Genomic DNA, 57,470 nt, shown 5'->3' with positions numbered 1-57,470 from the left:
GGTGCGGGAAGATCGCCACGAACGCCGCGAAGTCGATGAGGTTGCGGGTCGCCGGCGTATCGCCACGGTAGACGTCGATGATGTAGCTGATGGACTCGAAGATGTAGAACGAGATACCGATCGGCAACAGCACGTGGGTCAGGATGAACGGCTCAAGACCGAACGAGGTCATGATCGCGTTGAGGCTGTCCACGCCGAAGTTGGCGTACTTGAAGTAGCCCAGGATGCACAGGTCGACCGCCACACCCAGCAGCAGCCAACGCTGTGCGGGTTTGGTCCGGACCCCGGCGGCGCCTACGCGCAGGCCGATCCAGTAGTTCCACAGTGTCACGGCTGCGAACAGTGCCAGGAAGTCCACTCGCCACCACGCGTAGAACACGTAGCTGGCCACCAGCAGCAACAGGTTGCGGTAGCGGTTTCCGCTCACGTAGTACAAGCCGAGGAACACCGGCAAGAACAGGAACAGGAACACGTTGGATGAGAAAACCATCCTTATCTCTCCAGTTGTCCAACATCAAGGGCCAAAGCCCCCCCAAACCCCCCATGAAAAATCGGAGGGGTGAAACAAACATCTCATTGCCAACGCCGTCCCTGTAGGAGCGCGCTTGCCCGCGATGAGGCCGGTACATCCGACGTCAATGTGTCGCGTGGCAGGTCGCAATCGCGGGCAAGCGCGCTCCTACAGGTGTGAGTCGTGTTTCTACGAACCGCCTTTCTCGCCTTTCTCGTGAGAAGGGTCATAGGTGCGGGTCATGTCGCCGCCCAGGCGGAAGTTCTTGAACGGCTGCATCTTGTGCTTGCGCTCGAGCACGTCAGGGCCGCAGTCGTAGAGCGAGCAGTAGGGTTCGAGCCAGGCGAATTTCATGTCGGTTTTCAGATCCGTCATGTCTTGCTGCTGGCCGTCACGCGCCTGGAATTCGCTGCCCGAGTTCTGCACGCCTGCCAGCACCCGGTCACCCAGTCGCTTGAGTGCGCCGTTGTTTTCAGGACGCAGATCGACACCGTTGGCCTGGGCGAAACTGGCGATCATCGCCAGCGGCGGCAGGGCGTAGTTGTGGTACGCCAGCGCGCGTTGCTTGCGCTTGAGCTCGTTAGGCAAGAAGCCCTGCGGGTCGACCTGGTTGGCCGCGACCTTGAACTCCTTCACCGACCAGTCGAACAGGTCGCGGCGGTTGGTCGCCACGGCGGTGGACATCACCGACCAGGCAGCCCAGTAGGAGTGGTTGTTGATCTTGTCCAGCGGCAGGTTGCTCCAGTCGCTGACCACCTGATCGGCCAGTTTGCTGAACCAGGCCTCGATCACCTGCGCGTCCTGGCCACGGGTGGCCAGCGGGTGCGAATCGGAGAACTTCAGGCGCAGATAGGACGACGACATGCTGCCCAGCGCCCATTTGCGCATCGACTTGCCGGTGTGGTTGAAGTCCTTGGATTCCAATGCATCGGCTTTTGCCCAGGTGGTGAGCATGCCCAGCGCGCAATCCAGTTGCTCGGGACGACCGTCGCGCATGTACTGCATCACCACCTTGCTGGTGTTGCGCTCCATGGTGGTGATGTCCTTGGTGGTGTCACGGAAGGCTTTTTCCGAGGCCACGTTCAGCGTTGCGCGGGCCTTGTCCGAACCCTCGTACTTGCTGCGAAACTGCAGCGAGCCGGTGTAGGGCTGGGGCGTGGCGTCACAGGAGAACTTGTTCTCGCCGGTCTTGAATTTCTCGACACCCTCGTAATAGCCCTGGGGCGGTACGAGGGTCGAGGCGGCACTGGCGCTGGTGGCGAACGTCGATGCAGACAGCACCGCCAGCGACAGAAGGGTTGGGAGCATCAGTTTTGGAGTGTGCATATGAGCCTCATAACCCGGCTTGCGCGGTTTGATGCGCGACATTCGGGAACACGTTGCGTTTGCATACTTTCGCTTCGACTTCCTGCGGCGCAGTGCCTGCTTCAGGGCCCTGCACTTCCAGTGCGAGCAATTGCTGGTCAGCCCAGTCCTTGTCGTCGCGCAGTTCGAAGGAGAAGCGCCCGTCGGTTTCGGATGTTTCAGGTTTTTCGATCTTCAGGTCTTCGTGGCGGCCGTTCATGTACCAGAGGCGCGCCTGAAGGGTTTTCACCGAGGTGTCGGCGAACTTGATGTCGATCTGGTTGCTGCCGTTGCGCACATCCTTGATGCCGTTTTTGCCGTTGACCAACAGTTCGTTGGTGCCTGGCTTGAGGGTGGTCTTGGTGCTCATCAGCGCCGGTTTGCCTTCGCAGCCGTTGTCCAGCAGCGACATCATCTGGCGGTAGATGGTCTCCTGGTCCAGGCGGTAGAGCGGCGAGAATTCCCAGATGAGAATCTTCGGCGGATGCTGCTGGAAGTCGTCGCTGCCCAGGTACTGCAGCATCGAACCTTCAAGGCCGCCGCCGGGGAAGGCGACGTTCAGCACGTCGGCGCCGATGTACTCCTGCAGGAAGCCTGCGAAGTTGTAGTTCTTGCCACTGTGACTGGTACCGACCAGGGTGATTTCCGGGTTGCCGGAATCGCCGAACAGGTCGCCGTCGCCCGCTTCGCCTTTAGGTTCGGTCTCGAACTGATCCATGTACTGGATGGCGTAGCTGGTGCCGCACAATTGACCGGCCATGTTGTGCAGAGTGCCCTTCTTGCCCATGCGACCTGACAGGTGGGTCTCGAATTCGCGCTTGGGAATGTCCTTGAAGGCCGCCATCTTGTGCACCGAGTCGGCCACGATCTTCGCGGTGCGCTGGGCGCCGTACGGGGTCCAGTGCTGGTCGCCGCGGAAGTAGAAATCGTGGGCCTGCTGCTCGTTGGTCAGAGGCGAAAGGTCAGGCACGGTGTAGCCCATCTTCGCGAAGCGGCCGAGCATGGCCTGGTAGTTGCGCAGGGCCGTGTTGTAGTCGAACTTGTCGCGCTCGGCCGGGAACAGCTTGTTGCGATCGACCAGGCCGCGGGTCGGTTGATAGACCACCACCAGTTCTACACCCTTGCTCTTGAACGCATCGTGCAGCTCTTGCATGCGACGGTAGCCTTCGGGGGTGGTGTCGAACTCGGTGCGCAAGTCCTCGCGAGTACGGAACAGCCAGTCGCCCTGGGCCTGTACCAGCGTGGTGAAGTTCTGCTGGTAGCGGCTGACGTAGTTCTTCTCGTCATGGGCTTCCGGGCAGAGGCTGCAGCAAGGCTCGGCGGTGAAGTTCGGCGTCGCGGCATCGGCGGCGTAGGCTGCATTGCTTGCAGCCAGCATCACCAATGTAGCCGCTGCGGTGAGGCCGGAAAGGCTGAGCAGTTTGATCAAATGTGCGTGCATAGAAATATCTTCCTCAGTCCCGGAGTTGTTTCTGGCTTTCAACCGGGTCGATCAACACGGCTTTCTGTTGGCGCACCAGCAGGTCGAGGATCTCGTCCTGGCGCTCGCCCAGTACACCGTTGAAGCTGATCCCGCTGCTCTTGGTCGGTGCCAGCATCGACACCTTGTACAGCTCGACACTCAGTGGCGAGTCGATGGACAGCGGGCCCGAACCGTTGGAGGTCAGCTCGCCGCCGACCATGATCAGCGACACTTCGGCGTCGAACGGGTCGAGCTTGATGTCGCGGTCGGTGTCGGAGAGGTCCTTGATGTGGCCGTAGACGCCCATCAGGCCATTGCCCACCGCCAGGTTCTCGTACAGCTTGATGTTGGTGCTGTTGCGAACGCGGATGCCGTGGCGCTTGTTGGCGAACACACGGTTGCCCCACAGCAGGTTGTCGGCACTTTCATACAAGGTGATGCCGTCGGTGTGGTTGCGGTAGATCTCGTTGTAGGCCACCAGGTTGTTGACGCTGTTACGGTCCAGGACGACGCCGGAGAGGTGGTTCTCGAAGCTCTTGTTGTTGATGATGAAGCTGTCGTTCACCTCACGGGAGATGATGATCCCGTGCTTCTTCCTGGTCCCGTAGACGGTGTTCTCGGCGATGATCAGGCCGTGGGAACGGTCGTGCGGGTCGATGCCGTAGACGATGTTGTCGCGGTAGGTGTTGCCCTTGACCACGAAGCCCCGGGTTTCATAGCAGTAGTAGCCGTACCACATGTCCGAGAACTCGGAGTTGACGATCCAGCCGGTCGGGTCCGGACGGTTCATCTGCGCCTTCATGTTCGGCGTGTACTGGGAAATACTCAGCCCGTACGACTTGCTGTTGTTGTACCCCAGGCTCGCCACCTTGGTGTTGAACATGTAGGTCTGGCTGCCGCCCCAGGACAGCAGGAACGGACGAAATTCCTTCGGCGTCTTGTACAGCGACGGGCCGTTGGTTTTCTCGCTCCAGCCGGTGAGCCGGGTGTCGGCCATGAACAGCTGGTTGTCATTGACCAGAAACGCACCGGCTTCCTGGGACAGGCGCAGTTCGCGGGTGGTCTTGTCGACTTCCAGGATGCCTTTCTTGCCGACCACGATCGGCAGACGCGCCAGATACACGCCCGGCGAGGTTTCGCTCAGGTACTGTTTGGGCACCTTTTTGGCGAGTTCCTGCAGGTTCATGTAGCCGTCATCGACGAAGATCGCCTGCGGGATGCCGTGCTGACGCGCAACCCATTCGGCCATCTTGTTGTCGCCGCCGATGAATTCCTTCAGCGCGTCTTCCTGCATCATGCGGCGGATCGAAACCTTGCCCGCCTTGCTGCGCACGATCTTCTTCTGCATCGCCTGCTGGGTGTAGCCCGACAGGTCCGGCAGCTTGGGCTTGTCCATCATCAGCGGCTCAACGGGTGGGCTGGTGATGGTGTAGGTCTTGGCCTGATGCAGGCCCTTGACGACGTCCTCGCCAGCCGCCGGTTGCGCGGCCGCAGCGGGCGCCGCCGGAGCGGTGTTGGCCATGGCCCAGGGGCTGGCCAGCAGCAGGGCGCTGCTGAGCAACGCGCTTTCCAGCAGCGCGTGGGGCCAGGCCCTGTGGCGCACATTGTTTATATGGCTGTTCATGTCATTGCACTCTCATCAACCTGAATACCGACCTCTAAGCGCACGCACCCGTAGCAGCACGGCTTGCCGGCGGTAGCGATCTTGCGGACGTCCCCGCCGGCAAGCCGCGCTGCTACGGGGGTGGTGTGAGCCTTGGTCGTCATCAGAAGCGCCAGATGACGTCGACGATGGCGCGGTGCATGTAGGTGTCCACACCGCTGCCGTACGCATCGCCGGGTTTGAACACGCCTGCGCGCAGGCGAATCAGCGCCGAAGGCTCGTCGAAGGACTGGCTCACCGAAGCGGGCAGCAGGCCCTGCTTGAAGTACTTGGTGACCACCAGGTCCATCTCCTGACCCAGGTCCTTGTTGCCGTCTTCCATCGGCAGCGAGGTGAAGGTGGAGACGCCATCGGCATCCACGCTTTCGCTGGCCGGGTTGACGCCTGCGCCACCGATGCCGGCGTGGCCGTCCACGCGGCGGAACTTGTGGTAGATCAGCGAGGCGTCGTAGTCCTCCTGCATCTGCCAGGAGGCGAACAGCGAGCCGGATTCCACGTTGGCCATTTCGCCCTGGAAGGCTTCACCGAAGCGATGCACGCGCGAGCGGGTACCGGTCCAGTTCGAGCGGTTGCTCTCAAGGCCGTTCTGCTCGTAGTTCTTGCTGGCACGCGAATAGGCGCCGCCGACTTGCCATTGCGGATCGAGACGGAACCGCAGGCCCAGGTCGGTGGCCCAGCCGCTGACGTGGCTGCTGTCTTTCTGGCCGGCCAGGAACTGGTCGGTGGTCGCGTCATAGGCCGAGCCGATCTGGTCGCGGTTACCGGTCAGCCAGGTCAGGCTGCCCCAGTAGTTCACGGTATTCAGGTTGCGGTAGTTGTAGGCATCGCTGTTGGCCTGAAGACCGAGCCAGGTCAGGTCGCCACGAGTGGTCTTGTCCAGATCGTCGATAGCCTCGCCCTGATGTTTCAGGCTGCCGCCGTCGTGGCTGTGGTGCGCGCGGATGCCGGCCCACTGGCCTGGCGTCCACTGGTATTCCACATCGCCAAAGACGTGCTGGCGATCCTTGTCCTGGGCCGACAGTTCGGTGAGGTCAGTGCGGTATTCGCTGAAGCGCTGGGCGGCGCCGACTTCGGCCTTGAGCAAGGTGGTGTCGAAGGTCCAGTTCAGCGCTTCGATGTTGGTGTCGTGCCACTGGCCGTCATCGTTGCGCAGGCGCTGGCGACCGAGTTTCAGAATCTCGCCGGGGTAGGGCGTGAAGCCGCTGTAGCCGATCCAGAATTCACGCAGGGCCGCGTAGCTGTCATCCACTTCACGGCTGCTGGAGGTCTTGCGTACGCGCTGGGTGGTCTGGCCGTTGGCGTCGGTGGCCTGCTGGTCCAGCGGGTCGGTCTGGATGGTGTCAGTGGCGGTCACCACTTGGCCCATCGCGTAACCGCTCCAGTTGCCCCACTCGCCGTACATCCAAGGGCGCAGGTCCAGGCCTACACCGTTGACGTCGCCACCACCACGGGTGCCCAGGTCACGGTCGTCTTCCATCTGGCCGGTGGCTTTGACTTCGATGCCGAAGTTCTGGCTGTCAGTCAGGGCAGCGAGGGTTGGCGTGGCCCAGATCAGGGTGAAACCCAGACCCAGTCCGGCCGCCATCAGAGGGTTCAACTTAAGCTTCATAGGGGTGCGTCCTCGCCGTCTTTTTCTTCTTGCAGGGCCTGCATAGCCAGGGCGTTTTGCGCCGTGGTGCCACGCACCTGCTGTTCGCGTTGCAGCAGGCTCTGGGCCTGGGCGCGTTTCTCGGGCGGCAGTTGATCATTGAGTTGCTGGGCAAGATCCGCTGCCTGCGGAGTGCCCTGGGCCTGTGCGAGCTGGCCGAAGACCCAGGCGTTGACCGGATCAGGCTTGATGCCCTTGCCCTGGGAGAACAACTGCGCCAGGGCGTAGTCGGCGCTGTTCTGGCCACCGCGTGCGGAGGTCAGCAGTTCGTTCACCGCTTTCTGCGGATCGGGGTTGCCCAGGTAGCCACGGCGGTACAACTGGCCCAGGTAGTAGTGCGCGGAAATCTGCGTCGGGGCGGCCTTGAGCAGGTGCTCCTCGGCTTTCTTCGCGTCCGGCAGCACCAGCTTGCCTTCGTAGTAGACCTTGCCGAGCAACAGTTCGGCGCGGGGCTGGTCAGCGGCACGGCCGTTGTCCAGGTACTCCATCATCTTGTTGACGTCACCCAGTTCGGGATAGTCGTAGAGCAACTGCGCAAGGCTCACCCAGGACGCCGGGTAGCCAGGCGCGACTTTCTCCAGCAACTGCTGGGCGGTCTTCTCGTCGGGCTTGCCGAGGGTCGAATCGGCCAGCACACGGGCGACGGTGTCGACACGCATGGCCGGCACGCTGCCGGTGGCATAGCCGCTTTCCATCTGCTTGAGCAGCTCGGCCTGCTTGTCGGCTTCGCCGCGCTTCTGATAGACGGTGGCCAGCTCCATGTAGCAGACGTCGTTGGTGCGCAGCGCCTGTTTGCAGATGCTTTCGACTTCACCCAGATGCTGGTCGTAGGTGCCCTGGGTGCGATACAGCAGCACCTGGGCCAGGCCCGCTTCCGGGTAACCCTGGGCGCGCCAGTCGTTGATCTTCTGCTGTGCATTCACGTTGGGGAACGTGTGCGGGTATTGCAGGTAAAGCATCGCCAGTGGAATCAGCGTGCCGGCTTCGCCATTGGCGAACGCCTTCTGCAACAGGCCCTCGGCTTCGCGCTGCTCGGCCTCGGTGGAGTTGGGCTTGACCGCCAGCAGCTTGCCCAGGCGCGATTGCGCCCGTGGCGAGGTCTGGGCGGCGGCGCGGTAAGTCGCCTCGGCCTGCTTGATGAGTTCCGGGTCGCGGGTGCCGACCTGGATATCGGCCAGGCCAACCTGTGCGTCGCTGTAACCCATATCAGCCAGCTGGCGATAGTTCTGTTCGGCCAGCGTGGTGTCGCCGCGCTTGAGGGCTTCGTTGGCCAGGCGCTGGTCGGGCAGATTGATACCGCACCCGCCCAGTCCCAAGGCGATGGCCAAGCCCAGCAACGCCGGGGCGGATACGCTTCGTAGAGGGCCAGTCATGTTCAGAGACCTGCAGCAGTGGCTTTGTCGATCAGCCAGTTCAGGGAAGGGCCGCGATCGCTGACCACTTCCACCGGACGACCGGCCAGGTTGCTGTTGATCGACTCGTCAGGCTTGATCTGCACGCGGATATCGGACGACAGGTCAGCCGGGCTCAGGGCGGTGGAGCTGACGATGTGGCCGCTGTGGGTGGCGTCTTCGCCGGCGATCTGGAAGTTCACGCGGGCACCGGGCTGCACTTCGGCGAACTGGCGATAGGTGAAGCGTGCATCGACGTTGGCGGCGACGTTGCGCGGCACCAGCTGGAAGATCACCTGGCCTTTGCTGGCGTACTGACCGTCAGCCACCAGTTGCTTGGCGACGATGCAATCACACGGGCTGGTCATGGTGCCGGCCAGTTGGCGGCCGAACAGCTCTTCGATCTTGGCCGGCTGCATTTCGTCCGGGTCCAGGTTGCCCTTGAGCATGTCCAGCATGCTGGTGTTGAAGGTCGCCAGTGGCGCGCCTTTGGCAACTTCACCGTTCGGGCCGATCAGGCTGGTCACGGTGCCTTCGCGAGGCATGGTCACGTCCATGCTCGGCACGCTGACAAGGCCCGAAGTGGAGTGGCTGACGAAGTACATGCCGTACACCGACTTGGCGACGAAACCGAAGGCCACCAGGCCGACCACGAAGATACCGGCGCTGAAGGTGACCGCACGCAGGCGACCGAAGGCGCTCATGCCACCGCCGTTGTCCTTGACCTTGCGCGCCTTGGTGAAGTTGTCGCGCTGCAGGGTGGCGAGCACTTCGCCCATGCTGACGATCTCACCGGACAGGTGCGAGGTGATGAGGTGGCGCAGGGTGGCGATGTCCTGGGCTTCCAGGTGCTGGAACTGGCAACCGACGCGGCCGCTGGCAGGATCGAACGCACGTACTTGCAGTTCGACGTCCATCGCCAGGCCCAGGTTGTCGATCAGGAACTGCATGCGGCCCTTGATGACTTCGCCCAAGACGGGCTTCACGCCGGCCGGGGTGATGTAGCTCAGGCCACCTGCGGACAGGTCTTCGATCCGCACCAGCGGTGCGTTCGGCTGGCCATTGAGCAGGCGCAGCTTGGCGGGAATCTTGATCCGGGCATGCTGGCGCTGGGCTTCGGATTCATGGACGACGTTTGCATTGACGGCGGTATTCATGGCTTTTGTTCCTGATTAATCGAGTTGATCCATTGGCGCGGTCTAGAGACCCGGTCAAACCATTGTCAGCAGCACGGCAACGAAGATGCTGCCAGCCGAGAAAGTCATGGTTCGAGACGACCAGGTGTTGAACCAACCCTGGAAGCTGGCCATGTCGCGGCTCAGTTTGGTGTCCTGGCGAGTCCAGGACTGACGATCGAGGCGGAAGAAGACGTAAATCTTCATCAGTGCGCCGACGATCTGGTTGTAATAGAGAATCGCTGGGTACGCGGGGCCTATGGAGTGGCCGGAGCAGGACAGCAGCAGCGTCAGAATCAGACGCGTGATGCCGATCCACAGCAGGTACACCAGCAGGAAGGCGACGCCGTATTTGAAGGCTGCGAGCATGGCCACGGTCAGGCCCAGGATCGAGGTCCACATCGACACGCGCTGGTCGAACAGCACGATGCTGGTGAACACACCCAGGCGACGCACGCCCAGGCCCAGGGCGCGGGAGTTCTGGCGCAGATTGTTGCCGTACCAGCGGTACATCAGCTTGCGGCTGGCCTTGACGAAGCTCTTCTCCGGCGGGTGCTCGACGGTATTGATCGCCGCATCCGGCACGTAGAAAGTGTCGTAGCCCAGGCGCATCAGGCTGAACCAGCTGGACTTGTCGTCGCCGGTCAGGAACTTGAAGCGGCCAAGACGCCAGTGTTCGAGCTGGTCGTTCTCGACGTCGGCGATGAAGTCCGGGTCGGTGACCACGGTGGCGCGGAACACCGACATGCGGCCGGTCATGGTCAGCACGCGCTTGGACAGGGCCATCGAGCACATGTTGATGTGGCGCTGGGCGAAGCGCAGCTTGTGCCACTCGCTCATGATGTAGCCGCCGCGCACTTCGCAGAATTCGTTGGTGGTCAGGCCGCCCACGTTGGGGAACAGCTGGAACCACGGCACGGTCTTGCGCACCACGCCTTCGGCCAGCACGGTGTCACCGTCGATCACGGCCGCCACGGCGCGGTCATCGGGCATGTGGCGGGAGATCGCACGGAAGCCAAAGGCCAGGCCGTCGCGCTTGCCGGTACCGGCGATGCGCACGAAGTCCAGGGTCACGTGCTCGGGCGGGTTGGCCTTGGCCCACAGCGCCTTGATGAGCAACTCGTCGGACATTTCCACCAGCGAGCAGACGATCGTGGTGGGGTAGCCGCAGGCAATCGCCTCGCGAATCACAGAGCTGTAGACCTGAGCGGTGGTCAGCGCGTCGATACGAAAGCTGGTGACCATCAGGAACACGTGGGATGGATCGGACGCCTTGCCCAGCTTGCGCACCTTGCGGCGCAGGTGCGGGTAGACGATGTAGAGAAAGATCATGCCGCGCACAAAGTGTGTTGCGCCCATCGAGTAACGCCAGATACCGACGATACCGACGAGGAAAATAAAGTCCTTCGACTGCGAGTCGAACAGGGAGACCGGCAACGCCATGGCAATGGCGGCCAGCAAACTTAAATAAAACAGCCATCCGGCGGCCTGGAGAAAGCCGTGTTTGAGCCTTTGCATAGTTCGTATCCCGTGAAATCAGTTGCAAGCCGCGAGCTTCAAGCTGCGGGCCCATGGGTAAACCCATGGACCTGCAACCTGGAGCTGGCTTTGAACTTGTCGCTTGAAGCTTGCCGCTTGCGGCTGGTTTACCAGCAGATACCTTCGGTGCGGCCGTTCTCGTCGGTGGTGCCTTTCATGAAGCCGACCAGATCGATGACGCGCTTGCCCGCTGGCGCGTTGTTGGCCAGTGCACGGAAGCGCTCGTCACGGTTGCCCAGGATGATCACGTCGGAGTTGTCGACCACTGCGTCAAAGTCCGAGTTGAGCAGGGACGAGACGTGAGGGATCTTGGACTCGATGTAGTCCTTGTTGGCGCCGTGAACACGGGCGTATTCGACGTTGGCGTCGTAGATGCTCAGGTCGAAGCCCTTGCCGATCAGCATCTCGGCAAGTTCGACCAGCGGGCTTTCGCGCAGGTCATCGGTGCCGGCCTTGAAGCTCAGGCCCAGCAGGGCAACCTTGCGGGTGTCGCTGGCGGCGACGATGTCGAACGCGTTCTGCACCTGGGACACGTTGCTGCGCATCAGCGAGTTGAGCAGCGGCGCTTCGATGTCCAGGGAGCTTGCGCGGTAGGTCAGGGCGCGAACGTCCTTGGGCAGGCACGAACCACCGAAAGCGAAGCCTGGGCGCATGTAGTACTGCGACAGGTTCAGGGCCTTGTCCTGGCAGACCACTTCCATCACTTCGCGACCGTCGACGCCGACCGCCTTGGCGATGTTGCCGATTTCGTTGGCGAAGGTGACCTTGGTCGCGTGCCAGACGTTGCAGGTGTACTTGATCATCTCGGCGACGGCGATGTCCTTGCGGATGATCGGTGCGTCGAGTTCTTCGTACAGCGACTGCAGCACGTCACCGGAGGCCTTGTCGAACTCGCCGATCACGGTCATCGGTGGGTGGTCGTAGTCCTTGATCGCGGTGCTTTCACGCAGGAACTCAGGGTTGACTGCAACGCCGAAGTCGACGCCGGCCTTCTTGCCCGAGCAGTCTTCCAGGATCGGGATGACGACGTTGGCGACGGTACCCGGCAGCACGGTGCTGCGCACGACGATGGTGTGACGGGAGGTTTTTTCACGCAGGACGAAGCCGATTTCACGGCAGACGGACTCGATGAAATCCAGCTCCAGGTCGCCGTTCTTCTTGCTTGGCGTGCCCACGCAGATCATCGACAGGTCGGTGGCGCGAATCGCTTCGGAAAAATCGGTAGTGCCGCGCAGTTTGCCGGTCTTGATACCGTTCTGCAGAAGCTCGCCCAGGCCCGGTTCCACGATTGGAGACTTGCCCTGGTTGATCAGGTCGATCTTGGCGCTGGAGATATCCACACCGACAACATCATGACCGCGCGCAGAGAGGCAACCAGCACATACTGCACCGACATAGCCCAAACCAAAGATGCTGATATGCATCGTAATCTCCTCGATTTTTACGCCATTAGTTGGCTGGATATAAATACTGTCTAACTAATTTCGCACACTCGTCCGCACGGCAAGTTAATGTCGTGGCACAAGCACAGGCAGAATTTAAACAGGGGCGACCTGATGTTCAGGAGGGCCCGAATTTTACCGGTTACAAGCGTCGGGTAGCCCATACATATGTATGCAGGTTCCCGATCTGGGATATGGCATAACACTCCAGCGGGTGGTGGCGATTCGCTGCCGCGCCTCTGGCTCAGGGCTTTTGGCCATGATTCAGTAACATCCTGCTCGTCAGTGACTGCTGGCACCCTTTCGGTGCTTGCTCATTAGTTCAACTAGCTTGGCGGGTCACTCCTTGCCCGTACCAATTGACCGGATGGTCTAACTACGTTGAAACCTAACTCCGTATTCCGTCCTGTCGTTATGTAAGAGATGTCTCACACGGTGGACGAGAATTGTTACGGGATGTAGGAGCGTGGGCCTTCCCCATAAGTTCCTGACCTTTCGTCCTCATTTTGAGATTTCTTGAAAACATTTTCATTTTCGGCGTAGTTGCACTCTGATGGCATTTTCCGTTTCGCCCTTAGTTATAAAGGGTTTACAGGGGGCTCATGTAAGTGTGCCATTAGTGAGAAAAACCAAAATGCCACCATCAAAAAATCGTGTTAATTTTTTGAGAAAAAAGTGGGGAACCCGAAGGGTGACTGATTGTTGGCGTCAGAGGTCTGACGAAGTGCGCCGTTCGTCTGCGCGAACGGGTGGCAAGGAACTTAGTTGAGGGCTTAGTTGGTGGTTTTTTTATTCTGAAGCAACACCGAACCGTAGCAGCACGGGTTGCCGGCGGGAGCATTTTCAGAATCGCTCCCGCCGGCAAGCCGTGCTGCTACGGTGCGGGTTGGGCAAAAAAGGTGCGCTAACCCGCTAGCGGCGAAGGACACGCCGTCAGGCGTCTACTTCATCGCGCAGGAAGACCAGTTTGTCGGCCTTGGACAGTTCACTGGCGTAGCGATAGCCTTGCACGTCGAACTGCTTGAGGTGGTCGGGGTTGGCGATGCGTTCGTCGATCACGAAGCGGCTCATCATCCCGCGGGCCTTCTTGGCGTAGAAGCTGATGATCTTGTACTGGCCGTTTTTCTGGTCGCGGAACTCGGTGTCGATCACACGGGCCTTGAGGGCCGAGCGTTTGACCGCCGAGAAGTACTCGTTGGAGGCCAGGTTGAGAAGCACGTCGTCGCCCTGGTCGGCCAGCGCTTCGTTGAGCCATTCGCTGATGCGCTCGCCCCAGAACGCATACAGGTCCTTGCCCCGGGCGTTGGCCAGTTTGGTGCCCATCTCCAGGCGATAGGGCTGCATCAGGTCCAGCGGGCGCAACAGGCCATAGAGGCCGGACAGCATGCGCAGGTGCTGCTGGGCGTAGTCCAGGCTCGACTCGCTGAGGGTTTCGGCGGCAAGGCCGGTGTAGACGTCGCCCTTGAACGCCAGCAGTGCCTGCTTCGCGTTGGCAGGGGTGAACGCCGGGGTCCAGCTGCCGAAACGTGCGGCATTGAGCCCTGCCAGTTTGTCCGAGAGGTGCATCAGCTCGCTGATCTGGGCGGGCGTCAGCTCGCGCAGTTGGGTGATCAGTTCCTGGGAATGGTCCAGGTATTGCGGCTGGGTAAAGCGCTCGGTGGTCGGCGGGGTCTCGAAATCGAGGGTTTTTGCTGGGGAAATCACCATCAGCATGCGGTCGTCTCCTTTAATCGTGGGGGCGATTCTAGGGGTTGCACGCCGATGACTCCAGCTATGGTGATGATAGGCAACCCCATAGCCACCTCTACTGTAGGAGCGCGCTTGCCCGCGACGGCGGCGTGTCAGTCACCATCAATGTTTCAGGCACGCCGCCGTCGCGGGCAAGCGCGCTCCTACAGGCCGGGGGGAACTTGCTATAGTGCCTCGCCGATTTGGGCCTCTTCATTCAAGGATTGGGAGCACGTCGTTTTGCGCATGCTGTTATTGATCGGTGCCTGTGTGCTGGCGCTCAACGCTCAGGCTGCGACCGGAGAAATCGCGACGCTGGATCGCAGTGTCTGGCCGGAGGCTCTGGAAACGCCGCAACTGTTCGATGTGGCGTCCCGCGCCCAGATCCTCAGTTTTGCCCATCAGTTGCTCGAGAGCGAAAACCTCAGCGATCTCCAGCTGGCCGATCGCCTGGGCCTGCGCCAGCTTAATATGCAGACGGTCAACGTGATCCGCACCCGCATGTGGACCCGCCTGTTCGATAACTGGAAGGCAGCGGAAAAGACCTGCGAAACAGACGCTTCCTTCTGCGTGCTGGTCGATGACGTGCCGATGCTGCGCCAGCGCGCCGCCGAGTACAAAGTCGCGGACGATTCCTTCTATGCCCGCTGGGCCGCGCCCGCCGATGCTTTCAGCCAGCGTTACCTGAACGAATTGCTGCGCATGGCCGCGTTGTTCCCGCAGACCAGTAGCGAAGTCGAGCGCTACAACTCCGACGAATTGAGCGGCGAGGAAATGCCCGACCGCACCTTCCTGCTCAATTTCGAGAGCGGTCCTACAGTGGCCGATGGCGCTACCGACTGGCTGGCCGATTTCATGCGCCAGCAGAAAATCAACGCGACCTTCTTCGTGCTCGGCAAAAACCTGCAGAATCGCCTCGAAGGTTCATCGCCAAAAGCGTTGCAGACCTTGTATCAGCGCCAGTGCGTGGCCTTGCAGGGTTGGGAGTACCGCTCTCACGCCCACTGGAACGACTGGCAGGATTCGATAGAACGCAGCGCCGCGCTGGTGCAGCAGACGCTGCCTGATAACTTCGTGCCGCTGTTTCGCCCACCTTACGGCCACCGTCGTGCCGACAGCGCGCCATTCTTTCGCGAGCAGCAGTTGCGCGTATCACTGTGGAACATCGACTCACAGGATGCGACCGGCCGGCTGAATGCCGAGCAGGCGGCGAACCGGGTGCTGACACTGATGCTGCTCTGGCGTCGCGGCAACATCGTGTTTCATGACAGTACCGACAAGGCGCAACAGGCGGTGCCATGGCTGATGGCCAATACGGCCCAGGGCGGTGTTGTCTGGGAAGACTGTCATATTTATCCGCAGCAACTGTCGGATGAAAGCGATGAAGACGAGCCGGATGACGAGGATGCCGATGCGCCCGCAGACGACTCGGCTGGCGAGCAGGCGCCAGCAGCGGACGATCAGGCTCAAGAGCCCGGAAAGCAAGGGGAATAGGGGAGGAAACGGGCAGGAACTGCCGAAATTTTGCCGGGATTTCTCGCAGACCGGACTTCCGACTGTAATCGGGTCCAGGGCATCCGCCAAGCCCTATTCGTCATGCTGTGAAATAAACTTAAATTTCTTCTCAAAACACTTTTTTATGTCACAGGTTTTGCGGTATTACGACAACAGACCGCCGAACCCTGCAACACAGGTGGCGTCACCCAGACCCCACTTTGCGCATTTCTCGCCTGCCCTAAGGTGAGAGCCTCGGCGGCCTTTTCGTAGCGCACTATCGTCGTGTAGTGCGTTATCAGGCTTCTACAAAGGTGAGCGAGTATGGATGACCACGGACGCACCCCTTCCTCTAACCAGCCGATCCTCTATGTGCTCGATACCAACGTATTGATCCACGATCCAAACGCGCTTTTGAATTTCGAAGAACATCACGTCGCAATCCCCATGACTGTCCTCGAAGAACTGGACAAGCTCAAGGCGGGCAAGCACTCGGTCGCCGCAGAATGCCGCCAGGCTATCCGGCTGATCGACAAGACACTAGGCGAAGCGACCCCGGAGGAGGTCGAACGAGGGGTACCGATTGATCGCGGCACAGGCGTTTTCAAGGGTTACCTGTCCATCCTGATGAGCAAGCGCGAAGAGCCCAACAGCCTTCTGCCCGAGCATCTGAACGACAACATCATCATCAACCAGCTGATCGACATGCACGCGCGCAAAAAGGATGTGCGCATCGTGCTCGTGACCAAAGACATCAACATGCGCCTCAAGGCCCGCGCCTGCGGGATCGAGGCCGAAGACTACAGCACCGACCAGTTGGTCGACGACGTGTCGATGCTGTCCCGTGGCTACCACACCATGACCGGTTCGTTCTGGGACCGTGTCAGCAAGGTCGACACCCGCCAGGACCATGGCCGTACCTGGCACAAAGTGCAGATGACCGAGCAGATCCCGGCGGTCCACATCAATGAGTTCATCATCGATGAGCAAGGTTTCGTGGGTTGGGTCAAGGGCGTCAAACCTGATGAGTTGCTGCTGCTGGACATGCACCAGGAGCCACTGCTGCATCAGGAAGCCTGGGGCCTGAAGCCGCGGGACATCTATCAGGGCCTGGCGCTGTTCGCGCTGCTGGACCCTGATATTCACCTGGTCAACCTCTCCGGTGCGGCCGGTTCGGGCAAGACCATCCTGGCGCTGGCCGCTGCCATCGAGCAGACCATGGTCAGCAAGCGTTATCGTCGCATCATCGCTACCCGCAGCGTGCAGGGGCTCGACCAGGAGATCGGCTTCCTGCCCGGCACCGAGGCGGAAAAGATGGAGCCGTGGCTCGGCGCCATTACCGACAACCTGGAAGCGCTGCACATGGATGACGAAAACACCCATGGCAGTGTCGATTACATCCTGAGCAAGGTGCCGCTGCAGTTCAAATCCCTCAACTACATTCGAGGCCGCAGTTTCCAGCAAAGCCTGATCCTGATCGACGAATGCCAGAACCTCACCCCGCACCAGATGAAAACCATCATCACCCGTGCCGGTGCCGGTTCCAAGGTGGTCTGCCTGGGTAACCTGGCGCAGATCGACACCCCTTACCTGTCGGCCACCAGTTCCGGGCTGACTTACCTGACGGAGCGCTTCAAGGATTTCCCCAACGGCGTGCACATCACCCTGCAAGGGGTACCACGCTCGATCCTGGCTGAGTATGCGGAGAGTCATTTGTAGTAAAGCCGCGTAATCATGGGGGCTTCTTGGGGCCCCCATGTCATGCATCCCACGCAAATCCTTGTAGGAGCGCGCTTGCCCGCGATTGCGACGTGTCAGATGGCAATGGTGTCGCTGACACACCGTGGTCGCGGGCAAGCGCGCTCCTACAGTTCATTGTGTACAATTGGGGCTCCTGTCCAGGAGTGATCCCGTGCTTACCCATCTCGATTCCCAAGGTCGCGCCAACATGGTCGACGTCACCGAAAAAGCCGTGACGTCCCGTGAAGCCGTGGCCGAAGCGCGTGTGCGCATGCTGCCCGAAACCCTGCAAATGATCGTCGCCGGCGGCCACCCGAAAGGGGACGTGTTTGCCGTGGCGCGCATTGCCGGCATTCAGGCCGCCAAGAAAACCAGCGACCTGATTCCGCTGTGCCACCCGTTGATGCTCACCAGCGTCAAGGTCGAACTCAACGCCGAAGGCGCTGACACCGTGCACATCGTCGCCCGCTGCAAGCTGTCAGGGCAGACCGGCGTGGAAATGGAAGCGCTGACGGCCGCCAGTGTCGCGGCGCTGACCATCTATGACATGTGCAAGGCCGTGGATCGTGGCATGGTCATCGAGCACGTTCGCCTGCTGGAGAAACTCGGCGGCAAGAGCGGGCATTTCGTGGCCGATGAAACAGCAGGTGCGTCATGAGTATTCATGTTCAGGTTCAATACTTCGCCCGCTTTCGCGAGACGCTGGGCACTGAAAGCGAGCGACTGGAAGGCAGCTTCGCCACCGTCGACGCGGTGCGTCAGCATCTGCTTGCCCGGGGCGGCGTGTGGGATGTACTGGCCGAGCAAAGCATCATGTGCGCGCGCAATCAGGAACTCTGTTCGCTGAACGAGCCGGTCGAGCAGGGTGACGAAGTGGCGTTCTTCCCGACGGTGACCGGAGGTTGAGCATGGCCATTCGTGTGCAGGCTGCGCCGTTCGATCCGGGGGCCGAGGTCAATGCCATGCACGACGCCAACGTCGGCGTGGGTGCGGTGGTGAGCTTTGTCGGCTACGTGCGTGACTTCAACGACGGGCGTGAAGTGGCGGGGATGTTTCTGGAGCATTACCCCGGCATGACCGAAAAAGCCCTGGGCAAGATCGCCGATGAGGCCCGGCAGCGCTGGCCGCTGCTTAAACTTGAGGTGCTGCATCGCATTGGCGCGCTGGAGCCGGGTGAGCCGATCGTGTTCGTCGGCGTGGCCAGCGCCCATCGCCAGGCGGCGTTCGAGGCGTGCGATTTCGTGATGGATTACCTGAAGACCCGTGCGCCGTTCTGGAAGAAGGAAAACACCTCAGAAGGACCGCGCTGGGTGGAAGGGCGCGAGAGCGATCACAAGGCGGCGGATCGCTGGAAATGATTCACCGCTGAATCCTGTAGGAGCGCGCTTGCCCGCGATGGCGTTGTGTCAGGTACGCAAATGTTGTCTGACACGACGCGGTCGCGGGCAAGCGCGCTCCTACAAGAATGGAATCGGTTACTCTGCCGCTGGCTGCGCCCTTTGCTTACGCACCACCGCCCTGAGCAATTCGGTCGGTGGCATTTCGCAGCTGATCTTGCGGCCCAGTTTCTCTTCGATGGCCGGCAACTGATACGAGTCATCCTCGCCCGCAAAGCTGATCGACACACCCTCGGCGCCTGCACGGCCGGTACGGCCGATGCGGTGCACGTAGTCGTCCGGCACTTCCGGCAGGGTGAAGTTGATCACGTGGCTGATGCCGTCGATGTGAATCCCGCGGCCCGCCACGTCGGTGGCCACCAGCACGCGAATCTTGCCTTCGCGGAAACCTTCCAGGGTCTTGATGCGCTTGTGCTGCGGCACGTCGCCCGACAGTTGGGCGGCGTTGACGCCATCGCGCACCAGGCGTTCTTCGATGCGGCGCACTTCGTCCTTGCGGTTGGCGAACACCATCACCCGCTCCCAACCGTTGTCGTTGACCAGGTTGTAGAGCAGTTTGTACTTGTCGGCCGACGCCACGGCATAGATGTGCTGTTCGACGTTTTCGCTGGCGACGTTCTCCGCCTCGATTTCGACGATGGCAGGGTCGGTGGTCCATTGGCGGGCCAGGTTCATCACGTCGTCGGTGAAGGTGGCCGAGAACAGCAGGGTCTGGCGCTCGCCCTTGTGCGGGGTCTGGCGAATGATCGAGCGCACCTGCGGGATGAAACCCATGTCCAGCATGCGGTCGGCTTCGTCCAGCACCATCACTTCGACCATGTCCAGGTGCACTTCGCCGCGCTGGTTGAAGTCCAGCAGACGGCCAGGAGTGGCCACCAGAATGTCGCAGTGGCGGGCTTCGAGCTGCTTGAGCTGTTTGTCGAAGTCCATGCCGCCGACGAACGTCATGACGTTGAGGTTGGTGTATTTGGTCAGAGCGGCGGCGTCCTTGGCGATCTGCACCACCAGCTCGCGGGTCGGCGCGATGATCAGCGCACGGGGTTCGCCCATGTAGCGTTCTTTCGGCGGCGGGGTCTGCGTCAGCTGGGTGATGATCGAGATCAGGAACGCGGCGGTCTTGCCGGTACCGGTCTGTGCGCGCCCGATGGCATCGCGGCCCTTGAGGGTGAAGCCCAGTACGCCGGCCTGGATCGGCGTGCAGTACGGGAAGCCCAGGTCATGGATGGCGTGCATCAATTCCGGAGCGAGGGGGAAATCGTGAAAACGGGTCTTGCCTTCCTGCGGCTCGACCGCGAAATCTTCCAGCTTCCACGGCACCACGACAGGCTTGGGCGCGCGTTCGCGGCGTGGCCTGGCAGCCTTGGGCGGCACGGGAGCGGCCTGGCTGGCAGGGATTTCAGCCGGTTGTGCCACGGGCGTGGCGGTGTGCGGGGCAGTGCTTTCGATCGGACTTTTCGAAGCGGGGAGGGGCGCCGCAGGTGCGAGCTGCTCAGCCTCGCTTTTGCCGAACATCTTTTTAAGTGCTTTGAGCACGGTCATCTCGTCGATTGATTAAGGAATGTACGCCGCGCAGTGTAATGCAAGAACCGGGCGCGGCGTAGTGCCATACCAAAAACGCAGGATAAAAGAAAGGATGAAATCGCCTGATCAGTTCAGGCGACCCTTGAGCCAGACGCCTATATCGGCGATTTCCTGCGGTAACACTTCGTGGCCCATTGGGTACTCGTTCCAGGCCACGGTGACGCCCTTGGCGTTCAATTGCTCGAACGCGGCACGGCCCATGGCGTACTGCACCACGGCATCGTCGGTGCCGTGCAGGCAGTACGCCGGAATCCGTTGCTGGCTGGCCGAGAGGGTCATCTCGTCGCTGAAGGTCGGGGCGTAGGTAGATAGCGCCAGAACGCCGCCCAGCGGGCCTTCCCAGCGCAGGAACGCACTGTGCAATACCACTGCGCCACCCTGGGAGAAGCCTGCCAGGAAGATCCGCGACGGGTCGATGCCGCCGTTGCGCTGCTCTTCGATCAGGCTCAGTACGCGCTGGGCCGAGGCTTCCAGTTGGTCCTTGTCGATGGCACGCGCCGGGCTCATGGCCTTGATGTCGTACCAACTGGGCATCTCGTACCCGCCGTTGACGGTAACAGCACGTGTCGGCGCCTGGGGCAGGACAAAGCGTGTGCTGAGCAGCGTTTGCTGAAGGATCTCGGCCACCGGCATGAAGTCATAGCGGTCAGCGCCCAGGCCGTGCAGCCAGATGACGCAGGCATCGGCGGTGTTTTCCGGCTCGATGATCAGGGGTTCGTGCATGAGTGCTCCATTTATGTGCGATGGCTCTGGGGCGGCGCTTCAAGGCGGGGCGTCGGCGCCGGCTGGCCTATGCAGATATGAAAGAAGATGTCGCAAGGGTACAAGTTTGCCACTTGACCTGTCGCTAATTCGAGTTTGCCACCATGGTGGTACAAGCTTTGCTATGCAATCCCCGGAGTGAAAGCGCTCACCCCTGGCGGTAACACTACTAGGCTATTAAGCATGCAGCCTGATGTGATGCCGGGGCAGCAAGGGATCCATTGTTCAGGATTCCGGCACGATTCGCCATGACCCTTCGGGTTCAGGGACATCATGGGGCTTGAATCCATTGACCGGATCGAATCCGGCGGTGCGGTGATCGAGGAATTCGGCGCCCCGCGGGTTCGGGTCTTGCGTCGCATGACCCAAAAACAAGCCAGCACGGGTCATTAATGCCTCACAAGGGTGCGACGGGGCTCAGGCTCCCACACAACAAAGAGCAAAACTGGAGGTTTGAATGAAGATGTTGAAATCCACCCTGGCTGTAGTGGCCGCCGCAGCAGCACTTGGTGTCAGCAGTTTCGCTCAGGCGGGCGCGACACTGGACGCCATTCAGAAGAAAGGCTTCATTCAGTGCGGTGTGAGCGACGGTCTGCCAGGTTTCTCGGTACCTGACAAAGACGGCACCATCAAAGGTATCGACGCCGACTTCTGCCGCGCCGTAGCCGCTGCTGTGTTCGGCGACGCCAAGAAGGTCAAGTTCAGCCAGCTGAACGCCAAGGAGCGTTTCACTGCGCTGCAATCCGGCGAGATCGACATCCTGTCCCGCAACACCACCTGGACCAGCTCCCGTGATGCGAGCATGGGTCTGGTGTTCCCGGGCTTCGTGACCTACTACGACGGCGTTGGCTTCCTGGCCAACAGCAAGCTGGGCGTGAAGAGTGCCAAGGAGCTGGACGGCGCGACCATCTGTATTCAAGCCGGTACCACCACCGAGCTGAACGTGTCCGACTACTTCCGCGCCAACGGCCTGAAGTACACCCCGATCACCTTCGACACCTCCGACGAAAGCGCCAAGTCGCTGGAATCCGGCCGTTGCGACGTGCTGACCTCCGACAAATCGCAGCTCTACGCACAACGCTCCAAGCTGGCTTCGCCAAAAGACTACATCGTGCTGCCTGAAACCATCTCCAAAGAGCCTCTGGGCCCGGTCGTTCGTCGCGGTGACGAAGAGTGGACCACCATCGTTCGCTGGGTTGGCTACGCGCTGCTGAACACCGAAGAAGCTGGCGTGACGTCGAAAAACGTCGAAGCCGAAGCCAAGTCCACCAAGAACCCGGACGTAGCCCGTCTGCTGGGTGCTGACGGCGACTACGGTCCGCAGCTGAAACTGCCGAAGGACTGGGTCGTGAAGATCGTCGCTCAAGTGGGTAACTACGGCGAAATCTTCGAGAAGAACCTGGGTAAATCCACGGCTCTGGAAATCGACCGCGGTCAGAACGCCCTGTGGAACGCAGGCGGCATTCAGTACGCACCACCAGTACGTTGATTGACCTGTGCCCGGCTGCGTGATCCGCAGCCGGGCACTTCGTTGCATCTATTCCGGGGCACTCCCATGCAAAATCAAATCAGCGCACCCAAGCAGAGGCTATCCCTCAGCGACCCTAAAGTGCGTGCGTGGCTATTTCAGATAATCACGGTTATCGCTGTAGTCGCGATGGGTTGGTATCTGTTCGATAACACCCAGACCAACCTGCAACATCGGGGCATCACCTCAGGTTTCGGTTTCCTTGAAAACAGTGCCGGCTTCGGCATCGCGCAACACCTGATTCCGTTCAAGGAATCGGACACCTACGCGCGGGTTTTCCTCATCGGTTTGCTCAACACGCTGCTGGTCACCTTCATCGGCGTGATCCTCGCGACCCTGCTGGGCTTCATCGTCGGCGTGGCGCGGCTGTCCAACAACTGGATCATTAACAAGCTGGCGACGATCTACGTCGAAGTGTTCCGTAACATTCCGCCGCTGCTGCAGATCCTGTTCTGGTACTTCGCGGTGTTCCTGACGTTGCCGGGGCCTCGTGCGGCCCATGGCTTCTTCGGATCGTTCTTCGTCAGCAGCCGTGGCCTGAACATGCCTGCGGCGATCACTAACCAGGCCACCTGGCCGTTCGTCATCAGCATCCTGCTGGCCATCGTCGCGACGGTGTTCATGGCCAAATGGGCGAACAAGCGTTTCGAAGAAACAGGCGTGCCGTTCCACAAGTTCTGGGCCGGCCTTGGCCTGATGATCGTGATCCCGGCGCTGTGTGCGCTGGTCTTCGGCGCACCGGTGCACTGGGAAGTGCCTGAGCTCAAGGGCTTCAACTTCGTCGGTGGCTGGGTATTGATCCCTGAACTGCTGGCCCTGACCCTGGCCCTGACGGTGTACACCGCAGCGTTCATCGCTGAAATCGTGCGCTCGGGCATCAAGTCGGTCAGCCACGGGCAGACCGAAGCGGCTCGCTCGCTGGGCCTGCGCCCGGGTCCGACCCTGCGCAAGGTCATCATCCCGCAAGCCCTGCGGGTGATCATTCCGCCTCTGACCAGCCAATACCTGAATCTTGCGAAGAACTCTTCGCTGGCGGCCGGTATCGGTTACCCGGAAATGGTTTCGCTGTTCGCCGGTACCGTGCTCAACCAGACCGGTCAGGCCATCGAAGTCATTGCCATCACCATGAGCGTGTACCTGGCGATCAGTATCAGCATTTCCCTGCTGATGAACTGGTACAACAAGCGCATTGCGCTGATCGAGCGGTGAGGAAACGCGCATGACATCCCATATTTTCAAACCCGACATGCCGCCGCCGAGCAAAGTCTTCGGCCCGGTGGCATGGATGCGCCAGAACCTGTTCTCGAACTGGCTCAACACGCTGTTGACCCTGTTCGCGATCTACCTGATCTGGCTCGTCGTTCCACCGCTGCTCAGCTGGGCAATCTTCGACGCCAACTGGGTCGGCACTACCCGCGCCGACTGCACCAAGGCGGGTGCCTGCTGGGTGTTCATCGAACAGCGCTTCGGCCAGTTCATGTACGGCTACTACCCGCAGGAGCTGCGCTGGAGGGTCGATCTGACCGTGTGGCTGGCGATCATTGGCGCAGCGCCACTGTTCATCAAGGCCGTGCCTCGCAAGGCGGTCTACGGCCTGTGTTTCCTGGTGCTGTACCCGATCATTGCCTATGTCCTGCTGCACGGCGGTTTCGGCCTGCAGGAAGTGGCGACCAGCCAGTGGGGCGGCCTGATGCTGACCCTGGTCATCGCCACCGTAGGTATCGCAGGCGCCTTGCCGCTGGGCGTGATCCTGGCACTGGGGCGTCGCTCGGACCTGCCGGCGATCCGCGTGCTGTGCGTGACCTTCATCGAGTTCTGGCGCGGCGTTCCGCTGATTACCGTGCTGTTCATGTCCTCGGTGATGCTGCCGCTGTTCCTGCCTGAAGGCATGAACTTCGACAAACTGCTGCGCGCCCTGATCGGCGTCATCATGTTCCAGTCGGCCTACGTGGCCGAGGTGGTGCGCGGTGGCATGCAGGCTATCCCTAAAGGCCAGTACGAAGCGGCCGCGGCGATGGGCCTGGGCTACTGGCGTCGCATGGGCCTGGTGATCCTGCCGCAAGCCTTGAAAATGGTCATTCCGGGCCTGGTCAACACCGTGATTGCGTTGTTCAAGGACACCAGCCTTGTGATCATCATCGGCCTGTTCGACCTGCTCAACAGCGTCAAGCAAGCCGCCGCCGACCCGACCTGGCTCGGCATGGCAACAGAGGGCTACGTGTTCGCGGCCCTGGTGTTCTGGATCTTCTGTTTCGGCATGTCCCGCTACTCCATGCATCTGGAGCGCAAGTTGGACACAGGCCACAAGCGTTAGGAGTTTATGAGATGAGTGAAGCTATCAAAAAGCCCCTGGGCGCCGAAGGCATGATCCGGATGGAAGGCGTACACAAGTGGTACGGCCAGTTCCACGTGCTTAAAGACATCAACCTGAACGTGCGTCAGGGCGAGCGTATCGTTTTGTGCGGTCCGTCGGGTTCGGGCAAGTCGACCACCATTCGCTGCCTCAACCGTCTGGAAGAACACCAGCAGGGTCGCATCATCGTCGATGGCACCGAGCTGACTTCGGACCTGAAGCAGATCGAAACCATCCGCCGTGAAGTGGGCATGGTGTTCCAGCACTTCAACCTGTTCCCGCACCTTACCATCCTGCAGAACTGCACGCTGGCGCCAATGTGGGTACGCAAGATGCCCAAGAAAAAGGCCGAAGAAATCGCCATGCACTACCTGGAGCGCGTACGCATTCCGGAGCAGGCGCATAAATATCCGGGCCAGCTTTCCGGCGGTCAGCAACAGCGTGTAGCGATTGCTCGTGCCCTGTGCATGAAGCCGAAAATCATGCTGTTCGACGAACCAACCTCCGCCCTTGACCCGGAAATGGTCAAGGAGGTTCTGGACACCATGGTTGGCCTGGCGGAAGAAGGCATGACCATGCTCTGCGTGACCCACGAAATGGGCTTCGCCCGCACCGTGGCCAACCGCGTGATCTTCATGGACAAAGGCGAAATCGTCGAACAGGCCGCGCCGAACGACTTCTTCGATAATCCGCAGAGTGATCGTACGAAGCTGTTCCTCAGTCAGATTCTGCATTGAGTTAACAGCGGTTTTGTCAAAGAACCCGGGCCTTGTGTCCGGGTTTTTTTTTAGGGTTGCTTATTTAAAGAAATTTCCCACGAGGTGTTAGGCCATATCGCGTTGTGAGAAGTGGTCAGAAGTTCTAGCTTGTATTAGCCACCAATGAATGGTGTGAAAAATCATACCCAAGGAGGGTGCTATGAGTACTGGTATTGTTCTACCTGCACTGAATGTTAATGCTGTGGCCCCAGCTTTTTCGATTTCGACGCTTGGCTTCATGCCCCCTAACCCTGCTGTTGCGATGTCTGCAATGCATCCTTTGCGATTGAGGAAATATGCTGAGGGCTATTGGCGTGAAATGATGATAAAACACATGGAGGAGGTCAATCGGCAACTCAAGATCGGCTGGCGGTATTTGCCAACTTTCGAGCTTTTGACGGATATGCTAAAGGTGCCACTCGCAGATAAATTCATGTGTCTAAACCCCCATGCATTGTCGGCAGATGCTGTCCGTGAGGCAATCTCCGGCTGGGGATATAGAAAAACGATTGCGGACGCCCGCGAGTTGTCCGGGGGCGTGCTTACACCGTTCGCCGCTTGGTCTCATTATATGGACGGCAGTGGAGCGGACGTCAAAACGGATCTGAATCGTCTTGGACTGAATTTGTCCGTCACCAAAATCCCCGCACTTGAGAGTGCATTCGCAAATGCGATTGTGGGAAGCTCACCCGTCCACCTTGCCAAAGTGCCCTATAATACGCGACAAGACTCTTGGATAACCTGGACTTGGTTAGGGCATATCACGCTCAAGATCGAGGGTGTAGTACATAAGGGGCATGATGGACGAATTTCGTTTGGCGGTGTAGCACGGGCCTATAATGACACGTATGATTTCAACGCAAGCACTCACAGATCAGAACTGGGAGAAGCAGCTACGGCTGGCGGGCTTTACTTGGGCGGGACGAAAGGGAAGCCATATCAAATCATCATTCAGGGAGAGCTTCCGATATCCATTCAGAGGTAACGACATACGGCGTGTGGTTATTGCTGATACCAACATTCTCTGTGGCCATGAACATGGGTAAGCTAAACAGGATGTATCTGTTTTTTTGCCTGGCATTATTATTGCCATGGATGGGGGTGTTTCACCACGGTTCCAGCGAGCTTCATCGAGACGATGGGCCTGCTGCCTTGATTCTGCTTACCGTGACAACGGTTACCACGTTCATCATGTTTGCATTTTACGGTGTTGTAAGAGGTTTGCTATCCAAGTTTCGAACGAGTCGAACACTGTATTGGAGCGCTACCACGCTTATGTTTTGCGTAGCAGGATTCTGTGTGGGACTTTCGCTTCTTTGGGCGAAGGTCTCACTGGATGGTGAATGGCTGTTCATGCTCGCGGCTGGAGGGTATGCGGTGCTCTCTGTGAGACTAGTACTCGAACTGGTCTCGGTCATCAAATATGGCGTCGTCATACATAAAAATGAGTAGCGAGCTGTAAAGGTTGGGGCTCGATTTGATTAGTTGGCGCCTAGCCAAGAGACCTGGAAGGTGTCTACGGGTTTGACCGATGGATCGCTGATTTCATCGCTGTAGGAGCGCGCTTGCCCGCGACTGCGGTGTGTCAGGCAGTATGTAGGTGTCTGACACACCGCGGTCGCGGGCAAGCGCGCTCCTACAGGGATTGGGTTCGTTTGTACCCAATCCCCGTGAAACTTGTGTTCTTTGCCATTCTCCAACAGGATTACGTCTTTGCGCTCTGCGCAGTTACACATCCTGCCCCCACGAGAATCCCATGACGACCAAGGCGCCTGCGGCGAGCGACACGCTATCCCCTTCCCGAAAACATCATGAAATCGACGAATTGCTGATCGACGCGGAGGCGGATGACGAGCAAGTCCAGCAGCATCGCCCGGTCCTCAAGCGCCCGTGGTTTCTGCTGTTGGGGCTGGTGCTGGTGGCGCTGAACCTGCGTCCGGCGCTGTCGAGCATGGCGCCGTTGCTCAGCGAAGTGTCGAAAAGCCTGGGGCTGTCGGCGGCCAAGGCCGGCTTGCTGACTACCTTGCCCGTATTGTGCCTGGGGCTTTTCGCGCCGCTGGCGCCGATCCTGGCGCGGCGTTTCGGCAGTGAGCGTGTGGTGCTCGGGATTCTGCTGACGCTGACCTGCGGGATCATCCTGCGCAGTTCGCTCGGTGAGGTCGGGCTGTTCGCCGGCAGCATCATGGCCGGTGCGAGCATCGGCATCATCGGCGTGTTGCTGCCCGGAATCGTCAAGCGCGACTTCGCCAAACAGGCTGGCACCATGACCGGCGTGTATACCATGGCGCTGTGCCTGGGCGCGGCGGTGGCGGCGGGGTCGACCGTGCCGTTGAGCCATGTCTTTGGCGATGAGAACGGCGATAGCTGGACGATGGGCCTGGGTTTCTGGATCGTCCCGGCCCTTCTCGCGGCGATCTTCTGGTGGCCGCAGACCCGCCAGAGCCACGGCCAGCATCAGGCGGCGTACCGCGTGCGCGGGCTGTTTCGTGATCGTCTGGCGCGCCAGGTCACTCTCTACATGGGCCTACAGTCGTCGCTGGCCTACATCGTGTTTGGCTGGTTGCCTTCGATCCTGATCGGTCGCGGCCTGACCCCGACCGAAGCCGGCTTGCTGCTGTCGGGCTCGATTTTGCTGCAGCTGGTCAGCTCGCTCACCGCTCCCTGGTTCGCCACCCGTGGCAAGGACCAGCGCGTGGCGATCCTGGCGGTCATGCTGCTGACCCTGGCCGGCCTGTTTGGCTGCCTGTATGCCCCGCTCAATCAGTTGTGGGGCTGGGCCGTGGTGCTGGGGCTGGGGCAGGGCGGTACGTTCAGCCTGGCGCTGACCCTGATCGTGCTGCGCTCCCGTGATTCCCATGTCGCCGCCAACCTGTCGAGCATGGCCCAGGGCGTGGGCTATACGCTGGCGTCTTTGGGGCCGCTTGCGGTGGGGCTGGTGCACGACTGGACGGGCAACTGGAGCTCGGTCGGCTGGATTTTCGGCATCATCGGGGTCTTCGCGATTCTGGCCGGCATGGGCGCAGGCCGCGCGCTCTATGTGGACGTTACCAGCGAAAAAATCTGAGTCAGGGTATTTGCCCTGCGAATGTCCATGGTCAAACGGCGCATTGGCGCTTATCGTGCAGGGATCTTCTTCCATGGATGCCCTGCCCATGAGCGACATTGACCAGAGCGAGCACAACAGCGAGCTGATCAACTGCTTCTACGATGCGTTCAATCGCCTCGACGCTGAAGCCATGGCAGCCTGCTACACCGACGATGTGCTGTTCAGCGACCCGGTGTTCGGTGAGCTGCGCGGCCAGGCGGCCGGTGACATGTGGCGCATGCTGACCTCGCGGGCCAGGGACTTTTCCGTTCGTTTCGACAAGGTGCGTGCCGACGAACGCTCCGGCGGCGCCCACTGGGTGGCGACCTACCTGTTCAGCCAGACCGGCCGCACGGTGGTCAACGACATCCAGGCGCGATTCGTTTTCCGCGACGGCAAGATCAGCGAACATCACGACCATTTCGACCTGTGGCGCTGGTCCCGTCAGGCCCTGGGTGCCAAGGGCGCGCTGCTGGGCTGGACGCCCATGGTGCAGAACGCCATCCGTGCCCAGGCGCAGAAGGGCTTGAAGGCGTATCAGGCGGGGCGCTGAGGCTCTGTTAGAATCGCGGCTCCTGCGTTTTCTGCTACCTGTTGCCCATGACCGATCCCGCTGTCGCCCTCGACCTCGCCCCAGAGACTGCCGTGCCCAAACCGTGGTTCGTGTACCTGGTGCGGGCGGCCAACGGCTCGCTGTACTGCGGTATCAGCGACGACCCGCACAAGCGCTTTGCCAAGCATCAGAGCGGCAAGGGCGCGCGCTTCTTTTTCTCAAGCCCCGCCGTGGCGCTGGTCTATGTCGAAGCCTGCCGCGACAAGAGCGAGGCCCTGCGCCAGGAGCGGCTGATCAAGAAATTGCGCAAGAGTGCCAAGGAAACGCTTGTTGCGAGCTTCGTCCTGTAGCGTCTGGGTAAAAGGCTTACGGCTCCGTAGGCTGGCTGACGAGCGCGAGTAGGACAACGTTTAACCGCTTTGTCAGATATTTCGCATGTGAATTACCTGTTTGATTTCGTTCGTATCTGTACTAGTCTGTTTATCAGATTCGATGGACAGGAGCGCGATTCATGACGGCCTTGGCGATCACTCGCGACGACAGCGTTGGCGTTGACACACCCGAAGCCGGACGCGTGGCGCTGACGTTCTTCTTCAACCTCATGGCGCATTGGGGCTGCTCGGTCGATGAGCAACGGACGCTGCTGGGCGCCGTGAGCAACACCACCTTCTACAAATACAGACGCGCGCCTGACATCCGTCTGCCCCACGACACGCTTGAACGTATTTCCTATCTGATGGGTATTCACAAGGCGCTGAGCATCATCTTCAGCAACCAGTTGGAGCGCGCTTACGAGTGGGTCGCCAAACCCAACGCGGCGGCGCCGTTCAACGGGCAGTCTGCCTTGCAATACATGCTGGCCGGGCGGGTGGTGGACATCGCAGACGTGCGTCGATACCTGGATGGAGTGCGCGGCTGATGAAGCAACCGCACACCGTGATACCGGCGTGGGAGGCTGCGTTCAGAATGATCAACAGCGCCTTTCCTCCGATCACGCTGTTCGAGGATGTGCTGAACCCTGCCGACCTCGAAATGGCTTACGCCCTGGAAGCGATGACCAATGATCGTCTGCTGGACCAGTGCGGCTCTCTGCGCAGGGTCGCTGTCGAGGATCGTGTTTCAGGACCGGGATCGACCCCTGTGATGGCGGCGTTCACTCACATTGGCAAGGCGAGCCGCTTTACCGACGGGACTTACGGCATCTATTACGCGGCGAACAGCCAGGCGGCTGCCATCGCAGAAACGCGCTTTCATCAGCAACGCTTCCTGGCAGCCACCAACGAGCCGGACATCGAGCTGACATTGCGAACTTACGTCAATCAGGTCGTCAAGCCAGTCCACGATGTGCGCGCAGATCACCCCGAACTGCATGAGCCTGATCCTGCCCGCTACGGCGTCCCGCAAGCCTTCGCCAAAGCGCTGCGAGATGAGGGATCGTGGGGGCTGCTCTACCGCAGTGTGCGCCTGGAAGGGCATGAGTGTGTCGCGGCGTTTCGACCCCCAGCGGTCTCGGTCCCGGTTCAGGGCAAGCATGTTCGGTATGCCTGGGATGGGAAAAGCCAGACGATCTCCCACGTGTTCGAAATCAGCTTGCTTTAAGCCCCGTACGAAAAACGATGTTTCTACCGTCTCTGAACTTGGCCTGTTCGTCACTTGTGGTGATCAATGGCAACGCTCAACTTAGACCGCTGTCTGAGTACCGTGGCCGGGGAGAGGCATAAGGTCGTCATTCCCGGATTCAATGCATTCGCCCCCGAGGTCGAAACATGAGTGAGTTGATCCTGCATCACTACCCAACGTCGCTGTTCTCCGAGAAGGCGCGCCTGATGCTGGGCTTCAAGGGCCTGTCGTGGCGTTCGGTAATCATCCCGTCAATCATGCCCAAACCCGATGTCACGGCCCTCACCGGTGGCTATCGCAAGACGCCGGTACTGCAAGTAGGCGCGGACATCTATTGCGACACGGCGTTGATTGCCCGCCGTCTTGAGGCCGAGAAAACCTCGCCCACCTTCTACCCCGAAGGCCAGGAGTTCACCTCGGCGAGCCTGGCCAACTGGGCTGATTCGGTGCTGTTCCTGCACGCCGTCAGCCTGGTATTCCAGCCTGCTTCGTTGGCTGTGCGCTTCGCCAAGGTGCCACCGGAAGCGGTGAAGGCGTTCGTCGCAGACCGCGCGACCCTGTTCGATGGTGGCAATGCGACCCGTGTGCCGCTGGAATTGGCCCAGCACCAATGGCCGACGCTGATGAACCGTCTTGAAACCCAGCTGGAGCGCAACGGCGATTTCCTGTTGGGCGTGCCATCCATTGCCGACTTCTCGGTGGCCCACACCCTGTGGTTCCTGAAGCAGACGCCCGTCACCGCGCCGCTGGTGGACGATTACCCGGCCGTACTGGCCTGGTATCAGCGCGTGCTGGGTTTTGGTCATGGCGCGGCCAGCGAACTGAGTTCGGCCGATGCTGTGGAGATCGCGCGCAAGGCTGAGCCTACAGCTTTGCCGGAAGAAGCCTTCGTTGACCCCAACGGCTTCGAGACGGGACAGCAGGTGAGTGTGTCAGCGGTGGACTACGGCGTTGATGCAGTGCAAGGCGAACTGGTATTCACCGGGCGCGAAGAAATCATCCTGCGCCGTGAAGATGAACGCGCGGGCATCGTGCATGTACATTTCCCGCGCTATGGGTTTCAGATAAAGGCCGCTTGAGCGGAGCCTCTGATCAGGTTGTTTCTATTGCGGGACAACCTGGTCACCGGCCACGTAGCTGAACCGCTGGCCGGGCGTAGCGGTGAAATTGAGTCTCAGGATTGGCACGTTGTAGCCGGCTTTGTTCATCTTCTCCTGAAAGTGGCGCGCGGCAGCCAGGCCGCCTGCCTTGTTGACGTCATAAAAGAAGGCGGCGATGTATTTGGGCATTTGCGAGCCGTCGCCGTAGTTCGTCAACAGCAGTTCGTTCCAGACGGTCCTGAACTGCGGGAAATCGTCCCGCGAGGCAATCATGTTGTTCCAGCCATGTTGGCTGTCGACATTCCAGGAACATTGCCGGCTACGCTGGTACCCCACGCTTGTGAAATGGTTGTCCCATTGGGTGGCTGTAAGGATCCCGCGTGGTTCGCAAGAGCCCCATGCATATTGAGAGTTGTCATCTTCAGGGAGCGGCTCCCGCACTTCCTGATTATTCCTGCCCCTGTAACCACAGCCACGATGCCCATTGGCGGTCGAAGTAGCGGCATCATAGGGATAAAGACAGATCCATCCTGATTCCAGCCCAGGCAAGTTGTTGGCAATGGCGTCGATGCGATTGCGGAGAATAAAGCCTGCGGGATGGTAAAGTTGCGTTTGGCTGACATCCTGTCTCATCCACGAGTACGATGTAGCCCCAATGGCGATTGCCGACGGACTGTACATCCAGGGTAGAAAGTTTCCGTCATCCACCGCTCTCGCCAGAACCCCGCTGCAATAGTAGTGACCGCGTGGCTTGTTGGTTCCATATTCACGGCAATCGATAGTGGTCTCGGTGTAATTCTTGAGTACCTCGGCCAGTACGGCAGCGGGTCTTTGCAGTTGTACATATGGTGTCGTTGTTTGTGGTGATGAGCAAGCGACCAGCATCAGCAATAGCGGGGCGAGGTACCGGGCTGCCTTCATGGCGGTTATCTCCATTATTGGGTGCATCTCGCTTCATATAGGAGATGATGCCTCGCTTTGTCAAAGTCCGGATGCTGCCTGTCAGAGAATGAATAGTAGTTGGAGTTTTAGTGGAAGGTCTTGTAACTCGCTGAATGCACCGGCAATTGTCTGCATTAGATCCAGACTCATATAGCGAATCGAAATTAAGTTTATCGCGAAACAATATTGATTCCGATAAGCACACGTTGTGCGCCTGCCGTAAATCGCAACTATCACTATCGCGAAATCGTCTAACGAAGTTCGGTTTGAGGTTAGGCTGAGTTAGATTGCGGCAGTTTATGACGTGCTCAAATCTATTGGCTCGGGATTGCACAAAGGCCTCAGATAAAGATGGCGGCTACGGGCAAGCGCGTTTTTATCCTGCGCTTGAGCTTCACCGCACCCGCCGCGCAGCGCTTCCAGTTCCAGCAAGCCGATCAGGCAGCGGGCCAGTATCCTTGACCGCCAAACAGATCCGCTACTTCAACGCCGCCAGTATCTCTTCCGGAGAAAACCCTCTGATCAACGTGCCGTTCACGTCGATCAGAGGGATTCCGCGACCACCCAGCGCCTCGTACGCCTTCCGGCCTTCCTTGGACTTCTCGATGTCGTACTCGGTGTAGGGAATGCCCTTGCTGTCGAGGAAGCGTCGGGTCTGTTTGCAGTAGCCGCACCAGTCGGTGGCGTACAGGGTGACCTTGGCATTGCTCTGGACCTGCGCCGACACGGTAGGGTCGGGGTGGACGAAGTTTTCGATCTTGCCCCAGTTCTGGTAGACCACGACCACCAGCAGGATCAGCACGAACTTCTTGAGGGTGCGCACGAGCATCGAAGTCAGCGCCTCTTGAGCTGGTCGGTGAGCTGGGTCGGCAGGCCCTTGATGATGAGGGTGCCTTTTTCTTCGTCGTATTCGATCTTGTCGCCCAGCAAATGCGCTTCGAAGCTGATCGACAGGCCTTCGGCGCGCCCGGTGAAGCGGCGGAACTGGTTGAGGGTGCGCTTATCCGCGGGGATTTCCGGCGACAGGCCGTAGTCCTTGTTGCGAATGTGTTCGTAGAAGGCGCGGGGGCGGTCTTCGTCGATCAGGCCGGAGAGTTCTTCCAGCGCGATGGGCTCGCCCATCTTGCTCTGGCTGCTGGCGTAATCGACCAGGGCCTTGGTTTTCTCGCGGGTCGATTCTTCAGGCAGGTCTTCGCTCTCGACGAAGTCGCTGAACGCCTTGAGCAAAGTGCGGGTTTCGCCGGGGCCGTCGACACCTTCCTGGCAGCCAATGAAGTCGCGGAAATATTCCGATACCTTTTTTCCGTTCTTGCCCTTGATGAACGAGATGTACTGCTTGGAGGCCTTGTTGTTCTGCCACTCGGAGATGTTGATCCGCGCGGCCAGGTGCAATTGGCCCAGGTCCAGATGCCGGGACGGGGTGACGTCCAGCGACTCGTTCACTGCCACGCCTTCGCTGTGGTGCAGCAGGGCGATGGCCAGGTACTCGGTCATGCCTTGCTGATAGTGAGCGAACAGCACGTGGCCGCCGACCGACAGGTTCGATTCTTCCATCAGCTTTTGCAGGTGCTCGACGGCCACTCGGCTGAAGGCGGTGAAGTCCTTGCCGTCGTCCAGGTATTCCTTCAGCCAGCCGCTGAACGGGTGCGCGCCCGATTCCGGGTGGAACAGGCCCCAGGCCTTGCCCTGCTTGGCGTTGTAGTTCTCGTTGAGGTCGGCCAGCATGTTCTCGATGGCCTGGGACTCGGCGAGTTCGGAGTCTCGAGCGTGGAGGACTGCGGGCGTACCGTCGGGTTTCTTTTCGATCAGGTGGACAATGCAGTGACGGATCGGCATGGGGCTTCTCGGTGCGTCGAAGAGGGGCAGGGGCCATCGGGCCGCCTTGCGCAAAGACACCCAGTGTAACGCAACTGCGTCGATGGATGATCGCGCCCAGGCTGCGCCGATGGCCCTGCCCCACTGCTTATTGCACCACTGCCTGATCGGCCACTACGTAGGAGAAGCGGTTGGCGGCGGCTGCGGTGAAGTCCAGCCGCAGGATGGGGACGTTGTAGCCGGCCGCATTCATTTTCTTCTGGAAGTTCCTGGCCGCGGCGAGCCCACCGGCTTTCTTGACATCGTAGAAGAAGGCCGAGATGTACTGCGGCATGCTGTTGCCATTGTTGTAGTTGCTGAGCAGCAGTTCATTCCACAGCGTTCTCCGGTTTGGGTAGGTCGAGTGTGCGCTGATCGACGCCCGCCAGCCGACCGGATCTTCGACATTCCATGAGCACTGCTTACTCGTCACCTGGCCCTGCTTGTTGAAGTCGGCGTTCCATTGCGCCGCGGTCTGCACCCCGATCCCTTCGCAGGAGCCGTAAGCGTACTTGGCGTTGTTGTTGCCCTGCAGGTCGGTCAATGCCCGAGGCTTGAGACCACAACCTTTCATGCCATTGCCGGGGCTGGTGGAAGAGTCGAACGGATAGATGCAGATAAAGCCCGTTTCCAGGCCTGGCAGGTTGCGGCTCATGGCGTCCGTGCGGTTGCGCAGAATGAAACCGGCCGGGTGGTAGATCTGCGTGATGCCAGTGTCGCTGCGTAGCCATGCATAGGAGGTCGCGCCGATCTGTACGGCGGTTGGGCTGTAGGACCAGGGTGCAAAGTTGCCGTCGTCCACCGTGCGCACTAATACGCCGCTGCAATAATAGAGGCCGCGCGCCACCGCCGAGCCTGCCTGGGTACAGTTGTTGGCGGTCTTGGTGTAATTCTTGTTCACGTCTGCCAACACTGTCGCAGGCTTTTGCAACTGGGTCTTGGACGGCTCCAGTGGGGGAGGCGAAGGTGGAGGCTTGGGCTTGGCGAGGCCAGGCAAGGGGATGAAGATCTGCGACAGCAGCAGCGGGGCATGGTCGGGCAGCGACTCTTCGGGTAGGCCAGCGATAGCGGGGCTGGTGAAAGCGAAGGTCAGCACCAGCGCCGATGCACCGGCGAGGGGGAGAAACCAGTCCCTGGTCATGATATGAGCTCTCCGGGGTTGGGGGGGACGCCTCTGCATTTAAGGCCCAACGTCGGATCATTGTCTACTGTCACAAATGACAGTGCTCATCTGGGGCGTACAGGCCAGGCGCGTAACGGACACGGGGTGGCGCGAGCCGTTTTGGGCCTGTAATCCGGGACTTTTGCCTATTTTTGAACCATAGCTGCGATAAACCTGACCAAATGGCTAGTCAGGTGCGGATATTTGTCCGTCTCTGTGCTAGTTTTGCCCGGTCTTGCGCACCGAAGCGCGCCAAGCATGCAGTTTGTGGGCGTTCGGCCGAACCAAAGGCCGATTTCAGCATCTACATTTCGCGTCTGTACACACTCTGCAAACCATATGAATTGATAGGGAAGGAACACCACCATGGCTCTGACTAAAGACCAATTGATCGCCGATATCGCAGAAGCTATCGACGCGCCAAAAACCACCGCGCGCAATGCTCTGGACCAATTGGGCCAAATCGTCGCTGACCAACTGGAAAACGGTAGTGAAATCACTCTGCCAGGCATCGGCAAGCTGAAAATCACCGAGCGTCCAGCTCGCACTGGCCGTAACCCATCGACTGGCGCTGCGATCGAAATCGCTGCCAAGAAAGTCGTCAAGTTCGTTCCAGCCAAAGTGCTGACCGACGCAGTCAACAAGTAAGCGAACACGCGACTTGTTGAGAAACCGTGTGGCGGAGTGATCCGGACACGGTTTTTTTGTGCCTGTAGTTTCTGGGTCGCAGGGCTTCTGTGGGAGCGAGCTTGCTCGCGAAGGCGGAAGTCAGGGCGAAGATGTGTATTGACTGTACAGGCCTCTTCGCGAGCAAGCTCGCTCCCACAGAACAGCCATCGGCTAGCGGGTTATCGGTTCCCCCAGCGCTCTGCGCGCCACGCTGCCTGCTGCGCCGGGTCATGAAAGGTCCAGGCGACGAAGCGGCTTTGCTTCTGGCCCTGTGACATCTCCACCACCTGGCTTTCCAATGCCCCGGCTTTCTTCAGTGCGCTCTGGATCAAGGGCAGGTTGGACGCCTTGGACACCAGTGTGCTGAACCACAGCACCTGATGAGGTATCTGCGCACTCTCGCTGATCAGTTGCGTCACGAACCGCGCCTCGCCACCTTCGCACCACAATTCCGCCGCCTGACCGCCGAAATTCAGCACCGGCAGCTTGCGCTTGGGATCGGCCTTGCCCAGCGCCCGCCATTTGCGCTGGCTGCCACGCAGGGCTTCGTCGGCCGAGGCGTGGAAGGGCGGGTTGCACAGGCTGATGTCGAAGCGCTCCTCAGGCTGCAACAGCCCGGCGAGGATGTGCTTGCGGTTGTCTTGCTGGCGCAGGCTGATCGCCTTGCCCAGGTTGTTGGCCTTGACGATGGTGGTGGCCGAGGCGAGGGCGGTCTTGTCGATGTCCGAACCCAGGAAGTGCCAGCCGTAGTCGCTGTGCCCGATCAGCGGGTAGATGCAGTTGGCGCCGGTGCCGATGTCCAGCGCCTTGACGGCGGCGCCACGGGGGATCACGCCGTCGTTGCGCTCAGCCAGCAGGTCGGCGAGAAAGTGCACATGGTCGGCGCGGCCAGGCACCGGTGGGCAGAGGTAGTCGGCCGGGATGTCCCAGTGGGCGATGCCGTAGAACGATTTCAACAAGGCGCGGTTGAATACCCGTACGGCGGCAGGGTTGGCGAAGTCGATGCTTTCCTTGCCATAGGGATTGGTGATCACGAACTGGCCCAGTTCCGGGCAGCCTTTGATGAGCTTGGGGAAGTCGTAGTGGCCCTGATGGCGATTGCGCGGGTGCAGGCTGGCCTTTTCCCGTGGGGCGGCGGGCTTGGCTGCTGTGGCCGGCTTGGGCTTTTTGCGCGGGGGTTTGGGTTTGTCTGGGGTGGTCATGACGAATTCGATTCTCGTGAGAACACAAAACCCTGTAGGAGCGCGCTTGCCCGCGACGGCTTCGAACCAGACACATTGATGTCGGCTGACACACCGCCGTCGCGGGCAAGCGCGCTCCTACAGGGTTTGGGGTCATCAGCCAGCCCCGTGACGGGGCTGGCTGATTCGGTTGTTACAAACTGGCGATCCGCGCGTGCTGCTCGGCCAGCTTGCCCAGTGCCTGTTCGGCTTCGGTCAGCTTGGCGCGTTCCTTGGCGATGACGTCAGGCGGTGCCTTGTCGACGAACGCCGCGTTGGACAGCTTGCCGCCCACACGTTGCACTTCGCCTTGCAGGCGCTGGATTTCCTTGTCCAGACGCGCAAGTTCGGCGCCCTTGTCGATCAGGCCGGCCATCGGCACCAGCACTTCCATCTCGCCCACCAGCGCGGTCGCGGACAGCGGCGCTTCGGCGCCTGCAGCCAGCACGGTGAACGATTCGAGCTTGGCCAGCTTTTTCAGCAGGTGCTCGTTTTCGTTCAGGCGACGCTGGTCTTCGGCACTGGCGTTCTTGAGGAACAGTTGCAGCGGCTTGCCCGGGCCGATGTTCATTTCGCCACGAATGTTGCGCACGCCCAGCATCAGGCCCTTGAGCCATTCGATGTCGCCTTCGGCAGCCGCGTCGATGCGCTCCTCGTTGGCCACAGGCCAGGGTTGCAGCATGATGGTCTTGCCTTCGGCACCTGCCAGCGGCGCCAGGCGCTGCCAGATTTCTTCGGTGATGAACGGCATGAACGGATGCGCCAGACGCAGCGCCACTTCCAGTACGCGAACCAGGGTACGGCGGGTGCCGCGCTGACGTTCGATCGGCGCGTTTTCGTCCCACAGCACTGGTTTGGAGAGCTCCAGGTACCAGTCGCAGTACTGGTTCCAGATGAACTCGTACAGCGCTTGGGCGGCGAGGTCGAAACGGAACTGATCCAGCTGGCGGGTCACTTCGGCTTCGGTGCGTTGCAGTTGCGAGATGATCCAGCGATCCGGCAGCGACAGCTCGAAGGCTTCGCCGTTCTGGCCGCAGTCTTCGCCCTTGTCCAGCACGTAGCGCGCAGCGTTCCAGATCTTGTTGCAGAAGTTGCGATAGCCTTCGACGCGGCCCATGTCGAACTTGATGTCGCGACCGGTGGACGCCAGCGAGCAGAAGGTGAAGCGCAGGGCGTCGGTGCCGTAGCTGGCGATGCCGTCGGCGAACTCGGTGCGGGTCTGCTTCTCGATCTTCTTGGCCAGTTGCGGCTGCATCATGCCACTGGTGCGTTTCTGCACCAGGGCTTCGAGCTCGATACCGTCAACGATGTCCAGCGGATCCAGGACGTTGCCCTTGGACTTGGACATCTTCTGGCCCTGACCGTCGCGAACCAGGCCGTGCACATAGACGGTCTTGAACGGGATCTGCGGGGTGCCGTCTTCGTTCTTCACCAAATGCATGGTGAGCATGATCATCCGGGCGACCCAGAAGAAAATGATGTCGAAACCGGTCACCAGCACGTCGGTCGGGTGGAAGGTCTTCAGGAATTCGGTCTGCTCAGGCCAGCCCAGGGTGGAGAAGGTCCACAGGCCGGAACTGAACCAGGTATCCAGGACGTCGTTGTCCTGCTGCAGCGCAACGTCCGGGCCGAGGTTGTGCTTGGCACGCACTTCGGCTTCGTCGCGGCCGACGTAGACCTTGCCCGACTCGTCGTACCAGGCCGGGATGCGGTGGCCCCACCAGAGTTGGCGGCTGATGCACCAGTCCTGGATGTCGCGCATCCAGGAGAAGTACATGTTTTCGTACTGTTTCGGGACGAAGGCGATGCGGCCATCTTCGACGGCAGCGATGGCAGGCTCGGCCAGCGGCTTGGTGGAGACGTACCACTGGTCGGTCAGCCACGGTTCGATGATGGTGCCGGAACGGTCGCCTTTCGGCACTTTCAGGGCGTGGTCGTCGACGCTGACCAACAGGCCCGCGGCGTCGAAGGCTGCGACGATCTGCTTGCGCGCTTCGAAGCGGTCCAGACCTGCGTATTGCGCAGGCAGGGTGCCGTCGATGGATTCGTTCAGCGTGCCGTCGAGGTTGAACACCTGGGCGGCAGGCAGCACATTGGCGTTCTTGTCGAAGATGTTCAGCAACGGCAGGTTGTGGCGCTTGCCGACTTCGTAGTCGTTGAAATCGTGGGCCGGGGTGATCTTCACGCAGCCGGTGCCGAATTCAGGGTCGCAGTAGTCGTCAGCGATGATCGGAATGCGACGGCCTACCAGCGGCAGCTCGACGAACTTGCCGATCAGGGCCTTGTAGCGCTCATCGTTCGGGTTCACGGCAACGGCGGCGTCACCGAGCATGGTTTCCGGACGGGTGGTGGCGACGATCAGGTAGTCCTGGCCTTCAGCGGTTTTCGCGCCGTCTGCCAGCGGGTAGCGCAGGTTCCACAGGCTGCCTTTCTCGTCGTGGTTTTCCACTTCGAGGTCGGAAATGGCCGTGTGCAGCTTGGTGTCCCAGTTGACCAGGCGCTTGCCGCGATAGATCAGGCCGTCTTCGTGCAGGCGCACGAACGCTTCTTTGACAGCCTCGGACAGGCCATCGTCCATGGTGAAGCGCTCACGGCTCCAGTCCACCGACGAGCCCAGGCGGCGGATCTGACGGCTGATGTTGCCACCGGACTGATCCTTCCACTCCCAGACTTTTTCGAGGAATTTCTCGCGACCCAGATCATGACGGTTCTGGCCCTGTGCTTCGAGCTGACGCTCTACCAGCATCTGGGTGGCGATACCGGCGTGGTCGGTGCCCGGCTGCCACAGGGTGTTGCGACCCTGCATGCGGCGGAAACGGATCAGGGCGTCCATGATCGCGTTGTTGAAACCGTGGCCCATGTGCAGGCTGCCGGTGACGTTCGGCGGCGGAATCATGATGGTGTACGAGTCGCCCGCGCCTTGCGGAGCGAAATAATTCTCGGACTCCCAGGTCTGGTACCAGGAAGTTTCGATGGCGTGCGGCTGGTAGGTCTTGTCCATGCGCGGCGGGAACCTGATCTGCTTTGAGTCGGAAAAGCCGGGAAGTATAGCTTTTCACGGCAGCTGCAAGCTACAAGCGAGAAAATTCAGGCGTCTGAGTGGCATGTGTCGGACTTGTAGGAGCGCGCTTGCCCGCGACGGCGGTGTGCCTGCCGATCCATCCGGTACCTGACACACCGCAATCGCGGGCAAGCGCGCTCCTACGGATTGCAGGTTGCCGACGTACGCATGAGCCCCACGATCCGTAGCAGTCCGGCTTGCCGGCGTCGGCAATTTCGAGGGCGCCGTCGCGGGCAAGCGCGCTCCTACAGGTTCAATTGTTGTACTGCGAGAGCAACCGCTCCATCCGTGCGTCGAGGCGGCGTTTGATTTCGTTTTCGATGTGCGGGGCGAAGTCGTCGATCACGTCTTGCATGATCAACTGCGCGGCGGCGCGCAGTTCGCTGTCCAGGTGCAGCAGGTCATCCGGGTTCGGACCGGTCGCTTGCGCAGCAGGCTCTGGCGCGGCCTGAGGCGCAGGCGGGGGGGTGACAGGCTCCGGGGCCGCTGGCGGCTCGGCTACGAGGGTCGGGATGTCTGCGTCATCCGCCGCAATCACCTGGCCGCTGACCACGTCGAACAGCAGCGGGATCTGGCCTTCGCTGTTCAGCGTGTCGGTCAGCAGTGGCGGTTGCATGGATTCGTCGCCGAGCAACTGGCGGATCGACTCGAGGTCGTCCAGCAGGTGGGCGGGATCTTTAAGGGGTTTTGAATTATCCATTGTGTGCTCAAAGACGCTGCAGTCGGTGATCTTGCAGAGGATAGCCCTGTTCGCGGTAGAAGCGGAAACTCTCCCGCGCGGCCAGCCGGATGGACGGCTCCTCCACGACGATCTCGGCGATGCGAGCGAAGCGTTTGAAAAAATCGGGGATACGCAGGTCCAGATTGACCAGCAGATCCTGATGGGTGCCCGGATCGGTGCCGATGCCCAGCGCCACGGGGGCGTCCTGGTCATCTTCGATCGGGCCGTGGGGCACGAAGGTTTCGCCCTTGAAACGCCACAGGCGGGCGTCCAGCTCTTCACGTTGGGCTGCGTCGCTGCAATGCAGGTAGACCCGGTGCCCAAGGCGCCAGGCCTTGTCGGTGAGCTTGCAGGCGAAGTCCATGCGCGCGAGTGGATCGGCGCTGGGCAGGATGTAGAAATCGACTTGGGTCATGATTCTTCCAGAGCATGCGCCAACGCCCCGCAGGGCGTCGGCACATTGTGCAGCGGGGTCAGACGCCGGCGCGGTCGATCAGGTACTGGGTCAGCAGCGGAACCGGACGGCCAGTGGCGCCCTTGTCCTTGCCGCCGCTCAGCCATGCGGTACCGGCGATGTCCAGGTGCGCCCACTCGTAGGCCTTGGTGAAGCGCGACAGGAAGCAGGCCGCCGTGATGGTGCCGCCTTTCGGACCGCCGATGTTGGCGATGTCGGCGAACGGGCTGTCCAGTTGCTCCTGGTATTCGTCGAACAGCGGCAGTTGCCAGGCGCGGTCGTCAGCGCGCTTGCCCGCTTCGAGCACCTGGTTGATCAGCGCGTCGCTGTTGCCCAGCAGGCCCGAAGTATGGCCGCCCAGGGCAACCACGCAGGCGCCGGTCAGGGTCGCGATGTCGATCACCGCCTGTGGCTTGAAGCGTTCGGCGTAGGTCAGGGCGTCGCACAGCACCAGACGACCTTCTGCGTCGGTGTTGAGGATTTCGACGGTCTGGCCGCTCATGGTCTTGACGATGTCGCCCGGGCGAGTCGCGTTGCCGCTCGGCATGTTCTCAGCCGCAGCGATGATGCACACCAGGTTGATCGGCAGTTGCAGTTGCAGCACGGCGTTCAGGGTGCCGAACACGCTGGCGGCGCCGCACATGTCGAATTTCATCTCGTCCATGCCCGCGCCCGGCTTGAGGCTGATGCCGCCGGTGTCGAAGGTGATGCCCTTGCCGACCAGCACGAAAGGCTTGTCGCTCTTCTTGCCGTTCGAGTACTGCATCACGATCAGGCGCGGCGGCTGGGCGCTGCCCTGGCCAACGGCGAGGAAGGAGCCCATGCCCAGTTCTTCGATTTTCTTCTCGTCGAACACTTCGACTTTCAAGCCCTTGGTGGCCTTGCCCAGTGCCTTGGCCTGTTCGCCCAGGTAGGTCGGGTGGCAGATGTTTGGCGGCATGTTGCCCAGATCGCGGGTCACGGCCATGCCGGCAGCGATGGCTTGCGCGTGCTTGGCGGCGCGCTCGACGTCAGCGACGTTGGCCTTGGCGGTCAGCAGGGTGACTTTCTTCAGGGCGCGCGGGTCGGCTTTCTGGCTCTTGTAACGATCGAACACGTATTCGCCATCGGCCAGGGTTTCCACCAGCAGGCGGTTCTTGCCGTAGATGTCGCGGTTCTTGACGCTCAGTTGATCCAGCACGAATGCCGCATCGGTGCCGCCCAGGCTTTTCAGGGTGTTCAGCGCGCCACTGACGATCTTGCGGAACTGACGGTCGCTCAGCTCGGCATCCTTGCCGGTGCCGACCAGCAGCACGCGCTCGGCCTTGAGGTTTGGCAGGCTGTGCAGCAACAGGCTCTGGCCGACCTTGCCGGCCAGGTCGCCGCGCTTGAGCACCGCGCTGATCGCGCCGCCGCTCAGGGTGTCGACGCTTTGTGCAGCTTCGCTCAACGCGCGGCCTTCGCCGACGGCGACCACCAGGGTGGCGGTTTTCAAGGTTTCTGCACTGACGCTCTTAACAACCAATTCCATGTCGGGGTCCCCGAATAAACTGTGGGTTACGCAAAATGAGTTCGCGGCTGGCGCGGCCGGAGATGTCTCGCTTCGCCACGCCAGCGGCATGGCCCGCAGTTTGACCCCGGCCAAGGTGTGATGACAACCCCGCAAAGCGCAGGTCTGGCACGCCAGTGCTACGTCTTGTGTGGCGGGCTTGTCGATACAGTTGCAAGAAGTATCCGGCGCACGCAGTGACAGACACACCCAATCACAGGATAATGCCGCATATTTTTTCGGTGGTTCTCCGTCGCGAGCATCATGGCTGATCCATTTCCTTGTCAGGCTGTCTTAGCCTGACAACCCTGGAGTGTCTGGTTTGATTGTCTTCCGTTACCTGTCCCGAGAAGTGCTGGTTACCTTGAGCGCTGTCAGCGCCGTGCTGCTGGTAATCATCATGAGTGGCCGTTTCATCAAGTACCTGGCCCAGGCTGCGTCCGGTGCGCTCGATCCGGGCGTGCTGTTTCTGATCATGGGCTTTCGTCTGCCGGGCTTCCTGCAACTGATCCTGCCGCTGGGCCTGTTCCTGGGCATCCTGCTGGCCTACGGGCGCCTGTACCTGGAAAGCGAAATGACGGTCCTCGCCGCCACCGGCATGAGCCAGCAGCGCCTGTTGTGGATGACCCTGGCGCCAGCCGCCCTGGTTTCGCTTCTGGTCGCCTGGCTGAGCTTCAGCCTGGCCCCGCAAGGCGCGACCCAGTTCCAGCTGCTGATCAACAAGCAGGATGCGATGACCGAGTTCGACACCCTGGTGCCGGGCCGTTTCCAGCTGCTGCGCGACGGCAGCCGCGTGACCTACACCGAAACCATGACCGACGACCGGATCAACCTGGGCGGCGTGTTCATCTCCGAGAAGAAGCTCGACGAGAAGAAGGACCACGGCATCACCGTGCTGGTGGGCGAGAAGGGGCGCCAGGAGATCAAGCCTGACGGCAACCGCTACCTGATTCTGGAAAACGGCTATCGCTACGACGGCAACCCCGGTCAGGCCGACTACCGCGTGATCAAGTACGACACCTACGGTGCACTGCTGCCCAAGCCTGAAATCAGCGATGAGATCACCGACCGCGACGCGATCCCGACCAGCGAGCTGCTGAGCGGAGAAGACACCGCCCGCAACAAGGCCGAGCTGCAATGGCGGGTTTCCCTGCCGATCCTGGTGTTCATCGTGACGCTGATGGCGGTGCCGCTAGCCCGCGTCAACCCGCGTCAGGGCCGCTTCCTCAAGTTGCTGCCGGCGATCCTGCTGTACATGGCCTACCTGACGATCCTGATTGCCGCTCGCGGTGCGCTGGAGAAGGGCAAGATCCCGATGGTGCTGGGCTTGTGGTGGGTGCACGCGATATTCCTGTCCATCGGGCTGGGACTTTTGTACTGGGAGCCTCTGCGCCTGAAAATGGCCAGCCGCCGCGCAGCGTCGGAGGTGGCTCATGGTTAAGCTCGATCGCTACATCGGCAAAAGCGTGTTCATGGCGATTCTCGCCGTACTGGGCATCATCCTCGGTCTGGCCTCGCTGTTCGCCTTCATTGACGAGATGGCCGACATCAGCGACACCTACACCTTCTGGGATGCGGGCAGCTTCGTGGTCATGACCGCGCCGCGTCGCCTTTATGACATGCTGCCGATGGCCGCGCTGATCGGCTGTTTGATCGGCCTGGGCACCCTGGCCAGCAGCAGCGAACTGACCATCATGCGCGCCGCTGGCGTGTCGATTGGCCGGATCGTCTGGGCGGTCATGAAGCCGATGCTGGTGCTGATGGTGGCTGGTCTTCTGATCGGTGAGTACGTGGCCCCGGTCACCGAGGCGCAGGCCCAGGCAGCGCGTTCGCTGGCCCAGGGCACTGGCGATGCACAGAGCGCCAAGCGCGGCCTGTGGCACCGTCAGGGCGAGGAGTTCATCCACATCAACACCGTGCAACCCAATGGTTTGCTGTACGGTGTGACGCGCTACCACTTCGATGACCAGCGTCACATGCTGACGTCCAGCTTCGCTAAGCAGGCCAACTTCAAGAAGGACTATTGGGAGCTGAAGGACGTCACCACGACCGTCTTCCATGAAGGCCGTACCGAAGTCGTGACGGCCCCTGAAGAGCGCTGGGATATCGCCCTCAGCCCTCAGTTGCTGAGCACGGTGGTGCTGCCTCCCGAGTCGCTGTCGATGACAGGGCTGTACGGCTACGCGAATTATCTGGCCGACCAGGGCCTGAACAACGGCCGTTACTGGCTGGCGTTCTACACCAAGATCTTGCAACCGCTGGTGACCGTGGCGCTGGTGTTGATGGCGATCTCGTTCATCTTCGGTCCGCTGCGTTCGGTGACACTGGGCCAGCGTGTCTTCACCGGCGTGCTGGTGGGCTTCACCTTCCGCATCGCCCAGGACCTGCTGGGCCCGTCGAGCCTGGTGTTCGGCTTCTCGCCGCTGTTCGCGGTGCTGGTGCCGGCCGGGATCTGTGCGCTGGCGGGGGTGTGGTTGTTGCGTCGGGCGGGTTGATCGCTTCTGCGTAACGGGAAAAGCCGACCTCAGGGTCGGCTTTTTTGTGCCCGGCATTCAGGCCAAACGATGACCTGTAGGAGCGCGCTTGCCCGCGACCGCGGTGATTCAGGCACGCTGATGTCGGATGACACGACGCCTCGCGGGCAAGCGCGCTCCTACAGGGGCCGGCGCTACTTCTTCTGCTTCGGAATACGCACCAACTGGGTTTCGGAATACATGTCGTGCCAGCTGCGCTTTTGCTTGTCGAACAGGCTCCAGAAGAACCCCAGCCCCACGCAGAGCCATGAAGCGATCGCCACCACGAAGCGCAGCAGCGCCTGCCACAGGCTGATCCCGGTGCCATCGGCGTTCTGCACGCGGATGCCCCAGACCTGCATGCCCAACGTCTGCCCGGCGTGGGTCCAGAATTTGGCGAAGAAGGCGAACAGCGCAAAAAACAGCAGGGTGGACAGCAGTGGGTCGCCATCCAGTGCGCCGGACTCGGACATCTGCCGCAACTTCGCCTCGCCGACGAAGCCCATCCAGATCAGTTTGTAGATGAACGTGGTGACCGTCAGCAGCGCCACGCACAGCAGCGCGTCATAGAAAATCGCCGCCAGGCGCCTGCCCAGCCCTGCGGGAGGAAAGTCGCCTTGAGGACGCAACAGGTGTCTGGACATGGGCAGCGCTCGTTCACCGGGATGGGTGCAGTGTACGAAATCGCAGGCATAAAAAAGCCCCTGATGTCGCCATCAGGGGCTTTTTGTGCGTTGGGCGATCAGCCTTCAGCTTGTACTTCGTCAGCCTGCATGCCTTTCTGGCCCTGCACAGCAACGAAGGTCACTTTCTGGCCTTCTTTCAGGCTCTTGAAGCCGTTGCCCTGAATAGCGCGGAAGTGGACGAACAGATCCGGACCGCTCTCTGGAGTGATAAAACCAAAACCTTTCTCGTCGTTAAACCACTTAACGGTACCGCTCTGACGTTGAGACATTTTCTTATTCCTTGGAGCATAAATTAATGACAGCCCCTTTCACACGAAAGAGTACTGGGCTGGTTGCAGGAAGAAGAAACGTAGAGCGGGATGTAGCATTGCTTTTGGCGCTACTGCCCAGGTCACGATCCCAGCGACCTATGCAAACACAGTTGAGAAACTCTACGCTAACTCCCGCAGAAAAAACAAGCCCCGGATAAGCCCGGATTCAGGGGCTCTCGGCCACTTTTTGAAAACTTTAACCACGGCGGGGTGATCGATAGTTTTTACTGTTAAAGCGGGTAATCAAGTGCAGTTTTCTGACAATTTCATTGCTGTTTTGAACGGCGTCACGTTGCAGCACCGCAACAGTCAAATGCACTGTTGCGGTGCCTTGTTTTTTGACGTCAGCCCTCAGCCGCGGAAGTAACGTGGCGAAACAAAAGGCATTTTGCTCACTTTCATCGGGACTTTCTTGCCGCGCACGATGGCCCACAGCGGGGTGTCGAGTGCTGTGAACGCAGCGTCCACATAGCCCATCGCCACGGGTGCGCCCAAGGTCGGCCCGAAGCCGCCGCTGCACACGGTACCCACTGGCTTGTCATCGGCATCAACAATTTGCGCGCCCTCGCGAACGGGCGTGCGCTCTTGCGGCAACAGGCCGACACGCTTGCTGGCTGCACCGCTTTGGTGCTGGGCAAACACTTGCTCGGCGCCCGGGAAGCCACCGGCGCGAGCGCCATCGGCACGGCGCACCTTGGAAATCGCCCACAACAGGCTGGCCTGGATTGGCGTGGTCTCGGTGTTCATGTCGTGGCCGTAAAGGCACAGGCCTGCTTCCAGACGCAGTGAATCGCGAGCGCCAAGGCCGATGGCGGCCACTTCCGGCTCGGCCAGCAGGCGACGGGCGAGGGATTCGGCCTGGTCCGCCGGCACCGAAATTTCATAGCCGTCTTCGCCGGTGTAGCCCGAGCGGCTGATGTAGCAGTCGATGCCGTCAATCGGCATTGAGGTGTACTGCATGAAGGTCATTTTCGCGACCTCAGGGGCCAGGCGAGCCAGCGCGGTCACGGCCTGCGGGCCTTGCAGGGCGAGCAGGGCGCGCTCTTCGAACAGCGGAGTGATCTCGCACTGATTGCCGATGTGCTTGCGCAGGTGAGCCAGGTCCTGCTCCTTGCACGCGGCGTTGACCACCAGCATCAGTTGGTCGTTACCCAGATTGGCGACCATCAGGTCGTCGAGGATGCCGCCGGCTTCATTGGTGAACATGGCGTAACGCTGCATGCCGACGGGCAGGTCGATGATGTCCACCGGGACCAGGGTTTCCAGCACATGGGCGGCATTCGCGCCGCTGAGCAGGATCTGCCCCATGTGCGACACGTCGAACAGGCCGGCCTGTTCGCGGGTGTGCAGGTGTTCTTTCATGACGCCAGCCGGGTACTGCACCGGCATGTCGTAGCCTGCGAATTCGACCATCTTCGCGCCCAGTTCACGGTGCAGGGCGTTGAGCGGGGTTTTCAACAGATCTTGGGACATCGATGACTCCTTGAATGCATGTCCGTGTCGGCAGCCCGGTGGCGCCGAACACGATAAGAGGGGGCTGGGATCAGCACTCGATAATGTTCACGGCCAGCCCGCCACGGGCTGTTTCCTTGTATTTGCTTTTCATGTCGGCGCCGGTCTGGCGCATGGTGCGGATGACTTTGTCCAGCGAGACAAAGTGCTGGCCATCCCCGCGCAAGGCCATGCGCACTGCGTTGATGGCTTTGACCGAGCCCATGGCATTGCGCTCGATGCAGGGCACCTGAACCAGGCCGCCAATGGGGTCGCAGGTCAGGCCCAGGTTGTGTTCCATGCCGATTTCGGCAGCGTTCTCGACCTGTTGCACGTTACCGCCCAGCACTTCGCACAGCGCGCCAGCCGCCATGGAACAGGCCACGCCGACTTCACCCTGGCAGCCGACTTCGGCGCCTGAGATCGAGGCGTTTTCCTTGTAGAGAATGCCAATGGCTGCCGCCGTCAGCAGGAAGCGCACCACGCCGTCTTCGTTGGCGCCGGTGATGAAGCGCATGTAGTAATGCAGCACCGCCGGGATGATTCCCGCCGCGCCGTTGGTGGGCGCTGTGACCACGCGCCCACCGTTGGCGTTTTCCTCGTTAACGGCCAGGGCATACAGATTGACCCAGTCCAGCACCGACAGCGCATCGCGCAGGGCTGCTTCCGGGTTCTTGCACAGCTGACGATGCAGCGCAGCCGCCCGACGCTTGACCTTCAGCCCGCCCGGCAGGATGCCCTCGTTGCGGCAACCGGCTTCGACGCAATCCTGCATGACCTGCCAGATCTTCAACAGGCCTGCGCGGGTTTCCGCTTCCGGTCGCCATGCCCCTTCGTTGGCCAGCATCACCTGGCTGATCGACAACCCGGTGCTTGCGCAGTGGGCCATCAATTCCTTGCCGGTCTTGAACGGGTAGGGCAGCACGGTGCTGTCCTCGACAATACGGTCGGCACCGGCGGCGTCCTCATCCACCACGAATCCGCCGCCGACCGAGTAGTACTCGCGGCTGCGAATCTGTAGGCCAGCGCCATCGAAGGCACGGAAGATCATGCCGTTGGGGTGGTAGGCCAAAGGCTTGCGGATCATCAGCAGGTGCTGCTTTTCGATGAATTCGATGCTGTGCTCGCCCAGCAGATTGATACGCCCGCTGCCACGAATGAGTTGCAGGCGTTCGCTGACGTGCTCGGTATCGACGGTATCCGGGTGCTCGCCTTCCAGGCCCAGCAACACGGCCTTGTCGCTGCCGTGGCCTTTGCCGGTGGCACCGAGGGAGCCATAGAGCTCGACTTTCACAGAGGCGGTCGCGGTCAGGAGGTCGTCACGGCGCAGGCCTTCGACGAAGCGTGCAGCGGCGCGCATCGGGCCCACGGTATGGGAGCTTGAGGGGCCGATGCCGATCTTGAACAGGTCAAACACGCTCAGGGACATGGTCAGGCTCCGGTCATTATTATGGTTTGAGGACGTGCGGTCCGTAGCAGCCCGGCCGGGCGGCGCTCCGCTTGCCGGCGGGAGCGTTGTATCAGTCAGCGAGTGGATGTCTGACACACCGCTCCCGCCGGCAAGCCGTGCTGCTACAGAGGTTTAGCTTATACCTGTCACGCGTCCTGATAGCTTTCGATGGACGGGCAGGCGCATACCAGGTTGCGGTCGCCGAACACGTTGTCCACGCGGCCGACCGGTGGCCAGTATTTGCCTTCGATCAGCGACGCGACCGGGTACACGGCCTGCTCGCGGCTGTACGGATGGCTCCACTCGCCGACCAGCTCCGCTGCGGTGTGCGGGGCGTTTTTCAGCGGGTTGTCGTCCTTGTGCAGGGCGCCGCTTTCGACCGCGCGGATTTCTTCGCGGATCTTGATCATCGCGTCGCAGAAGCGATCCAGTTCTTCCTTGGACTCGCTTTCGGTCGGCTCGATCATCAGCGTACCCGCCACCGGGAACGACATGGTCGGGGCGTGGAAGCCGAAGTCGATCAGGCGCTTGGCGACGTCATCGACGCTGATGCCGCTGGTTTCCTTCAGCGGACGCAGGTCCAGGATGCATTCGTGGGCCACCAGGCCGCTGCTGCCGGTGTACAGCACAGGGTAGTGCTCTTCCAGGCGACGGGAGATGTAGTTGGCGTTGAGGATTGCCAGCTGCGAAGCGCGCTTGAGGCCTTCGCCGCCCATCATGCGGATGTACATCCAGGTGATCGGCAGAATGCTCGCGCTGCCGAACGGCGCCGCGCAGACCGCGCCTTCCTTGCGCTCCATCTTGCCATGGCCCGGCAGGAACGGGGCCAGGTGCGACTTGACGCCAATCGGGCCGACGCCCGGGCCGCCACCGCCGTGAGGGATGCAGAAAGTCTTGTGCAGGTTCAGGTGGGACACGTCGCCACCGAACTTGCCCGGGGCGCACAGGCCGACCATGGCGTTCATGTTGGCGCCGTCGATGTAAACCTGGCCGCCGTTGTCGTGGATGATGCCGCAGATTTCGCGGATGCCTTCCTCGAACACACCGTGGGTCGACGGGTAGGTGATCATCAGCGCGGCGAGGTGTTCGCGGTGCTCGATGGCTTTGGCGCGCAGGTCTTCGATGTCTACGTTGCCGCGGGCGTCGCAAACGGTCACCACCACGCGCATACCGGCCATCTGGGCGGTAGCAGGGTTGGTGCCGTGGGCCGAAGAGGGGATCAGGCAGATGTCGCGGCGTTCATCGCCACGGCTCTGGTGATAGGCACGAATGGCCAGCAGGCCTGCGTACTCGCCCTGGGAGCCGGCGTTCGGTTGCAGGGAGATCGAATCATAGCCGGTGGCCGCGCACAGCATGGCTTCCAGCTCGTCGGTCAGTTGCTGGTAGCCGGCGCTCTGCTCGGCCGGGGCGAACGGGTGCAGGTTGCCGAACTCGGCCCAGGTCACCGGGATCATTTCGCTGGCGGCGTTGAGCTTCATGGTGCACGAGCCCAGCGGGATCATGGTGCGGTCCAGCGCCAGGTCCTTGTCGGCCAGACGGCGCAGGTAGCGCATCAGCTCGGTTTCGGAATGGTAGCGGTTGAACACCGGGTGGCTGAGCACCGGCGACTGACGCTTCAATTCTGCAGGCAGGCGTGCTTCGACGCCTTTTGCCAGGGCGGCGAAGTCAGGCAAGGCCTGGCCATCGGCGGCGAACAGTTTCCACAGCACTTCGATATCGGCTTGCTGGGTGGTTTCGTCCAGCGACAGGCCCAGGCGCTCGGCGTCCACTTCGCGCAGGTTGATCTGCAGGGCGCGTGCCTTGGCGTGCAGGTCTGCGGTTTTTGCGCCGGTGTTCAGGGTGATGCTGTCGAAGAAGAACGCTTGCTCAGGCTTGAGGCCCAGTTGGCTCAAGCCTTCAGCGAAGATCGCGGTCAGGTGATGCACGCGGTTGGCGATGCGGGTCAGGCCGACCGGGCCGTGGTAGACGGCGTACATGCTGGCGATGTTGGCGAGCAGAACTTGTGCGGTGCAGATGTTGCTGGTGGCCTTCTCGCGGCGAATGTGTTGCTCGCGGGTCTGCATGGCCAGACGCAGGGCGGTCTTGCCGAAACGGTCGATGGACACGCCCACCAGACGGCCTGGCATGTCGCGCTTGTAAGCGTCTTTGGTAGAGAAATAGGCGGCGTGCGGACCACCGAAGCCCAGCGGAACACCGAAGCGTTGCGCGCTGCCGATGGCCACGTCAGCGCCGAACTCGCCCGGCGGCGTCAGCAGGGTCAAGGCCAGCAGGTCGGCGGCCACGGCCACCAGTGCGTTGGCGGCGTGGAAGCGCTCGACCAGTTCGCGGTAGTCGAACACATCACCGTTGCTGGCCGGGTATTGCAGCACGGCGCCGAAGAATTCGCTGACATCGCTCAATTGGCGCTCGTCACCGACCACCACTTCGATGCCCAGGGGTTCTGCGCGGGTGCGCAGCACGTCCAGGGTTTGCGGATGGCAATGGGCCGATGCGAAGAATTTGTGGCTACCCTTGTTCTTGCTCAGGCGCTTGCAGAAGGTCATGGCTTCGGCAGCGGCAGTGGCTTCGTCCAGCAGCGAGGCGTTGGCGATCGGCAGGCCGGTCAGGTCGCTGATCAGGGTCTGGAAGTTAAGCAGCGACTCCAGGCGGCCCTGGGAAATTTCAGGCTGGTACGGGGTGTAGGCGGTGTACCAAGCCGGATTTTCCAGCAGGTTCCGCAGGATCGGCGCCGGGGTGTGGGTGTTGTAGTAACCCTGGCCGATGTAGGTCTTGAACAGCTGGTTCTTGCTGGCGATGGCCTTGATATCGGCCAGTGCGTCGGCTTCGCTTTGCCCGGCGGACAGGCCCAGCACGCTGGTGCCCTTGATCGATTCAGGGATGACACTGACGCTCAGGGCTTCCAGCGAGTCGAAACCCAGGGTGGCGAGCATAGCGCTTTCGTCGTCGGCACGCGGACCGATGTGACGGGCGATGAACTCGTTGGCGGTGCTCAGTTCGATACGGTCAGTCATGTCGCGCTCCTCAGGCTTCGGCGTTGGCTTTGATCAGACGGTCGTAGGCGTCCTGATCCAGCAGTTGGCCGACAGCGGCGGCGTCGGACGGGATGAAGCGGAAGAACCAGCCTTCGCCCAGCGGGTCTTCGTTGACCAGTTCAGGGTTGGCGTCCAGCGCCGGATTGACCTCGACCACTTCGCCGGTCAGGGGCATGTACACACCGCTGGCAGCCTTGACCGATTCGACGGTGGCGGCTTCGGCGCCTTTGTCGTAGGACGCCAGTTCAGGCAGTTGCACGAATACCACGTCACCCAATGCATTCTGCGCGAATGCGGTGATCCCGACTGTGACGCTGCCGTCTGCTTCGGCACGCAGCCACTCGTGATCTTCGGTAAAACGCAACTCGGTCATCTGGTCACCCTCAATAGAAAAGCCATCGCTCGTCGTCGGCGCGAGCGTTATGCAGGAGACATAGCAAGTTTGCGGCCAACCTGGTTCGAGGCCTTTAAATCAAGGGTTTTGGCGGGATTTGGGATGATTCATAAGTACAGTGCTGTAGCGAAATCGCTACAGTTTTGCGGGGGCGAAAAATTGTTGTGGGATCAAAGCCTTGTCGGCTGGGGATAAGTTGACGGTGGAATGAAATCGATACGGTGTTTCGATTTCGTTCCGGCCTATGGTGGTCGTAGGAGCGCGCTTGCCCGCGACGGCGTTGTGTCATCCGGCACAAATGTGGCTGAACCGCCGCAATCGCGGGCAAGCGCGCTCCTACAGCGGACGGTGACATCACGCCATTCGTGCAACGGACGGTGACCTCAGGCCGTTCGTGCAACGGATGGTAGCCACTCAGGCCTTCCCGGAAATCCCATACTTGCGCAGCCGATGGGCGATGGCGGTGTGGGAGGTTTGCAGGCGGGCGGCCAGTTGGCGGGTCGAGGGGTAGTGGCTGTAGAGCTTGGCCAGCAGCGACTTCTCGAAATCTTCGACCGCCGCTTCCAGGCTTTCGACTTCGCCGTCATTGCCCTGGGCGACGGAGGTGCCTGCGATGTCCAGGTCGCCGATCTCCACCAGCGAGCTCTCACAGACGGCTGCCGCCCGAAAAATCACATTCTGCAACTGCCGCACATTGCCCGGCCAACGGTTGCCCAGCAGCGCAGGGTAGGTGCCTGGGGCAAGGCGGCAGACCGGGCGCTGGATCTGGGTGCAGGCCTGCTCCATGAAGAATCGAGCCAGCAGCAGAATGTCCTGCCCGCGTTCGCGCAACGGCGGAACGTCCAGATTCAGCACGTTCAGGCGATAGAAAAGGTCTTCGCGGAAGGTGCCTTCGGCGACCATCTTTTCCAGATCGCGGTGGGTCGCGCTGAGAATGCGCACGTTGACCTGCACTTCCTTGTCACCGCCGACGCGACGGAAACTGCCATCGTTGAGAAAACGCAGCAGCTTGGCTTGCAGGTAAGGCGACATCTCGCCGATTTCATCGAGAAACACCGTGCCCTGGTTGGCCAGCTCCATCAGTCCGGGCTTGCCGCCGCGCTGGGCTCCGGTAAAGGCGCCGGGGGCGTAGCCGAACAGCTCGCTTTCGGCGAGGTTCTCCGGCAATGCCGCACAGTTGAGCGCCAGAAATGGCGCGCTGTGGCGAGCACTGACGGCGTGACAGGCGCGGGCCACGAGTTCCTTGCCGGTGCCGGTTTCACCTTGAATCAGCAGCGGCGCATCGAGGGCCGCCACCCGTTGCGCGCGGGCCTTGAGGGTGCGAATCGGCGCGGAATCGCCGAGCAGTGCGTCAAAGCCTTCTGCATGATCGTGATGCAGGGCCGACAGGCGCTCGCCGATGCGGCTGGGCAGATACAGGGTCAGCAAGGCGCCGGCGTCGGTGATGGGCGTGGCGTCGAGCAGCAGCGTTTCGCCGTTGAGCGTCACCTCACGCATGGGCAGGCGAAAGCCGTTTTCCAGCAGCGCGGTTTGCAGGCCAGGTTCGTTGAAAAGCTCGGCGAGAGACTCGCCCGCAGGTTCGCGACCATACAGTGCTACCAGGGCAGGGTTGGCCAGCAGCACATGCCCTGCGCTGTCCAGCGCCAGTACGGGGTCGGTCATGGCGGCGAGCAGGGCGTCCAGTTGCAGGTGGCGACGCTGGCCGGGGAGGATGTCCACGACCTTGATCGCCTCAACGCCACGTACCCGAAACAGCCGGTCCTTGAGTTCTTCGAGCAGATCGTGGCTCAAGGTCGGGGCGTCGATGTAGACGTTGGGCGGCACCATCTCCACCGCGTCGAGATTCAGATTGCGCGCGCCGAGAATCGCCAGCACTTCCTGGGTGATGCCGACGCGGTCGATGAACGTGACGTGGATGCGCATGGGGTGCGGTGCAGTTCGGGCCTGAGAAGCGTCGGATTATGCCAGTAAACCGCAGCACACCTGTAGGAGCGCGCTTGCCCGCGACCGCCGTGTGTCAGCCCAAATCAACGTACCTGACACTCCGCAGTCGCGGGCAAGCGCGCTCCTACACGCGCAGGGTTACTCCAGATGCTCCGGCTTCACCGCGTCGCCCGATTTCATGTCGAGCTTGTCGCGGATGTCTTCGAACATGGCGTCGTAATCGCCGTGCATGTCATGCAGGTCGGCGTTTTTGGGAAGGCCATGTTTCTCGCAGATGCGCGAAGCTTCGCTGGCGAAGTTGTAGGCAAGGTCCTTGGGCAGGTCGAAGGCGTCATTGACTGGCTTGCCATTGATTTCCCCGTCGAGAGTGAAATGCATGCCGGGGCCGGCGTCGGTCTGGCTGACCTCGTAGCGGATGTGCAGGTCATAACCAATTTCATCCGGTTGCAGGGCAGGACGGGTGATGTGCAGATGGCCTGGCTCGAACATGTGACTGCTCCCTCAAGAAACGATGATCGTATGGAGCAGACCGTGCGCCGGGGCCGGGGTTCAGCACCACAGGTCAGGGTTGCCCGGAAGACTCGGTGCAGCGGGCGGTATGCGAACCCGGCTCGGGCCGCGACCAGATCCACAGGTTGACCAGCACCATGCCGGTGACCGCGAAGTAGATCCACCAGTTGTGCTTGAGCACCACCAGCATGACCACCGCACATATCAACATGGTGACAGTGGCGCTGATCTTGGCGCTGCGGGCGATCAGCTTGCCATTGCGCCAGTTGCTCAGCATAGGGCCGAACAGGCGATGGTTTTCCAGCCAGGCGCTCAGGCGCGGCGAGCTTCTGGTGGCGGCCCAGGCGGCCAAGAGGATGAATTCGGTGGTGGGCAGCCCCGGAATGAAGATCGCAATGATGCCGATGGCAAGGCTGACATAGGCCAGGATGCCGAACAGGATGCGGGACAGTTTGCTGCCTGGGGGAGTGTTGGTCATGAGTCTCGGGTACGGCAGGGTAAAGATGTGCTTCAAGGGCTCGCTCCCTCGAAAGGACGCCCAGCTTAACAGTGCCGGGCGCCAAACGCTTCGATTCAGGCCGGTTCCGTCTGGGCAGCCGACGTATAGGCATGGTTCAGCAGCACGTTGAAACGCTCGAACGCGGCTACGGCGCCTTTATCGATCTGGCGTTCCTGCTCTTCGCTGAAGGGCAGGTCGTCGAGGATCCGGATGAAACGTTTCCAGCCATCGGCACGGCCACCCGTCGGTTCGCCCAGATGGCGGGCACCGAAGGTTTCGCTCAGGTTCAGGGCCACGGCGCGCTTGATGAGAAAGGCTGCGCCCAGCTTCGAGCCCTCGGAGACGAACAGCCAGCCCAGGGCTTCGGCCTGGGAGGGGTTATGCACAGCGCCGGCGACGGGCGACGGGATTGGCGTTTCGAGGTCGTTGAGGTCGGCCTTGGCCTGTTCGGCGCGGCAGCGATCGGGCAGGTCGGCGATCAGTTCGATCAGTTGCGGGTCGGTGTACAGCGCTTTCAGTTCCTGCTGGAACAGGTATTGAGCGGTCAGGAAGCGGGAGTAGCTGGCCAGGGTTTCAAACGGTGCATTGGCCTTGACCGCCTTGTCCAGTTGTTCGTGGGGAGCGTGGGTGATCTGGTTCAGCCGCTGGGAGCGACGAATCGGGTCTTGGGACATGGTGTCTTCCTTGGGGAAAATGAGGCGCTTGTAGACGAGACGAGTGAGGGCGGTTCGTGCGTAAAAAAATCCTGGGCCGCCACGCTGTAGGAGCGCGCTTGCCCGCGATGGCGGCGTGTCAGTCCAAGAGTGGGGACTGGCACACCGCAGTCGCGGGCAAGCACGCTCCTACAGGGGGAAGTGGATGGCGTTAGATATCCCACACCAGGTTGATCGCGAAGTTGCGGCCCGGCTGGGTCAGGCGGTCCAGGTTCGCCGGTTGGGTGACAGCCGCCTCGCCTACGCCGTCGTAGCCGCGCACGTCGTCCCACAGCCAGTACTTCTTGTCGGCCAGGTTGTACAGGCCGCCGCTGACGGTCACATCGTCGGTGACCTTGTAGAAGCCGGTCAGGTCCACCAGCCCGAAGCCCGGGGTCTTGAACTGGGTCGAAGAGCCATCCGGTGCGTGGAAGTTGGAGTCGTCCACGCGGGTCTTGCGCTT

The 57,470-nt window shown here is 61.0% G+C and carries 50 protein-coding genes and 1 pseudogene (2 of these 51 running past the window's edge); 19 read left to right on the top strand and 32 right to left on the bottom strand.

Annotated features, from left to right (window positions below; all coding sequences use genetic code 11):
- From ACIPO9_RS14895 to yaaA, 10 genes are all read right to left on the bottom strand, one after another.
- Positions 1–490, bottom strand: the start of a protein-coding gene (locus ACIPO9_RS14895; RefSeq protein WP_400604902.1) for an MBOAT family O-acyltransferase. 1,076 nt of this gene lie to the left of the window's left edge; only the first 490 of its 1,566 coding nucleotides appear in the window; the start codon lies at positions 488–490; its stop codon lies off the left edge, out of view.
- A gap of 210 nt (positions 491–700) precedes the next feature.
- Positions 701–1,837, bottom strand: a complete 1,137-nt coding sequence (locus ACIPO9_RS14890) for a mannuronate-specific alginate lyase (protein ID WP_274135475.1) — start codon at positions 1,835–1,837, stop codon at positions 701–703.
- A gap of 7 nt (positions 1,838–1,844) precedes the next feature.
- Complete coding sequence (locus ACIPO9_RS14885) at positions 1,845–3,296, bottom strand: alginate O-acetyltransferase (protein ID WP_274135476.1); 1,452 nt, start codon at positions 3,294–3,296, stop codon at positions 1,845–1,847.
- Positions 3,297–3,309: 13 nt separating this feature from the next.
- A complete protein-coding gene (gene algG / locus ACIPO9_RS14880) occupies positions 3,310–4,941 on the bottom strand; it encodes a mannuronan 5-epimerase AlgG (RefSeq protein ID WP_400781697.1) in 1,632 nt (543 codons plus the stop codon).
- Positions 4,942–5,083: 142 nt separating this feature from the next.
- Positions 5,084–6,589 (bottom strand): alginate export family protein, encoded by a 1,506-nt coding sequence (locus tag ACIPO9_RS14875; RefSeq protein ID WP_274135478.1) that lies wholly within the window; start codon positions 6,587–6,589, stop codon positions 5,084–5,086.
- Positions 6,586–8,001, bottom strand: coding sequence for an alginate biosynthesis TPR repeat lipoprotein AlgK (algK, locus tag ACIPO9_RS14870; protein ID WP_274135479.1), 1,416 nt, complete (start codon positions 7,999–8,001; stop codon positions 6,586–6,588). Before algK ends, ACIPO9_RS14875 begins: the two co-directional genes overlap by 4 nt.
- Positions 8,002–8,003: 2 nt before the next feature.
- The gene (locus tag ACIPO9_RS14865) at positions 8,004–9,176 is read right to left on the bottom strand and encodes a PilZ domain-containing protein (RefSeq protein WP_400781695.1); all 1,173 of its coding nucleotides are present in this window, start codon (positions 9,174–9,176) and stop codon (positions 8,004–8,006) included.
- A gap of 54 nt (positions 9,177–9,230) precedes the next feature.
- On the bottom strand, positions 9,231–10,712 hold the full coding sequence (gene alg8, locus ACIPO9_RS14860; protein WP_274135482.1) for a mannuronan synthase: 1,482 nt from the start codon (positions 10,710–10,712) through the stop codon (positions 9,231–9,233).
- Positions 10,713–10,840: 128 nt separating this feature from the next.
- Positions 10,841–12,157, bottom strand: coding sequence for a nucleotide sugar dehydrogenase (locus ACIPO9_RS14855; RefSeq protein ID WP_274135483.1), 1,317 nt, complete (start codon positions 12,155–12,157; stop codon positions 10,841–10,843).
- A gap of 951 nt (positions 12,158–13,108) precedes the next feature.
- Positions 13,109–13,888: a peroxide stress protein YaaA gene (gene yaaA / locus ACIPO9_RS14850; RefSeq protein WP_400781692.1), complete on the bottom strand. Its 780-nt coding sequence runs from the start codon at positions 13,886–13,888 to the stop codon at positions 13,109–13,111.
- Positions 13,889–14,143: 255 nt separating this feature from the next.
- Between yaaA and ACIPO9_RS14845 the strand changes: the two are divergent.
- The 5 genes and pseudogenes from ACIPO9_RS14845 to moaE all read left to right on the top strand — a co-directional run.
- A pseudogene (locus ACIPO9_RS14845) lies at positions 14,144–15,307 on the top strand (polysaccharide deacetylase family protein); the annotation flags it as partial.
- Positions 15,308–15,721: 414 nt separating this feature from the next.
- Positions 15,722–17,116 (top strand): PhoH family protein, encoded by a 1,395-nt coding sequence (locus ACIPO9_RS14840; RefSeq protein WP_400604893.1) that lies wholly within the window; start codon positions 15,722–15,724, stop codon positions 17,114–17,116.
- Positions 17,117–17,309: 193 nt separating this feature from the next.
- Positions 17,310–17,795: a cyclic pyranopterin monophosphate synthase MoaC gene (moaC, locus tag ACIPO9_RS14835; RefSeq protein WP_400604891.1), complete on the top strand. Its 486-nt coding sequence runs from the start codon at positions 17,310–17,312 to the stop codon at positions 17,793–17,795.
- Positions 17,796–17,797: 2 nt separating this feature from the next.
- Positions 17,798–18,043 carry a MoaD/ThiS family protein gene (locus ACIPO9_RS14830; protein ID WP_274135154.1) on the top strand — a complete coding sequence of 82 codons (246 nt, stop codon included), beginning with the start codon at positions 17,798–17,800 and terminating at the stop codon, positions 18,041–18,043.
- Between the two features lie 2 nt (positions 18,044–18,045).
- Complete coding sequence (gene moaE / locus ACIPO9_RS14825; RefSeq protein WP_400781690.1) at positions 18,046–18,495, top strand: molybdopterin synthase catalytic subunit MoaE; 450 nt, start codon at positions 18,046–18,048, stop codon at positions 18,493–18,495.
- Positions 18,496–18,612: 117 nt separating this feature from the next.
- On the opposite strand, the gene rhlB is transcribed toward moaE, so the two are convergent.
- A complete protein-coding gene (gene rhlB / locus ACIPO9_RS14820) occupies positions 18,613–20,073 on the bottom strand; it encodes an ATP-dependent RNA helicase RhlB (RefSeq protein ID WP_274135110.1) in 1,461 nt (486 codons plus the stop codon).
- Between the two features lie 108 nt (positions 20,074–20,181).
- Positions 20,182–20,838 (bottom strand): alpha/beta hydrolase, encoded by a 657-nt coding sequence (locus ACIPO9_RS14815; protein ID WP_274135111.1) that lies wholly within the window; start codon positions 20,836–20,838, stop codon positions 20,182–20,184.
- A gap of 496 nt (positions 20,839–21,334) precedes the next feature.
- Here ACIPO9_RS14815 and ACIPO9_RS14810 point away from each other — a divergent pair, with 496 nt between their 5' ends.
- The 11 genes from ACIPO9_RS14810 (at position 21,335) to ACIPO9_RS14760 (ending at position 31,853) form a co-directional block, all read left to right on the top strand.
- Entirely contained in the window at positions 21,335–22,366 is a 1,032-nt protein-coding gene (locus tag ACIPO9_RS14810) for an amino acid ABC transporter substrate-binding protein (RefSeq protein ID WP_274135112.1), read from the top strand.
- A 66-nt stretch (positions 22,367–22,432) separates the two neighbouring features.
- Positions 22,433–23,614, top strand: a complete 1,182-nt coding sequence (locus ACIPO9_RS14805; protein ID WP_274135113.1) for an amino acid ABC transporter permease — start codon at positions 22,433–22,435, stop codon at positions 23,612–23,614.
- Positions 23,615–23,624: 10 nt separating this feature from the next.
- Positions 23,625–24,719 carry an amino acid ABC transporter permease gene (locus tag ACIPO9_RS14800; protein ID WP_274135114.1) on the top strand — a complete coding sequence of 365 codons (1,095 nt, stop codon included), beginning with the start codon at positions 23,625–23,627 and terminating at the stop codon, positions 24,717–24,719.
- Between the two features lie 11 nt (positions 24,720–24,730).
- Positions 24,731–25,495, top strand: coding sequence for an amino acid ABC transporter ATP-binding protein (locus ACIPO9_RS14795; protein ID WP_274135115.1), 765 nt, complete (start codon positions 24,731–24,733; stop codon positions 25,493–25,495).
- Positions 25,496–25,676: 181 nt separating this feature from the next.
- Positions 25,677–26,501 carry a lipid II-degrading bacteriocin gene (locus ACIPO9_RS14790; RefSeq protein ID WP_400781686.1) on the top strand — a complete coding sequence of 275 codons (825 nt, stop codon included), beginning with the start codon at positions 25,677–25,679 and terminating at the stop codon, positions 26,499–26,501.
- A gap of 771 nt (positions 26,502–27,272) precedes the next feature.
- On the top strand, positions 27,273–28,580 hold the full coding sequence (locus ACIPO9_RS14785) for a CynX/NimT family MFS transporter (protein WP_400781683.1): 1,308 nt from the start codon (positions 27,273–27,275) through the stop codon (positions 28,578–28,580).
- A gap of 88 nt (positions 28,581–28,668) precedes the next feature.
- Positions 28,669–29,154 carry a nuclear transport factor 2 family protein gene (locus ACIPO9_RS14780; protein ID WP_400605203.1) on the top strand — a complete coding sequence of 162 codons (486 nt, stop codon included), beginning with the start codon at positions 28,669–28,671 and terminating at the stop codon, positions 29,152–29,154.
- A 47-nt stretch (positions 29,155–29,201) separates the two neighbouring features.
- On the top strand, positions 29,202–29,504 hold the full coding sequence (locus tag ACIPO9_RS14775; protein WP_400781682.1) for a GIY-YIG nuclease family protein: 303 nt from the start codon (positions 29,202–29,204) through the stop codon (positions 29,502–29,504).
- 161 nt (positions 29,505–29,665) lie between these two features.
- A complete protein-coding gene (locus ACIPO9_RS14770; RefSeq protein WP_274135124.1) occupies positions 29,666–30,073 on the top strand; it encodes an MbcA/ParS/Xre antitoxin family protein in 408 nt (135 codons plus the stop codon).
- Positions 30,073–30,753, top strand: coding sequence for an RES family NAD+ phosphorylase (locus ACIPO9_RS14765; RefSeq protein ID WP_400781679.1), 681 nt, complete (start codon positions 30,073–30,075; stop codon positions 30,751–30,753). The genes ACIPO9_RS14770 and ACIPO9_RS14765 overlap by 1 nt, the downstream gene beginning before the upstream one ends.
- A 167-nt stretch (positions 30,754–30,920) precedes the next feature.
- A complete protein-coding gene (locus tag ACIPO9_RS14760) occupies positions 30,921–31,853 on the top strand; it encodes a glutathione S-transferase family protein (protein ID WP_400781676.1) in 933 nt (310 codons plus the stop codon).
- Positions 31,854–31,877: 24 nt separating this feature from the next.
- Here ACIPO9_RS14760 and ACIPO9_RS14755 read toward each other — a convergent pair whose 3' ends face one another.
- The 4 genes from ACIPO9_RS14755 to ACIPO9_RS14740 form a co-directional block, all read right to left on the bottom strand.
- A complete protein-coding gene (locus ACIPO9_RS14755; protein ID WP_400781674.1) occupies positions 31,878–32,795 on the bottom strand; it encodes a hypothetical protein in 918 nt (305 codons plus the stop codon).
- 499 nt (positions 32,796–33,294) lie between these two features.
- Complete coding sequence (locus ACIPO9_RS14750) at positions 33,295–33,645, bottom strand: glutaredoxin family protein (protein ID WP_274135128.1); 351 nt, start codon at positions 33,643–33,645, stop codon at positions 33,295–33,297.
- Between the two features lie 5 nt (positions 33,646–33,650).
- The gene (gene yejK / locus ACIPO9_RS14745) at positions 33,651–34,652 is read right to left on the bottom strand and encodes a nucleoid-associated protein YejK (RefSeq protein ID WP_274135129.1); all 1,002 of its coding nucleotides are present in this window, start codon (positions 34,650–34,652) and stop codon (positions 33,651–33,653) included.
- A 127-nt stretch (positions 34,653–34,779) separates the two neighbouring features.
- Entirely contained in the window at positions 34,780–35,811 is a 1,032-nt protein-coding gene (locus ACIPO9_RS14740; RefSeq protein WP_400781671.1) for a hypothetical protein, read from the bottom strand.
- Positions 35,812–36,198: 387 nt separating this feature from the next.
- On the opposite strand from ACIPO9_RS14740, the gene ACIPO9_RS14735 reads away from it, so the two are divergent.
- Positions 36,199–36,480: an HU family DNA-binding protein gene (locus ACIPO9_RS14735; RefSeq protein ID WP_274135131.1), complete on the top strand. Its 282-nt coding sequence runs from the start codon at positions 36,199–36,201 to the stop codon at positions 36,478–36,480.
- Between the two features lie 200 nt (positions 36,481–36,680).
- Here ACIPO9_RS14735 and rlmF read toward each other — a convergent pair whose 3' ends face one another.
- The 5 genes from rlmF to ACIPO9_RS14710 all read right to left on the bottom strand — a co-directional run bounded on the left by rlmF (position 36,681) and on the right by ACIPO9_RS14710 (position 43,467).
- Complete coding sequence (rlmF, locus tag ACIPO9_RS14730) at positions 36,681–37,703, bottom strand: 23S rRNA (adenine(1618)-N(6))-methyltransferase RlmF (RefSeq protein WP_400781668.1); 1,023 nt, start codon at positions 37,701–37,703, stop codon at positions 36,681–36,683.
- A 172-nt stretch (positions 37,704–37,875) separates the two neighbouring features.
- On the bottom strand, positions 37,876–40,722 hold the full coding sequence (locus ACIPO9_RS14725) for a valine--tRNA ligase (RefSeq protein ID WP_400781666.1): 2,847 nt from the start codon (positions 40,720–40,722) through the stop codon (positions 37,876–37,878).
- Between the two features lie 313 nt (positions 40,723–41,035).
- Complete coding sequence (locus tag ACIPO9_RS14720; RefSeq protein WP_400781663.1) at positions 41,036–41,482, bottom strand: DNA polymerase III subunit chi; 447 nt, start codon at positions 41,480–41,482, stop codon at positions 41,036–41,038.
- Between the two features lie 7 nt (positions 41,483–41,489).
- Complete coding sequence (locus tag ACIPO9_RS14715; protein WP_400781661.1) at positions 41,490–41,918, bottom strand: DNA polymerase III subunit chi; 429 nt, start codon at positions 41,916–41,918, stop codon at positions 41,490–41,492.
- A gap of 58 nt (positions 41,919–41,976) precedes the next feature.
- The gene (locus ACIPO9_RS14710; protein WP_274135136.1) at positions 41,977–43,467 is read right to left on the bottom strand and encodes a leucyl aminopeptidase; all 1,491 of its coding nucleotides are present in this window, start codon (positions 43,465–43,467) and stop codon (positions 41,977–41,979) included.
- Between the two features lie 340 nt (positions 43,468–43,807).
- On the opposite strand from ACIPO9_RS14710, the gene lptF reads away from it, so the two are divergent.
- Complete coding sequence (lptF, locus tag ACIPO9_RS14705) at positions 43,808–44,926, top strand: LPS export ABC transporter permease LptF (protein ID WP_400604866.1); 1,119 nt, start codon at positions 43,808–43,810, stop codon at positions 44,924–44,926.
- Positions 44,919–45,980, top strand: a complete 1,062-nt coding sequence (gene lptG, locus ACIPO9_RS14700) for an LPS export ABC transporter permease LptG (RefSeq protein ID WP_400781658.1) — start codon at positions 44,919–44,921, stop codon at positions 45,978–45,980. The genes lptF and lptG overlap by 8 nt, the downstream gene beginning before the upstream one ends.
- A 173-nt stretch (positions 45,981–46,153) precedes the next feature.
- Here lptG and ACIPO9_RS14695 read toward each other — a convergent pair whose 3' ends face one another.
- From ACIPO9_RS14695 to ACIPO9_RS14645, 11 genes are all read right to left on the bottom strand, one after another.
- Positions 46,154–46,642, bottom strand: a complete 489-nt coding sequence (locus ACIPO9_RS14695) for an RDD family protein (RefSeq protein WP_400781655.1) — start codon at positions 46,640–46,642, stop codon at positions 46,154–46,156.
- A 98-nt stretch (positions 46,643–46,740) separates the two neighbouring features.
- The gene (locus ACIPO9_RS14690; protein ID WP_007934683.1) at positions 46,741–46,953 is read right to left on the bottom strand and encodes a cold-shock protein; all 213 of its coding nucleotides are present in this window, start codon (positions 46,951–46,953) and stop codon (positions 46,741–46,743) included.
- Between the two features lie 393 nt (positions 46,954–47,346).
- Complete coding sequence (gene gcvT, locus ACIPO9_RS14685) at positions 47,347–48,468, bottom strand: glycine cleavage system aminomethyltransferase GcvT (protein ID WP_400781653.1); 1,122 nt, start codon at positions 48,466–48,468, stop codon at positions 47,347–47,349.
- A 70-nt stretch (positions 48,469–48,538) separates the two neighbouring features.
- A complete protein-coding gene (locus tag ACIPO9_RS14680) occupies positions 48,539–49,915 on the bottom strand; it encodes an L-serine ammonia-lyase (protein ID WP_400604859.1) in 1,377 nt (458 codons plus the stop codon).
- A gap of 167 nt (positions 49,916–50,082) precedes the next feature.
- Positions 50,083–52,947, bottom strand: a complete 2,865-nt coding sequence (gene gcvP / locus ACIPO9_RS14675; protein ID WP_400781651.1) for an aminomethyl-transferring glycine dehydrogenase — start codon at positions 52,945–52,947, stop codon at positions 50,083–50,085.
- A gap of 10 nt (positions 52,948–52,957) precedes the next feature.
- Positions 52,958–53,341 carry a glycine cleavage system protein GcvH gene (gene gcvH / locus ACIPO9_RS14670; RefSeq protein WP_274135143.1) on the bottom strand — a complete coding sequence of 128 codons (384 nt, stop codon included), beginning with the start codon at positions 53,339–53,341 and terminating at the stop codon, positions 52,958–52,960.
- A gap of 435 nt (positions 53,342–53,776) precedes the next feature.
- Positions 53,777–55,285 carry a sigma-54-dependent transcriptional regulator gene (locus tag ACIPO9_RS14665; RefSeq protein WP_400781649.1) on the bottom strand — a complete coding sequence of 503 codons (1,509 nt, stop codon included), beginning with the start codon at positions 55,283–55,285 and terminating at the stop codon, positions 53,777–53,779.
- Positions 55,286–55,444: 159 nt separating this feature from the next.
- Positions 55,445–55,795, bottom strand: a complete 351-nt coding sequence (locus tag ACIPO9_RS14660; protein ID WP_400781647.1) for a DUF5064 family protein — start codon at positions 55,793–55,795, stop codon at positions 55,445–55,447.
- A gap of 73 nt (positions 55,796–55,868) precedes the next feature.
- Positions 55,869–56,294 (bottom strand): YbaN family protein, encoded by a 426-nt coding sequence (locus ACIPO9_RS14655; RefSeq protein WP_400605201.1) that lies wholly within the window; start codon positions 56,292–56,294, stop codon positions 55,869–55,871.
- A gap of 95 nt (positions 56,295–56,389) precedes the next feature.
- Entirely contained in the window at positions 56,390–56,989 is a 600-nt protein-coding gene (locus ACIPO9_RS14650; protein WP_400781644.1) for a biliverdin-producing heme oxygenase, read from the bottom strand.
- 190 nt (positions 56,990–57,179) lie between these two features.
- Positions 57,180–57,470 carry the 3' end of a TonB-dependent receptor gene (locus ACIPO9_RS14645; RefSeq protein WP_400781642.1) on the bottom strand. It continues 2,319 nt past the right edge of the window, so the window shows 291 of its 2,610 coding nt (coding positions 2,320–2,610); its start codon lies off the right edge, out of view; its stop codon occupies positions 57,180–57,182.

Source organism: Pseudomonas sp. NPDC090203 (genome assembly GCF_044746765.1).
Lineage (GTDB): Bacteria > Pseudomonadota > Gammaproteobacteria > Pseudomonadales > Pseudomonadaceae > Aquipseudomonas > Aquipseudomonas putida_AD.
This window is presented reverse-complemented; position numbering and strand designations above follow the sequence as displayed.

Bases quoted from the DNA above. Each gene is read 5' to 3' on its own strand.
- ACIPO9_RS14890 (WP_274135475.1), bottom strand. From the start codon at position 1,837: ATGCACACTCCAAAACTGATGCTCCCAACCCTTCTGTCGCTGGCGGTG.
- ACIPO9_RS14885 (WP_274135476.1), bottom strand. From the start codon at position 3,296: ATGCACGCACATTTGATCAAACTGCTCAGCCTTTCCGGCCTCACCGCA.
- algG (WP_400781697.1), bottom strand. From the start codon at position 4,941: ATGAACAGCCATATAAACAATGTGCGCCACAGGGCCTGGCCCCACGCG.
- ACIPO9_RS14875 (WP_274135478.1), bottom strand. From the start codon at position 6,589: ATGAAGCTTAAGTTGAACCCTCTGATGGCGGCCGGACTGGGTCTGGGT.
- algK (WP_274135479.1), bottom strand. From the start codon at position 8,001: ATGACTGGCCCTCTACGAAGCGTATCCGCCCCGGCGTTGCTGGGCTTG.
- ACIPO9_RS14865 (WP_400781695.1), bottom strand. From the start codon at position 9,176: ATGAATACCGCCGTCAATGCAAACGTCGTCCATGAATCCGAAGCCCAG.
- alg8 (WP_274135482.1), bottom strand. From the start codon at position 10,712: ATGCAAAGGCTCAAACACGGCTTTCTCCAGGCCGCCGGATGGCTGTTT.
- ACIPO9_RS14855 (WP_274135483.1), bottom strand. From the start codon at position 12,157: ATGCATATCAGCATCTTTGGTTTGGGCTATGTCGGTGCAGTATGTGCT.
- yaaA (WP_400781692.1), bottom strand. From the start codon at position 13,888: ATGCTGATGGTGATTTCCCCAGCAAAAACCCTCGATTTCGAGACCCCG.
- ACIPO9_RS14840 (WP_400604893.1), top strand. From the start codon at position 15,722: ATGGATGACCACGGACGCACCCCTTCCTCTAACCAGCCGATCCTCTAT.
- moaE (WP_400781690.1), top strand. From the start codon at position 18,046: ATGGCCATTCGTGTGCAGGCTGCGCCGTTCGATCCGGGGGCCGAGGTC.
- rhlB (WP_274135110.1), bottom strand. From the start codon at position 20,073: ATGACCGTGCTCAAAGCACTTAAAAAGATGTTCGGCAAAAGCGAGGCT.
- ACIPO9_RS14815 (WP_274135111.1), bottom strand. From the start codon at position 20,838: ATGCACGAACCCCTGATCATCGAGCCGGAAAACACCGCCGATGCCTGC.
- ACIPO9_RS14810 (WP_274135112.1), top strand. From the start codon at position 21,335: ATGAAGATGTTGAAATCCACCCTGGCTGTAGTGGCCGCCGCAGCAGCA.
- ACIPO9_RS14805 (WP_274135113.1), top strand. From the start codon at position 22,433: ATGCAAAATCAAATCAGCGCACCCAAGCAGAGGCTATCCCTCAGCGAC.
- ACIPO9_RS14800 (WP_274135114.1), top strand. From the start codon at position 23,625: ATGACATCCCATATTTTCAAACCCGACATGCCGCCGCCGAGCAAAGTC.
- ACIPO9_RS14795 (WP_274135115.1), top strand. From the start codon at position 24,731: ATGAGTGAAGCTATCAAAAAGCCCCTGGGCGCCGAAGGCATGATCCGG.
- ACIPO9_RS14790 (WP_400781686.1), top strand. From the start codon at position 25,677: ATGAGTACTGGTATTGTTCTACCTGCACTGAATGTTAATGCTGTGGCC.
- ACIPO9_RS14785 (WP_400781683.1), top strand. From the start codon at position 27,273: ATGACGACCAAGGCGCCTGCGGCGAGCGACACGCTATCCCCTTCCCGA.
- ACIPO9_RS14780 (WP_400605203.1), top strand. From the start codon at position 28,669: ATGAGCGACATTGACCAGAGCGAGCACAACAGCGAGCTGATCAACTGC.
- ACIPO9_RS14775 (WP_400781682.1), top strand. From the start codon at position 29,202: ATGACCGATCCCGCTGTCGCCCTCGACCTCGCCCCAGAGACTGCCGTG.
- ACIPO9_RS14770 (WP_274135124.1), top strand. From the start codon at position 29,666: ATGACGGCCTTGGCGATCACTCGCGACGACAGCGTTGGCGTTGACACA.
- ACIPO9_RS14765 (WP_400781679.1), top strand. From the start codon at position 30,073: ATGAAGCAACCGCACACCGTGATACCGGCGTGGGAGGCTGCGTTCAGA.
- ACIPO9_RS14760 (WP_400781676.1), top strand. From the start codon at position 30,921: ATGAGTGAGTTGATCCTGCATCACTACCCAACGTCGCTGTTCTCCGAG.
- ACIPO9_RS14755 (WP_400781674.1), bottom strand. From the start codon at position 32,795: ATGAAGGCAGCCCGGTACCTCGCCCCGCTATTGCTGATGCTGGTCGCT.
- ACIPO9_RS14750 (WP_274135128.1), bottom strand. From the start codon at position 33,645: ATGCTCGTGCGCACCCTCAAGAAGTTCGTGCTGATCCTGCTGGTGGTC.
- yejK (WP_274135129.1), bottom strand. From the start codon at position 34,652: ATGCCGATCCGTCACTGCATTGTCCACCTGATCGAAAAGAAACCCGAC.
- ACIPO9_RS14740 (WP_400781671.1), bottom strand. From the start codon at position 35,811: ATGACCAGGGACTGGTTTCTCCCCCTCGCCGGTGCATCGGCGCTGGTG.
- ACIPO9_RS14735 (WP_274135131.1), top strand. From the start codon at position 36,199: ATGGCTCTGACTAAAGACCAATTGATCGCCGATATCGCAGAAGCTATC.
- rlmF (WP_400781668.1), bottom strand. From the start codon at position 37,703: ATGACCACCCCAGACAAACCCAAACCCCCGCGCAAAAAGCCCAAGCCG.
- ACIPO9_RS14725 (WP_400781666.1), bottom strand. From the start codon at position 40,722: ATGGACAAGACCTACCAGCCGCACGCCATCGAAACTTCCTGGTACCAG.
- ACIPO9_RS14720 (WP_400781663.1), bottom strand. From the start codon at position 41,482: ATGGATAATTCAAAACCCCTTAAAGATCCCGCCCACCTGCTGGACGAC.
- ACIPO9_RS14715 (WP_400781661.1), bottom strand. From the start codon at position 41,918: ATGACCCAAGTCGATTTCTACATCCTGCCCAGCGCCGATCCACTCGCG.
- ACIPO9_RS14710 (WP_274135136.1), bottom strand. From the start codon at position 43,467: ATGGAATTGGTTGTTAAGAGCGTCAGTGCAGAAACCTTGAAAACCGCC.
- lptG (WP_400781658.1), top strand. From the start codon at position 44,919: ATGGTTAAGCTCGATCGCTACATCGGCAAAAGCGTGTTCATGGCGATT.
- ACIPO9_RS14695 (WP_400781655.1), bottom strand. From the start codon at position 46,642: ATGTCCAGACACCTGTTGCGTCCTCAAGGCGACTTTCCTCCCGCAGGG.
- ACIPO9_RS14690 (WP_007934683.1), bottom strand. From the start codon at position 46,953: ATGTCTCAACGTCAGAGCGGTACCGTTAAGTGGTTTAACGACGAGAAA.
- gcvT (WP_400781653.1), bottom strand. From the start codon at position 48,468: ATGTCCCAAGATCTGTTGAAAACCCCGCTCAACGCCCTGCACCGTGAA.
- ACIPO9_RS14680 (WP_400604859.1), bottom strand. From the start codon at position 49,915: ATGTCCCTGAGCGTGTTTGACCTGTTCAAGATCGGCATCGGCCCCTCA.
- gcvP (WP_400781651.1), bottom strand. From the start codon at position 52,947: ATGACTGACCGTATCGAACTGAGCACCGCCAACGAGTTCATCGCCCGT.
- gcvH (WP_274135143.1), bottom strand. From the start codon at position 53,341: ATGACCGAGTTGCGTTTTACCGAAGATCACGAGTGGCTGCGTGCCGAA.
- ACIPO9_RS14665 (WP_400781649.1), bottom strand. From the start codon at position 55,285: ATGCGCATCCACGTCACGTTCATCGACCGCGTCGGCATCACCCAGGAA.
- ACIPO9_RS14660 (WP_400781647.1), bottom strand. From the start codon at position 55,795: ATGTTCGAGCCAGGCCATCTGCACATCACCCGTCCTGCCCTGCAACCG.
- ACIPO9_RS14655 (WP_400605201.1), bottom strand. From the start codon at position 56,294: ATGACCAACACTCCCCCAGGCAGCAAACTGTCCCGCATCCTGTTCGGC.
- ACIPO9_RS14650 (WP_400781644.1), bottom strand. From the start codon at position 56,989: ATGTCCCAAGACCCGATTCGTCGCTCCCAGCGGCTGAACCAGATCACC.